The sequence below is a fragment of the Sphingomonas sp. CFBP 13603 genome, assembly GCF_014892665.1.
In the GTDB taxonomy this organism is placed as follows: domain Bacteria; phylum Pseudomonadota; class Alphaproteobacteria; order Sphingomonadales; family Sphingomonadaceae; genus Sphingomonas.
Genome location: NZ_JADBIA010000013.1, coordinates 55925 through 105586, shown reverse-complemented (window position 1 = coordinate 105586; position 49662 = coordinate 55925). Strand labels below are relative to the sequence as shown.

The 49662-nt window shown below is 59.4% G+C and carries 35 protein-coding genes (1 of these 35 running past the window's edge); 22 read left to right on the top strand and 13 right to left on the bottom strand.

The genetic code is table 11. The features are described from left to right. Window positions 1-157 precede the first annotated feature (157 nt). Together IFR23_RS17395 and IFR23_RS17390 are read left to right on the top strand one after the other, a co-directional pair. A complete protein-coding gene (locus tag IFR23_RS17395; RefSeq protein ID WP_244655756.1) occupies window positions 158-1519 on the top strand; it encodes a tyrosine-type recombinase/integrase in 1362 nt (453 codons plus the stop codon). A 178-nt stretch (window positions 1520-1697) separates the two neighbouring features. Continuing rightward, entirely contained in the window at window positions 1698-1850 is a 153-nt protein-coding gene (locus tag IFR23_RS17390) for a hypothetical protein (protein ID WP_192976960.1), read from the top strand. 60 nt (window positions 1851-1910) lie between these two features. Here IFR23_RS17390 and istB read toward each other — a convergent pair whose 3' ends face one another. Next, window positions 1911-2621: an IS21-like element helper ATPase IstB gene (gene istB, locus IFR23_RS17385; protein WP_192976959.1), complete on the bottom strand. Its 711-nt coding sequence runs from the start codon at window positions 2619-2621 to the stop codon at window positions 1911-1913. A 600-nt stretch (window positions 2622-3221) separates the two neighbouring features. On the opposite strand from istB, the gene IFR23_RS17380 reads away from it, so the two are divergent. Beyond that, the gene (locus tag IFR23_RS17380) at window positions 3222-4331 is read left to right on the top strand and encodes a metallophosphoesterase (RefSeq protein WP_192976958.1); all 1110 of its coding nucleotides are present in this window, start codon (window positions 3222-3224) and stop codon (window positions 4329-4331) included. Next, window positions 4328-6955 (top strand): AAA family ATPase, encoded by a 2628-nt coding sequence (locus tag IFR23_RS17375; RefSeq protein WP_192976957.1) that lies wholly within the window; start codon window positions 4328-4330, stop codon window positions 6953-6955. Before IFR23_RS17380 ends, IFR23_RS17375 begins: the two co-directional genes overlap by 4 nt. Window positions 6956-7124: 169 nt before the next feature. Here the strand turns inward: IFR23_RS17375 and IFR23_RS17370 are convergent, their stop codons facing one another. Further along, complete coding sequence (locus tag IFR23_RS17370; protein ID WP_192976956.1) at window positions 7125-8867, bottom strand: UvrD-helicase domain-containing protein; 1743 nt, start codon at window positions 8865-8867, stop codon at window positions 7125-7127. Further along, on the bottom strand, window positions 8864-10912 hold the full coding sequence (locus tag IFR23_RS17365; protein ID WP_197978512.1) for an ATP-dependent nuclease: 2049 nt from the start codon (window positions 10910-10912) through the stop codon (window positions 8864-8866). Before IFR23_RS17365 ends, IFR23_RS17370 begins: the two co-directional genes overlap by 4 nt. 296 nt (window positions 10913-11208) lie before the next feature. Here IFR23_RS17365 and IFR23_RS17360 point away from each other — a divergent pair, with 296 nt between their 5' ends. From IFR23_RS17360 to brxL, 9 genes are all read left to right on the top strand, one after another. Further along, window positions 11209-12321 carry a restriction endonuclease gene (locus tag IFR23_RS17360; protein WP_192976955.1) on the top strand — a complete coding sequence of 371 codons (1113 nt, stop codon included), beginning with the start codon at window positions 11209-11211 and terminating at the stop codon, window positions 12319-12321. Between the two features lie 175 nt (window positions 12322-12496). Beyond that, window positions 12497-12781, top strand: a complete 285-nt coding sequence (locus tag IFR23_RS17355) for a hypothetical protein (protein ID WP_192976954.1) — start codon at window positions 12497-12499, stop codon at window positions 12779-12781. Window positions 12782-12924: 143 nt separating this feature from the next. Continuing rightward, on the top strand, window positions 12925-13809 hold the full coding sequence (locus tag IFR23_RS17350; protein WP_192976953.1) for a WYL domain-containing protein: 885 nt from the start codon (window positions 12925-12927) through the stop codon (window positions 13807-13809). Window positions 13810-13844: 35 nt separating this feature from the next. Continuing rightward, on the top strand, window positions 13845-14420 hold the full coding sequence (locus IFR23_RS17345) for a DUF1819 family protein (RefSeq protein ID WP_192976952.1): 576 nt from the start codon (window positions 13845-13847) through the stop codon (window positions 14418-14420). 2 nt (window positions 14421-14422) lie between these two features. After that, a complete protein-coding gene (locus tag IFR23_RS17340; RefSeq protein ID WP_192976951.1) occupies window positions 14423-15025 on the top strand; it encodes a BREX protein BrxB domain-containing protein in 603 nt (200 codons plus the stop codon). Between the two features lie 3 nt (window positions 15026-15028). Next, complete coding sequence (gene brxC, locus IFR23_RS17335) at window positions 15029-18562, top strand: BREX system P-loop protein BrxC (protein WP_192976950.1); 3534 nt, start codon at window positions 15029-15031, stop codon at window positions 18560-18562. Next, a complete protein-coding gene (pglX, locus tag IFR23_RS17330; protein ID WP_192976949.1) occupies window positions 18562-22092 on the top strand; it encodes a BREX-1 system adenine-specific DNA-methyltransferase PglX in 3531 nt (1176 codons plus the stop codon). The genes brxC and pglX overlap by 1 nt, the downstream gene beginning before the upstream one ends. Further along, window positions 22085-24592 carry a BREX-1 system phosphatase PglZ type A gene (gene pglZ, locus IFR23_RS17325; RefSeq protein ID WP_192976948.1) on the top strand — a complete coding sequence of 836 codons (2508 nt, stop codon included), beginning with the start codon at window positions 22085-22087 and terminating at the stop codon, window positions 24590-24592. Before pglX ends, pglZ begins: the two co-directional genes overlap by 8 nt. A 7-nt stretch (window positions 24593-24599) precedes the next feature. Beyond that, a complete protein-coding gene (gene brxL / locus IFR23_RS17320) occupies window positions 24600-26684 on the top strand; it encodes a BREX system Lon protease-like protein BrxL (RefSeq protein WP_192976947.1) in 2085 nt (694 codons plus the stop codon). 358 nt (window positions 26685-27042) lie between these two features. On the opposite strand, the gene IFR23_RS17315 is transcribed toward brxL, so the two are convergent. Further along, on the bottom strand, window positions 27043-28119 hold the full coding sequence (locus tag IFR23_RS17315; RefSeq protein ID WP_192976946.1) for a PD-(D/E)XK nuclease domain-containing protein: 1077 nt from the start codon (window positions 28117-28119) through the stop codon (window positions 27043-27045). Window positions 28120-28202: 83 nt separating this feature from the next. Beyond that, window positions 28203-30413: an argonaute/piwi family protein gene (locus IFR23_RS17310; protein WP_192976945.1), complete on the bottom strand. Its 2211-nt coding sequence runs from the start codon at window positions 30411-30413 to the stop codon at window positions 28203-28205. Window positions 30414-30704: 291 nt separating this feature from the next. On the opposite strand from IFR23_RS17310, the gene IFR23_RS17305 reads away from it, so the two are divergent. Together IFR23_RS17305 and IFR23_RS17300 are read left to right on the top strand one after the other, a co-directional pair. Continuing rightward, window positions 30705-30920, top strand: coding sequence for a hypothetical protein (locus IFR23_RS17305; RefSeq protein ID WP_192976944.1), 216 nt, complete (start codon window positions 30705-30707; stop codon window positions 30918-30920). 261 nt (window positions 30921-31181) lie between these two features. After that, on the top strand, window positions 31182-32531 hold the full coding sequence (locus IFR23_RS17300; protein ID WP_192976943.1) for a phospholipase D family protein: 1350 nt from the start codon (window positions 31182-31184) through the stop codon (window positions 32529-32531). A gap of 140 nt (window positions 32532-32671) precedes the next feature. On the opposite strand, the gene IFR23_RS17295 is transcribed toward IFR23_RS17300, so the two are convergent. From IFR23_RS17295 to IFR23_RS17275, 5 genes are all read right to left on the bottom strand, one after another. Next, window positions 32672-33199 carry a hypothetical protein gene (locus tag IFR23_RS17295; protein ID WP_192976971.1) on the bottom strand — a complete coding sequence of 176 codons (528 nt, stop codon included), beginning with the start codon at window positions 33197-33199 and terminating at the stop codon, window positions 32672-32674. A gap of 398 nt (window positions 33200-33597) precedes the next feature. Continuing rightward, the gene (locus IFR23_RS17290) at window positions 33598-34800 is read right to left on the bottom strand and encodes a tyrosine-type recombinase/integrase (RefSeq protein ID WP_192976942.1); all 1203 of its coding nucleotides are present in this window, start codon (window positions 34798-34800) and stop codon (window positions 33598-33600) included. After that, window positions 34797-36110 (bottom strand): site-specific integrase, encoded by a 1314-nt coding sequence (locus IFR23_RS17285; protein WP_244655755.1) that lies wholly within the window; start codon window positions 36108-36110, stop codon window positions 34797-34799. Before IFR23_RS17285 ends, IFR23_RS17290 begins: the two co-directional genes overlap by 4 nt. Window positions 36111-36283: 173 nt before the next feature. Next, window positions 36284-37633 (bottom strand): sigma-54-dependent transcriptional regulator, encoded by a 1350-nt coding sequence (locus IFR23_RS17280; protein WP_192976941.1) that lies wholly within the window; start codon window positions 37631-37633, stop codon window positions 36284-36286. Continuing rightward, window positions 37633-39378, bottom strand: coding sequence for a sensor histidine kinase (locus IFR23_RS17275; RefSeq protein ID WP_244655754.1), 1746 nt, complete (start codon window positions 39376-39378; stop codon window positions 37633-37635). The genes IFR23_RS17280 and IFR23_RS17275 overlap by 1 nt, the downstream gene beginning before the upstream one ends. Before the next feature lie 162 nt (window positions 39379-39540). Here IFR23_RS17275 and IFR23_RS17270 point away from each other — a divergent pair, with 162 nt between their 5' ends. The 5 genes from IFR23_RS17270 to IFR23_RS17250 are packed head-to-tail and all read left to right on the top strand — an operon-like array spanning window position 39541 to window position 42536. Beyond that, complete coding sequence (locus tag IFR23_RS17270; RefSeq protein ID WP_107964564.1) at window positions 39541-39864, top strand: hypothetical protein; 324 nt, start codon at window positions 39541-39543, stop codon at window positions 39862-39864. Between the two features lie 10 nt (window positions 39865-39874). Next, on the top strand, window positions 39875-41152 hold the full coding sequence (locus IFR23_RS17265; protein ID WP_192976939.1) for an SDR family oxidoreductase: 1278 nt from the start codon (window positions 39875-39877) through the stop codon (window positions 41150-41152). After that, the gene (locus IFR23_RS17260) at window positions 41145-41618 is read left to right on the top strand and encodes a DUF2269 family protein (protein ID WP_192976938.1); all 474 of its coding nucleotides are present in this window, start codon (window positions 41145-41147) and stop codon (window positions 41616-41618) included. Before IFR23_RS17265 ends, IFR23_RS17260 begins: the two co-directional genes overlap by 8 nt. Next, on the top strand, window positions 41615-42145 hold the full coding sequence (locus tag IFR23_RS17255; RefSeq protein WP_342344994.1) for a DUF4166 domain-containing protein: 531 nt from the start codon (window positions 41615-41617) through the stop codon (window positions 42143-42145). The genes IFR23_RS17260 and IFR23_RS17255 overlap by 4 nt, the downstream gene beginning before the upstream one ends. After that, window positions 42138-42536, top strand: a complete 399-nt coding sequence (locus tag IFR23_RS17250; RefSeq protein ID WP_107964556.1) for a thiol-disulfide oxidoreductase DCC family protein — start codon at window positions 42138-42140, stop codon at window positions 42534-42536. The genes IFR23_RS17255 and IFR23_RS17250 overlap by 8 nt, the downstream gene beginning before the upstream one ends. A 159-nt stretch (window positions 42537-42695) precedes the next feature. Here IFR23_RS17250 and IFR23_RS17245 read toward each other — a convergent pair whose 3' ends face one another. Continuing rightward, window positions 42696-44162 (bottom strand): 8'-apo-carotenoid 13,14-cleaving dioxygenase, encoded by a 1467-nt coding sequence (locus tag IFR23_RS17245; protein ID WP_342344993.1) that lies wholly within the window; start codon window positions 44160-44162, stop codon window positions 42696-42698. Then, complete coding sequence (locus IFR23_RS17240) at window positions 44159-44464, bottom strand: antibiotic biosynthesis monooxygenase family protein (protein ID WP_244655753.1); 306 nt, start codon at window positions 44462-44464, stop codon at window positions 44159-44161. The genes IFR23_RS17245 and IFR23_RS17240 overlap by 4 nt, the downstream gene beginning before the upstream one ends. Window positions 44465-44994: 530 nt before the next feature. Between IFR23_RS17240 and IFR23_RS17235 the strand changes: the two genes are divergently transcribed. Beyond that, on the top strand, window positions 44995-47976 hold the full coding sequence (locus IFR23_RS17235) for a TonB-dependent receptor domain-containing protein (RefSeq protein WP_192976935.1): 2982 nt from the start codon (window positions 44995-44997) through the stop codon (window positions 47974-47976). 407 nt (window positions 47977-48383) lie between these two features. Continuing rightward, window positions 48384-49313, top strand: a complete 930-nt coding sequence (locus IFR23_RS17230; RefSeq protein WP_192976934.1) for a HEPN domain-containing protein — start codon at window positions 48384-48386, stop codon at window positions 49311-49313. A 129-nt stretch (window positions 49314-49442) separates the two neighbouring features. Here IFR23_RS17230 and IFR23_RS17225 read toward each other — a convergent pair whose 3' ends face one another. After that, window positions 49443-49662: the 3' portion of a conjugal transfer protein TraD gene (locus tag IFR23_RS17225; protein ID WP_107964561.1), read on the bottom strand. It continues 38 nt past the right edge of the window; only the last 220 of its 258 coding nucleotides appear in the window; its start codon lies beyond the right edge, outside the window; it ends in the stop codon at window positions 49443-49445.

Sequence of the window (49662 nt, the reverse complement as noted above, 5' to 3'; positions counted from 1 at the left end):
TAGCTCGTCAGGCTCATAACCTGAAGGTCACAGGTTCAAATCCTGTCCCCGCAACCAAAATCACAAACAAAACAATGATATACCGACCGCCCCCTACGCAAGCAGGGGGCTTTTTCCGTTAGCACGCCGCTAGCACAAATTTGACTTTTGCCGGCAATTGAAAAAAACTGCGATCATTGGTCCACTTTGTACCGGTAGCGTCGTCATGCAGCGGCACGAAATCCTTGGCGGAAAAGTCCAGATTTACAGGCGCGCGGAGGGCGGAAGCTGGCATTGCTCCGCCTCTGTCGGCAACAAGCAGCGCCGCTCGAGCACCAGGACGGATAGTCTGGCGCTCGCCAAGCAGGTCGCCGAGGACTGGTATCTCGGCCTGCGCGGCAAGCTTCATGCCGGCGTGCTGAAAAGCGAGAAGACCTTCAAGGAAGCGGCTTCACAGTTTACCCGCGAGTATGAGGTGATCACCGAAGGGCAGCGCAGCGTCCGCTGGACCGAGGGGCACGCCATCCGCTTACGGATCCATCTGCTGCCGTTCTTTGGCGAGATGGGCCTATCGGAAATTACCGCGGGCAGGGTGCAGGAATACCGCGTGCACCGGATGTCGTCGCGAGGTGTGGCCAACCCGCACTCGCGCAGCAACCGGCCGGTGACCGACAAGGCACCGGCCTGGAAGACCATCCACAACGAGATCGTGACGCTGCGGCAGGTGTTGCATACCGCGGTTCGTCATGGCTGGCTTTCGCACGTACCGGATATATCCAGTCCGTACCGTGCTTCCAGCAAGGTTGAGCATCGGCCCTGGTTCAGCCCTGCCGAGTACAAGCAGCTCTACAAGGCGACCGGCGCCTATGCGAAGGAGCCGTTCCATGAGCACTACCGCTGGAACGCCGAGCAGGTGCACGACTATGTGCTGTTCATGGCGAATACCGGTCTACGCCCAGACGAGGCATCCAATCTCGAGCACCGCGATGTGGAGATCGTCGTCGACGATGAAACCGGCCAGCGCATTCTCGAGATCGAAGTGCGGGGCAAGCGCGGCGTCGGCTTCTGCAAGAGCATGCCGAACGCGGTTCGCCCCTATGAACGTCTACTTGGACGTCCCAAGCCGGTTCAGGGCGAAACACGCCGACAGCGTAGGCGCCGCGAGCTGGAGGGGGTCACAGAAGCGCCGGAGACGCCCCTGGCCGAACTGCCCAAGCCAAACGACAAGGTGTTCCCCGGCAATCATGTGAAGCTCTTCAACGGCATTCTCGACAAGGCCGGTCTCAAGTTCGATCGCGACGGCAAGGCGCGAACGGCCTATTCTCTGCGCCATACCTATGTCTGTCTCCGCCTGATGGAGGGGGCGGACGTGTATGCCGTGGCCCGTAATTGCCGAACCAGCGTTGAGATGATCCAGAAACATTATGCCGCTCACATCAAGAACATGATTAGCGCGGCGTCCGTCAACGTGCGGCGCGCCAAGCCCAGCGCTCGGCGTAAGCCGCAGGCGGTCCAGTTTGAAGACGACGACCAGAGCTGACCGGGAACCGGTCTCTCCATTAGGGCGCGGGCCGTTCACCGGCCCGCGAGCACCCCTTGCGGGGGCGACCCCGGATGAGCGCCCTCGCGGCGATCATTCGCGCTCGAACGAGCGTTTTCCTACTTAGCCGGCTGATGCAGCCTCTTGTGCAAAGCGGATCATAGCGACGTACCGGCGCATGACGCGGGCGTTCAACGCGGTCATCATCTCGGCCATGGCGGCGCGTAGATCGTCCATGCCGTACCAGACCCGGTTACGAAGACGCCCAATGCGGATCCCGACGATCGCGCGCAGCTATTCCGATTTGATGGCGCGCAGCGTTCCGATTTGATCGCGATCAGTTGCGGTCACTCGGTCGACATGGGTTGGGTGTCATTTTCACGAGGCATGGTCAATCGCCGATGGACGCTTTGGTGCGCCGCAGGCTGTCCCCTTCGAGTTCGACGCGGTGAGCGTTGTGAAGGAGGCGGTCCAAGATCGCGTCGGCATAGGTGGAATCGCCGATGGCATGATGCCACGACGCGGTCGGAAGCTGGCTGGTCACGATAGTCGACTTGCGGCCGTACCGATCTTCCAGGATCTCGAGCAGGTCATGCCGGGCCTGTGCATCCAGGGGCTGAAGACCCCAGTCGTCCAGGATGAGCAGTTCGACGCTGGCGAGGCTCTTGAGCCTGTTGGCGATGCGGCCGTCGCCGCGTGCCAGGGCAAGCTCGTCGAGGAGACGCGTGAAGCGCACGTAGAGGACCGAGCGGTTATCGCGACAGGCCTTGTGGCCGATGGCGCACGCGAGCCAGCTTTTGCCGATACCGGTCGGGCCGCAGATCGCCAGATTGTCATGCGCGTCGATCCACTCGCCACTCAACAGCGTTTCGAACAGCCGGCGCTCAAGCCCGCGAGGGCTTCGGTAGTCGACATCTTCAGGTGCGGCCTGATGCTGCAATTTTGCGTATCGAAGGCGCGCACTGAGCCTCTTGTCGTGCCGCCAGGTGGTTTCCCGGTCGAGCAGCAGGGCGAGCCACTCGGCATGGCTGAGCGTGGCGGCGTCGCCATGCTTGTCGAGCTCGGTGATCCTGACCGACGCCGCAACACGAATGCAGGTCATTCTGCTGACCTGCCGTGACCGGGCGTTCCGTCATCTTGGCAATCGGATCAACCTGATCGGAAGGCAGTGAGACCAGAGATTAAAGCCTCATCGATCTAAAGCTACAGGAGTCAGTCAGCTTTCTGAAACTCTCTAGCTTGAATAACGAGTTATTCGGGTAGCCTGACAAGCTCCCGACCGTGTGCCCAATGCGGCGCTCGGCCGACACACTTTCAAGAGGCCATAGCTCGTTCGTTTACAACATCACGAACTTGAATGGAGCACCTCAACCGACCTCGCAGTTTGCGTAAGGTGTGCTGTCAAATCCGCATCAGATCCGCCTAGATCCGGGCCCAAAGTCATCCGTTGAAGAGCAAGCCATTTTCCTTTTTCCGCAATGACTTAAGCGCGCGACTTAGCGCGCTTGAATGCTGACTATCTCCCGATGACAAAACTCCATGTTCCCTGTCTGATCCGTTTTGGGGAGCAAATAGCCATCACGAGGGTGTAAACTGCGGGAGCGTACCTGGGCAGCGATCTGGAGGCTTCCTCGCACCCCGACTGTTCGCTAGACGTTCCATAGAAACTGGAGCGGCCGCGAGGCAGGCAAGGGAGTGAAAGGTGCGCGTTTTGCACAGTGCCGATTGGCAGCTCGGCAGGGCGTTTGGTCGCTTTGAACCCGATGTCCGGGCGGCTCTCATCGAAGCTCGGTTCGATGCGATCGACGCCATTGGCCAAGCTGCTCGTGCCCATGACGCGAGCCATGTGCTGGTGGCTGGCGACGTGTTCGATACCGAAGGCCCGGAAGACAGAACCATCGTCCAGGCACTGTCCCGGATGGAGCGCTATCCCTGCCGCTGGTGGCTGCTGCCAGGCAACCATGATTATGCGCGCAACGGCGGTCTGTGGGACCGGGTGAGGGCGCGTCGAACTGCCAACGTCATGATCCTGACCGAACCCCAGCCGCAGGAGATGGAGGATGGCATCTGGCTGCTGCCAGCACCGCTCACGCACCGGCACAACCTTGACGATCCGACTGCCGATTTCGATACGATGGCCACGCCGGGGGCACGCCTTCGTATCGGTCTCGCGCACGGTTCTATCAGGGATTTCGGATCGCGGGGCGAGGCCAATAATCAGATCCCACCCGACCGCGCCGAACGTTCCGATCTCAACTATTTAGCACTGGGGGATTGGCACGGCGTCCTCGAGATCGGCAGCCGTACTTGGTATGCTGGAACGCCCGAGACTGACCGCTTCCAGCGCGATCTTCCAGGACACGTCTTGCTGGTCGATTTCGGGGGCGGGAAGGGACCCCAAGTTACTCCAATCAGAACCGGCCGCTACCAGTGGCTGATCCGAGAATGGCGGGTCAATGACACAGCCAGTTTTGATGCGGAGCTGGAGCGTTTGATGAGCGAGGTCGATCCCGCCGCGACGCTGCTCCAGCTTTCCTTAGTGGGCATCACCAGCATGACAGATCGCGTTGCCATCCTCGGCAGAATCGAACATGATCTGCGGCACCGGCTCCGCCATCTTGATCTCCGTGCCGACGATTTAGTTGCCAGGCCGAGCGACGATGATCTCGCGTCGCTGGCAGGGGAGGGGATGCTCGGCGCCGCGGCGGCCAAGCTCTACGCGAAAGTGAGGGCAGGGGAGGGGGATGCGGCTCTAGCCAAGCGCGCGCTTGAACGCCTGTTCGTTGAACATACTAGGGATGCCACAGCGTGAGCCTGAAGCTGCGGCGCATCACCGCCAACAACTTCCGTAAGTTCCGCGCGCCGGTCAAGATCGACGGGCTAACCGATGGTCTCAACATCGTGGTCGAGCCCAACGAGACGGGCAAGTCCACCCTGCTCGAGGCAATCCGCGCAGCCTTCTTCGTGCCGCACCGATCAAGCAATCAGCTGACGCGCTCGTACCAGCCGTTCGGCGAGAATGTCGCTCCTGAAGTTGAGGTCAGCTTTGACGTCACGGGGGTGCCGTGGACGGTCACCAAACGCTTCCTCAAGTCACCATCGATGGAGTTGAGAGGGCCGAGTGGCAGAAGCCAAGGTGACGCTGCCGAAGAGCAGCTTCAGGCACTGCTGGGGTTCGAGAAAGACACGAGCCGTAATGGCGATGTCACTGCCTATGGCGCGCTCGGTTTGCTATGGGTTGGACAGGCCGAAGCGCTTGCTGTTTCTGCGCCGGGCCGGATCGTCCGTGACACGATCCAATCGACACTTGAGGCGGAGGTCGGCACGATCCTCGGCGGTGCGGCCTATGAGCGGGTTCGCGAACGGGTCGACCAGCAGTGTGCCGTATTCTGGACCGCGAAAGGGTCGCCCGGTGGCGAGCAGAAGGCAGCAAGGGAACGGCTCGACCAAGCGCAGGGGATAGCACGCGAAGCCGCCAGCAAGGTCGAGCTTCTGGAGAAGAGCTTCGCCGAGGTTGAAGCAACGCGTGTGCGCCTTAAACTTCTGCAAAGAGAGATGGCCGACACCACTGACATCGAGAGGCGCGCCGATCTGGTTCGGTCGCTCGAAATCGCACGAGCCGCAGCCCAAATGCTGGCGCAACGTAAAGCCGAGTATGAGATTGCGAGCATCCGGGTTCAAACGCTGGATGAGGTAGCGTTACGCCACGCCACCGCTGTACGCGTCCGTGACCAAGCGCAGGTCGCCCTCGATACTGCCAAAGTGCGCAGGGCGGAACGGTCTGAGGAGCTGACGGCGGCAAGGCATAAGGCCAATGCGGCGCGCACTACTCTTGTCGAGGCACGAGCTAACCGGCAGCAGGTCAAAGCGGCACTCGCCGAAGCTGAAAAGCACGCAGCCGCCTTGCGACGTCGGCAAGCGATCAGGTCCGCGCGCGTTCGGCACGAGACCGTCATAGGGTTGGAGCAACGCCTTTCTATCGCCAGAGCGACGTCTGCGACCATGATCTCGTCAGAGAAAATCGGCCAGCTGGAGAAAGGCGAGCGGAGTATTGCTGAAGCGCGTGCCAAGCTTGCGGCGGGTGCAACCACCATTGAGCTTGTCGGCTCGGCGCCGGACATTAGGATCGACGGCAATCCGGTTACTACCGACCGTATTGTCCTGACACGTGAGACGCGCGTCAGCTTGGGCTCCAGCGCAGAGCTCATCATTCGTCCACCGGCATCCGCTGGTAGCGTTGAGCTGGGGCTAACCGAAGCCATCGCTCGCCACGATGAAGTACTGACAGAGTTGGGCGTGGAAAGCATCGCTGGCGCACGGCAGCGCAACGACATAGCACGTGATGCAGCTGGCGAGGTGAAGACACTTTCCGCCCAGCTAGATGCGAGCGCCCCCGCCGATTCCGAACTCGGACTTGCTGCCGGCGTAGCCGCACTCAAGCTGCTCGTAACGGGCTTGCTGTCGGAGGCGGAAGGTGAGAGCGACAACGAAGCCCCACCCGTTCAGGCCTTCGCTGACGCGGTCGATATGGCCGAAACAGTGCTTGCCCGTGCTGAAGGCGCGCAAGAAAGTGCGGCAACGGTCCTCGCCTTGATCGAGGAACAGGAACGGCCATTGGCAGCTATCGAAGCGGGGGCGGCCAGCGACTTTCAAAACGCGGCGAACCAACTCGAACGGATTGAAAAGGGACAGGGATTCGGGAACCTTGCAGGGGATCTGATCGGTGCAAAGGAGAAGGCGGCGGAGACGGCCACTATTCTCAACGAAGCCGAGCGCAATGCTAGCGCCCACGACGCGCATTCGATCGAGCGCGGGATCGCCAATATCGACGCGCGTCAGGCTGCCGCCAGTGACGTGCGGCGACGGCTCGAAACTGACATCGCCCGACTAGAGGGCACGATCGAAAGTGAGGGCGGCAAGGGGCTTGCGGAACGCGCGGCTGTGGCAACCGAAGAGGCCATGGCCGCGAAGCAAGCACTCGGCCGAACCACAGAAGAAGCGCTTACGCTCAAGCTGTTGCGGGACACCTTGGAGGAGGTCCGCACAGAAACCTCCCGAACCTACGTTGGCCCGGTCACCGCGCGGGCTAAGCGACACATCGAGCGCCTGCTACCTGGCGCGGATCTTGTCTTTGCCGACGACCTCGGACTAGCTGCGATCTGTCGCGATGGGGCGACGGAGGATTGCGTCAACCTCTCGAGAGGCACGCAGGAACAACTCGCCGTTCTAACCCGACTCGCGATCGCTGAATTGCTGCGGGAAGAGGGGCGTCCGGTATCGCTAATCCTCGACGATCCGCTCGTGTATGCCGATGATGCCCGTTTGGACCTGATGACGGAGATTTTGACGGGAGCGGCCCAGCACACGCAAATTATTTTGCTGACCTGCCGTGAGCGAGCGTTCCGGCATATGACCGGAACCAGGCTGGTTCTTTGACCCCCCGCCTGCAGAACGTTCTCGTTGGAAAAGGGAATGCCGGTTTCGACCCAGGACCGCGTTTCAGGCGCTTTGTTCGGTTACGAGAATTCCCATACACATGCGACTCAACGCGGGCGACAAACGAACCACAGGAAAAGCCTTCGGCCCTACGACCTTGGACTTAGGTTCACGCCTGAGGTACCGGTAGCGATACAACATTTTCAGCACCAAATAGATGTGCTGCTGCCGCTAGCGCCTGTGGTTCCAAGGTTTGAGTCGCTAGAACGGCAAGTCTCTTTTTAGGTCGCGAGATAGCGACATAGAAAAGGTTCCGCCACCGTGCAAAGCTCGCTTGATCCTTCGCCGGTACACTTCCTGCCTGAAGATATTCGAGAAATTTCGGCCAATTGTAGTGATTCCAACCGGCGCTAAGGATAACGAGTACATTCTCAAATTCTGCGCCCTTCACGCTGTGCTGCGTGGCGAGGGGGGTGAAACCGTTAATGAACTCTACAAGCGCCACTAGCTCACGGTAAGCTACATTCTTGAGCTTGCGATGACGCTTGAGCGAGTTTGATTCATCGGGCGTTTCATCGGGACCAAGCTCGACGATTTCGGCTTCGCGTTTGGCAACTCGATCCGTGAGGCGTGGCCGTTGGGTTTTCTTCATGAGATCGATGACGTCGCCGATGGTGCCATTGGCACGAAGAGTGACAAGCTGATCCAACTGCGCCCGCCACTCCGCCTTATCACTAGCTTTTTGGATCGTGGGAAGGCCGCCCATAAAACGGAACATTTCACCATAGTTGCCGGCGATATAAGCTTGGCAGATCGGTTCAACGGTGTCGGCAAGGAACGCGATGGTCGCGTCCTCCTTCTTGGAGAAGGCTTCCTTGTGCTCGAAGATGTTAGCGAGATTAGGATAGCCGCTCTCAGCCGCGATGGCGTTGTGCGTGAGCATAAGGATTTTAGTTTTAACTGGAGCAAGGTCCCAACCTTCAGCCTGCAATCGCACCTTAAGGCTGTCGATAAAGCTGACGGATAGCTCCGCGGTCAGCTCTGCCTTTCCATTTCTCGAGTTCATCCGTTCACCGGTGTAGGCATTGCAATGGAAGAAATGTGCTGTGCCCTGCGCGGCTTCGTCATCTACCTGTTGGACCAACTCCGGGCGGAGTTTATTCAGCACGTCCACGATGACCGGGACAGAACGAAAATTGGAACCTTTGTCGATCGGCTCGACATTGGGATAATCCGCGAGTTGATATTCTTTACGATAGATCGTCTGCCAGTGATCCCCGAATAGTCCGACGGTCGGTCCCGAGTCGGTCGCGAAGAAACAATCTGAAAGTGCGCTCATGACGAGCGGGTCGGTGTCCTGATACTCGTCAATAAACAACACCGGGTGCAAGCTGCTAAATATTCGCTGAAACTTCGGGTTACCAAGCAGGGCGGCGAAGTATTTCGGGATATCATCGTGATGGAGTGTGATCCGCTTATCGTCGATCCCAAAAAAGCCGAAACCATATTCGACCGTCTGATTGAGGATTCCTCCCGCGGCCTCGATTGCTTCCTGACGATTTTCCTGGGCGGCAACGAGGTCGCGGAGCTGTTTCTGAAACGGGGCAATGAACGACCATCCGAATCCGTGGATCGTATTTACGAGAATTGCGGGATGCTGCTCGATCTCCTGAGCAATCTCATTTCGAGCCACCTCGGTATAGGTGATGCACGCCACCTTCTGCCCCGCGTTCACCAAAGCAGTGCCTCGCTCGGCAATCAGTTTCCGGAGTGCCGCTACCAGCGAATAGGTTTTTCCCGCTCCCGCCCCGGCCTCCAAACGAAAATTCTTTGCCCCCTCTAGACAGGATTCGAGTCTCTCTTGTGCTTGTTGAGCCGCGATAACTGCAGGCGACGGAAGTTTGATGGTCATGCCGCTTGCTCCTCGGGCTCGCCGTCGGGAACGATGGGCGGCGGAGCGGCGGGCGGCGGTGGCGGCTCGGACAGCCAGGTCAGCCCCTCGCGGATATACCGGGGCACGTTCCAGTTCTCTTCACGGACGGCGAATTTGATTGCTTCCTCGGACTTCTTGAAATCCTGTGCGGCCTCCCAAGCATTCTTGGCAGCCTCGGCATCATCGGCGATCCCAAAGTCCGTTAGATTGGCGAGAATTAGCGCGTCCTCATAGCTCCTCGCGCAATGGGACGATCCATCCTCCGGCATCTGATAGGCGATGCGGCAAAAGCCTTTCGTTTTGTCAGCGGTAGTCTTTGCCATAAGGTCTTGCACGGAGATGTGAGGCTCGTTGAACCATGCCCTCAACGCTGAGTTCGATGTGCGTACTCCGTCAGCGCACGGGCACTTCCTCCATTTGGAATCGACTAGGCGCACGGCGTCCAGATCGGAAATGACAAGTGTCTTCAGCTCTAGAAATTCTAGAAGGGGATAAAAGACCTGTGCGTGCGCGCCCCCCGCCTCAATAGTGGTGATATATTGCCGGCCGAGCTTGCTGCCCGTGGACAGGTCCGCGTCCACGATCTTGGAGATGCGGGGCATCAGAATCCGTTCGGTAGCTCCCTCCACGAGGATTGCCTTGTCTGCAAAATACAGGTCGCACTTCGTAAGGGTCATGTACTGCTGAAGGAAACGGCGATCCTCGGCGTCGATCTTTTCGGCTCCGCGACGGAAGTCCTTCACCTTGGTGCGGCGAACTCCGGCAACTTCCGTTGGCTCATTCAGAAAATAGCGAATTGCGTCGAACTGAGCTGCATTGGCGAGATGTGACGAATGAGTCGAGACGATAAACTGCACCTGCCAGACCGGCTGGCCGGGATATTTCTCAGAAAGCGTGGCGACAGCCGCGTTGAGCTGGGCAATGAACACCTCCTGCATCTGAGGATGGAGGTGAGCTTCTGGCTCTTCGATAAATACGAGGTGGGTCGCCGGCCGCATAGCGGACCCGCGGTAGGCCTTATGCAGGGCCTCGAGCTGGAGCAGGATATAGATCAGGTTGCGCGTGCCGAGACCGTTATACCCTTCCGGCAGGTGAACGCCGTCGGCCCCAGTATATAGTATACGGGTATTGTCTGTGAGAAGGCTCTCGACATCGATCGTTGTCTGCGGGCGCAACTCGGTATCGTTGAGGCTAGGGAAGCCGAAGGAGTTAAGCGCGGGCAACAAGGCTTTCAGTCGCTCGTCAAAGTCCCCCTGCATCGCCTGTTCAAGATCAGCCGCGGATGCCTTGAGCCCTTGGGCTATTTCCTGATCATCGACTGACGCGGTCAAGGTGTTCGCGGTCTTGAACAGCTTATTAAGGAGCTTCCCGATCACATCGGTGTCGCCACGCTTGCCGAGATCAAGTGTGCGCTGAGCCTTGACGAAGCCGGTATGGATCAACGCGGCGAGTTCGGACGTCTTATCGAATGCGCGCCGGTTGGCGTCGTCGGTGGGATCAATTGCAAAGCAGCGGATAGCATAAGCCTTCGGGATAGCATCTCGCAGATGGCGGAAGATATTTTCGTTCGAGTTTGCCTCAGTTTTCAGCTCTGGCTGGTCGAGCAACGTCGGAACGGTATTCAGCGCAGGCGAATATTCGATCCGGGCAATGGCCTTAAAGCAGTTGGGATCGAGGTCGATTACGAATGGTGACAGCGCGCCGAGATCGTCTGCAGCTGGATCGTAGGTGAATGTCAGCGTAAGCGCGATGACCGGCAACTCTGCAAGCACGGCCTCTGGGGCGGTGATCCCACCGTCCCTTAGCGCCTTCGCGGACAGGAACTTTGGCCGGACGACGGCGGCAAAATCTTCTAGGCGGAACTTGCTCGCCTGCTCGCCGAGAAATCGATCGAAAACTTCTGTAAGTGATGTCTTGCCGCTGTTGTTTCGGCCGACAACAACCGTAGCGCCCGCTTCCACGGCGATCTCGATATTGTCGAGCAGACGGAAACCCTCGACGCGTGCGTTTGTAAGTTGAATCATGCCATCCCCTAAGTTTGCCCCACTCTATCGGTGGGTTTGCCCGTTCCCAAGTGCCGGTTGATCCGATCCCGATATTCTTCTCACAAAAGAATAGTCGCGCATTCACACAGGCCCACGATTAGTCGAAAGTGTCCAGAGGGGAGGGGCTAAAGCCCCTTGGCCGTGTGTCGGGGAGACGAGAACGAAGTCATCCTCGTCATCGGCAGGACAACAGATAAACGGCTCGGCCCTCTGTAAGAATGATTGACCGTCTGCGTCGCGCCGCGGCACTCTCCTCTGGCGAAAGGAACATAGATTTGAGCGATATCAGAACGTTGATCGAGCCGGGCGATCATAGCAGATCGACGCTTTTCGGTCGCACTCAGGACTTGGAGTGGTTGTTCGATCGCTTTGAGCGAGGCGGCGATCCAGCCGTCCTCTCCGGTATCGGCGGCATGGGCAAGACGGCGCTGCTTCGCCAGTTCATCGGCTCGGTTCGCACACGCCACCCGCCTCTTCTATGGACGCCGCGTTCTCGTCCTGGCGAGGCTATGAATGAAATATTGGCCCGGATCGACGATCTCCGTCGAAACCGCGACGTACCCGAAATCATCGCGATCGATGACGCCGATGCGTTCCAGAGCGGAGAGCTCAACGTCATCGCCGAGCGCCTCCTAAACTTCAAAGCGGTCCGGATGCTCGTCTTTAGTGGTCGCTACGTGCCCGAACTCTACCACGCAAAAAAGCTCCAGCTGGAGCCGCTTCGGGAAGACGATGCGGTCGACTTGCTCCGCGGGTTGCTGGGCGACGCACTGCCTAGGGCGATAATATTCAATGTGGTAAACAAGGCTGGCGGTCTCCCGCTCGCGCTTCATCTTTTGGCCAACCAGATTAGAGGGCGTACGCCAGAGGAAATCGAACGGCTTCTCAGCGGCAACATTTACAGGCTTGATCAGCAGATCATCATCCCCGAGCGGACTTTGATCACGGAGGTTAAGCCGCGGATAATGACGGTCAACGAAGCGTTAGTCGAGCGGCTTCGCTCCCGCCCTCAGGCTATGCTCGACCTTCCGCCTCGAAAGTTCGAGGAACTGATCGCCGAGCTGCTCGACGATCTTGGCTACGAGGTTCAGCTGACCCCGGCGACCCGCGACGGTGGCAAGGATATCCTCGCCTATATGACGACGCCACATGGCCGATTGCTCTGTCTGGTCGAGGCGAAGCGATACCGCCGTCGACCGATCGGTGTTGAGTTGGTCCGGCAGCTCTATGGAACCCTCGCGGATTCAGATGCGACCAGCGCGATGCTAGTTACGACGTCCTCGTTCCGTTCGGGGGCCAGAGACTTCCAGAAGCGCCACCCTTATCGGCTTGAGTTGCGCGACTATGATAACATCGTTGAGTGGATCGAGGGTTATCGGGGGCGCTAGGATGCCAAAACTTGGACCAGCGCCCGCGCGCAGGTGCGGGTCGTGTGGCGCGTCTTGGCCACTATGGCGTGCACAATACGCACCATCTCGATGGGAGCCGCCCAGCGAGAAGCCAACTAGAGATCAACATAAGTAAGCGCATGATCGATCGCCTCTCTTCGTTACCATTCTAGCCATGAAAAAACTAAACGGTAACGAGGACATACCGATCTTGCCTTCATCGATCAGTCGAGCAATAGCCAGCTCTTACGGTACGCTCATCCTCGGCGATCCGCTTGTATATGCCGAAGATACAAAGTTGGATATGATGACTGAGAATTTGACGGAAGCGGCGACACATGCATGTCCCTTTTTGCGGTCACACCATTTCTTTGCGCAGCACGACTACCGGTTCACGCATCTTCTAGATGATCTCCTTCGCCTTGTGCCTCTTGGCAGGCGTTTGTTATCACTTGCTTGATCCCGGCTCTCATGGTTGATGAGCGAGTCAGAAAGGGTAGCTCACGCTTGACGGGACCTCGACGTATGAATAGAAACTGTGTGGGCATCAAGGATATGCCCATATAGTTTATATGCCCCAGAATTTTGAAGGGACGGAACTAGATGACAGGGGAGGGGGGAACGCTGAAGTGGGGCGTTGAACGCCGCCTCGAATTCATCGAGTTCCGGCTGTTTTGGGAGGGCGGCGTCAACCGCTCGGACATTGTTAACACGTTCGATGTGTCAGTGCCGCAGGCATCAAAAGATTTGACGCTCTATCAGGAGCGCGCGCCCCATAATGCGCTTTATGACAAGAGCGCCCGTCGCTATGTAGCTGGTCCGGGTTTCAAGCCCATTTTCCTGAAGCTCAACCCGTATGACTATCTTTCGCGCCTGCGCTCGGTCGCAGAGGGATTAATCGAACTGGGTGAATCCTGGATCACACAGGTGCCCGATATCGATATCGCGCTAACTCCCCGCCTCGACGTTAACGGTGAGGTGCTCCGTACCATACTAGGCGCGGTGCGGGACGTGCGATCAGTCGATATACATTATCAGTCGATGAGCAAGGATCAGCCCAATCCAACCTGGCGTCACATTACGCCACATGCCTTCGGCTATGATGGCTTTCGCTGGCATGTGCGCGGCTACTGCCACATTACGGACAAGTTCAAAGACTTCCCCCTGTCGCGTATCCTTGATGTGGGCGAGTTTGGCGAGGCCGGCGCGCCGGCCAGTCGCGACGCTCTTTGGCAGGAGCGTTGTGCCATTGAGGTAGGCCCGCATCCTGGCCTCACCGAAAGCCAGAAGGCCGTGGTCGCCAAGGACTTTGGGATGGCGGGCGGATCGGCTGTGCTGACCGTTCGCTACGCTATGGTGTTTTGTGTGTTGAAACGCCTCGGCCTTCTCGCCGACGCCGCCCAGCTACCTGCTCGCAGTCAGGATATCGTGGTAGTCAACAGAGATGAGATGGTCGCAGCCCTGGAAAAGGCTGAGTTGGCGCAGTGAGTCCAGACGACCACCCGCGACATCATAGGTATCGGATGTCTTTCAGTCTTGGTGGCCTCATGCTCAATGAAAGCCTCCTGATTGCCCAAGCTTATTGCTCCGGCGAAACTTGGGCTCGTGCTCGTGGTCGCTTACTCACCCGGAGCGTATCTTCGCTGCCTAAGTTAGCCTCACAAACCCGCGTGTTGCGTGAGGTGTATGACCGAATAGGCCATCTATCTGATACCGAGCGTAATTATTTTTTGGAAGAGGCAGACCGCGCGGAGCAGCAGGCAATGCTATGGCTTGCGGTCTGCCGAACCTATTCCTTTGTCCACGAGTTCGCTATCGAGGTGCTCAGCGAACGCTACCAATCCTGGCGGTTGGATCTGGGTTATGAAGTCTTTGACCGCTTTCTCGCTGAAAAATCTGAGACCGATCCTAACGTTGCCGTCCTCACATCATCTACCTGTGCGAAATTACGTCAGGTTTTGTTTCGGATCTTGCGGGAAGCTGGCTTAAGAAATGCCGAGGGCAGGATTCAACCAATATGGTTATCGGGACGCATGAAGCGGCTTATCGAGGAAAGTAATCCGAGGGATTTACGGATCTTTCTCGGTAATGGAGGCTAACTGTGAGCACGAGAACTGATCGGCGTGCCCGCGCCGAACACTTATTCCGAGTAATTCCCAGCGAACGGTTTTTAAATAAGCAAGGGCTGGGCAACGAGGTCCCCTTTTTCATCTGCGCTTTCGACGCAGCAGACGGGCTGACCCTGGGTGAGGATCGCGAAGATCTGATCGCCCGCTTGGGCCATGCAGGCGTGCGGGTGCTTGATATCGATCTTTATGACCTTGCGCTTAAGATTCTCGAGGGGCGAGGAATTCTTAAGCAGATTCTTGAGGTTGAAGCCGAGACAGAGAAGGCGGAACTCAAAGAGCTGCTGCAGGGCGTTCTGGACCCACAGGAACATCTAATTCCTGAGATCGCGCGGCAAATTCGAGAAGTCCCGCACGAAGTGATTTTCCTGGCAGGCGTGGGTGAGGTTTATCCATATCTGCGGTCGCATAACGTGCTCAATAACCTGCAAAGCACCGCGAAGGACCGTCCAACGGTCATGTTTTTTCCGGGAAAGTACACGCACGCATTAGCGACGGGGGCATCACTTGAATTGTTCGGCGTCCTGCATGACGACAAGTATTATCGCGCGTTCAATATCATGAATTACGAGGTCTGACCGATGGCTACTCTTCTGCGCGAAATTTTTGCCAAGCCGGTTGACCGTTCGATCGATGGGGTGATTAAGGCTGATGACAAGGCCAGTCTCCTAACTGAGCTTGACGAATATGTCATCACCAATGAGATCGGCACCCGGCTGGAACAATTCCTGGATGCCTACAACAATTACGACACCGCGAACGGCGTTTGGATTTCCGGCTTCTTCGGATCAGGCAAGTCTCACTTACTGAAGATGCTCGCCCTTCTGCTGGAGAACGATGAGATCGAAGGGCATCGAGCCATCGATATCTTTGAACGAAAGCTTGCGAATAATCCAATGCTAGCGGGATCTTTACGCAAGGCAGCGTCGATTCCGTCTCAGTCGCTATTGTTTAATATTGACCAGAAGGCGGATGTGATTTCGAAAACGGACGTCGATGCTCTTCTTGCCGTTTTCCAGAAGGTCTTTGACGAAATGGGCGGCTATTATGGCAAGCTGCCGCATATCGCTCAGTTTGAGCGTGACTTGGACAGTCGTGGCGAGCTCGAAACATTCAAGGCGGCCTTTGCGCTGTCTTCCGGCAAACCTTGGGAGCGGGGACGGGAGCAGGCTTTGATGGAAGGCAAGCACATTGCTGCGGCTTTCGCAGAGGTCACGGGCGATGAGGTCAAGGATATTCTGGTCCAGTATCGTAAGGATACGAAGGTCTCGATCGAGGATTTTGCCAATATGGTAGGATCATGGATTGAGACTAAGGGAGCGAAATTCCGCCTGAATTTCTTTGTTGATGAGGTTGGACAGTATATCGCCGACAACGTAAAGCTAATGACAAACCTGCAGACCATCGCCGAAAGCCTCAATACGAGGTGCAGGGGGCAGGCTTGGATTGTCGTAACTGCCCAGCAGGATATGGGTTCAGTTATCGGTGACTTGACGTCTCAGCAGGAGAATGATTTTTCGAAGATCCAAGCACGCTTTGCTAACCGGATGCCACTGAACTCGCAAGATGTGGCCGAGGTCATTCAGCGCCGCCTTTTAGCCAAGACCGAGGGTGGCCAGATCACCCTTGGCAATCTTTACGATGCTGAGGAGAACAACCTGCGCACTTTGTTCGATTTCGGTGATAATTCCTTCAAGTTCAGAAATTTTTCCGGAAAGAGCCAGTTCGTCGCGAGCTATCCGTTCCCAAATTATCAGTATGACCTGTTCCAGCGCGCGATCATGGGCCTCTCCCAGCACAACGCCTTTGAAGGCAAGCACAGCTCGGTCGGCGAACGCTCTATGCTGGGGGTTTTTCAGGAGGTGGCTAAAAAGCTGGCAGATACGCCGGTAGGAGGGCTTGCTACCTTCGACCTGATGTTCGAAGGGATTCGCACCGCCCTAAAATCATCGGTTCAGCAGTCGATCCAATTGGCCGAAAAGAACCTTAGCGATGATTTCGCCGTTAGGGTTCTGAAAGTGCTGTTCCTTGTTAAATACGTCAAGGAATTCAAGCCTACTGCCCGCAACATATCCATCCTCCTGTTGTCTCGGTTCGAAGCTGACCAGACCGAGCAGCGCCGCAATATCGAACAGGCTTTGTCGTTGTTGGAGCGCCAGACGCTGATTCAGCGCAATGGCGAGGTCTACGAGTTTCTCACCAATGAGGAGAAGGACGTCGAGGCCGAGATCAAGGCAATTGCCGTTGATCCCGCCGAGATCGAACGGCAGCTTGATGAGCTGGCGTTCGGTGCGATCCTCCGTCACGGGAAGATCAAGCATGCCGGAACGGGTGTCGATTACGCTTTTACCCGCAAACTCGACGGGCACAGCCTGAACCGGGAGCATGAGCTTTCGGTAAATATCGTCTCGCCCTTCAGCGACGATTCTGACACGCCGAATGTGGTTCGTTCGAACAGCATGGCACGCGATGAGATGGTTGTCCTGCTGGGACGTGACGTGCGCTTCACCCGCGATCTCGTCCTCTGGCTCCAGACCGTAAAATTTGCCCGTCAGGTCACCAGCGGCGACGCCCAGCCCGGCCGCGATCGTATCATTGCGGAAAAACGAGACCAGAATACGCGGCGCGAAAAGGAGCTGGTACAGCGACTACGCGGCCTAATTGCAGATGCACAGCTCTTCGTGCGCGGAGCCGAGCTGGAAATCGGAGGAGAGGACCCGCAGGAACGCCTGGTCAAAGGTTTCCAGGTCCTAGTGGACAAGGTGTATACCAGCCTGCCTATACTGCGCGGCGCTACTTACACCGAAGCCGATCTTGGGCGCGCAGGACGTGTCGATGGCGGGCTTTTTGGCGGCAGCGGTCTGACCGAGGCCGAGCAGGACGTGCTGAATCATGCTCAGGCCCAGATGCGGCTCGGGACCCGGGTCTCGGTTAAGGCTTTGATAGAAAAGTTTAGTGCCAAACCTTACGGCTGGCCTTCTATTGCAGTATTGTGCCTGACCGCGAGCCTTGTCGCGCGCGGAAAGCTCGAAGCTCGGGTTGACAGTGTTCTGCTAGAGAGCGATGCGCTCGTGCCGCAGCTGCGCAACAGCCATTCCCTTGCTAACATTTTGCTCTCGCCGCAGATCGAATTCACTGCGGTCCAGATTCGCAAATCCCGCGAGCTGTTTCAGGCACTCTTCGATTTGCCCTCCTCAGGTAATGACGCCCGCAGTCTCGGGGCGGAATGGCAAGGCCAGGTTCGCAAGCTGACCAGCGAACTGGAAGGCCTTGATCTGCAGACGGCTGGCTACCCCTTTATTGCGGCCCTCGATCCTTTGGGGGCTCTGCTCCACACCATGCGAGATCAGCCGGCGACATGGTTCATTACCGGCCCGGTTAGTCACGAAGATCAGTTGCTGGATGCCAAGGAGGATATCCTCGACAAGGTCCGCAGCTTCATGGCTGGGCCGCAGAAGCGCATCTATGATGAAGTCCGAGCATTCCTGATGGCACAGGATCAAAACGTAACCTTTGCCGATGATACTGCCGTCGATACCTTGCGTCATGCGTTGGCAGATCCCCAGTGTTTCAAGGGCACCGCAATCCAAGAACTTAAGGCGGATTTCTACGCCCTGAAGGAACGCATCGAACAAGCGGTTCTAGCGGAGCGCAAAGCCGCCACCGCGGCGATTGAGAAGGTCAGCGAAAAAATCGCCCAGACCTCGGAATTCCGCGGACTACCGCCAGAGCAGCAGAAGCGTATCCGCGATGAAATTGCCGCGCAGAAAGCCGGCGTGGCCTCGCAAACCTTGATCCCAGCCTTGCGACATCGGGCGACAGAGGTGCGTTCCAATCTCCTGGCCGACACGCTCACACGGATCGCGGAATTGTCGCCCGCGCCGGCGCCGGCTCCCGCCCCGCAGCCCCAACCTGCCGACGGCGTGGCCGAACCACAACCAGCGCCATATACACCGCCGGCACCGGCAAAGCCCCAATATGTCAAGGCTCAGTCGATCACCGTTCCCTTCGCGAAAACCTATCTCGAAGATGAGGACGATGTGACCCTCTACCTTGATGAGATGAAAAAGACCCTGCTGGCCGAGATCGGCGCGGGTAAGAAAGTGATTGTCTGATGGATACCAATGCGCTGAAAAAGTTTGCGCAAAGTGCGCGCAACCTGTTGATCGATCAGGTCACTGCCCGACTAGACATGGTGCTGGCTGATGGTGCCCCGGCTCGCCGTGAACACCCCAAAGCTGTTGCCAAGCTGGAAGCTGCCGCCAACATCAACCGTGGCCAAGTGATCGAACAGGCGGCTTACACATGGTTCAACCGCTTCACCGCGCTGCGCTTTATGGATGTGACGGGCCTGACCAATCCGCGCGCCGTATCGCCTTCCGACGGCGCCATCCGGCCCGAGATTTTGGCCGAGGCAATGGCGGGTAACCTGCCGGATCGCGCCCGGCCTGAGATTGCCGAATATCTAAACGGCACCCGCCCTGCTCATGATGGGCAGGCTGAGGCCTATCGGCTGCTGCTGATCCATGCCTGCAACGAATGGCACGGTGCGATGCCCTATATGTTCGAGCGCGCCGATATGCTCGACCGTGCGGAGGACTATACCGAACTGTTGATGCCGGACGATCTGCTGTCGCCGGACAGCATCCTTGCCCGCTTGCGTAAGGTTATGACGGAAGAGGCATGCCAGGATGTGGAAATCATCGGCTGGCTTTACCAGTTCTACATAAGCGAGAAGAAAGATCTGGTCTTCGCTGGGATGAAGAGAAACCAGAAAATAACAGCGGAAGATATTCCAGCCGCGACCCAGTTGTTCACTCCCCACTGGATTGTTCGCTATCTGTTGGAAAACTCGTTGGGGCGGTTATGGCTGCTGAACCGTCCGCAATCGAAGCTTTCGGCAAAGATGCATTACTACATCACGCCGCAAGGGCCAGAGGCGGATTTCCTGAGGATCACGCGGCCCGAGGATATTCGCATTTGCGATCCGGCCTGCGGCTCGGGACATATGCTGACTTATGCCTTTGACCTACTCTACGAAATCTATGCCGAGGAAGGCCATGACGCGGCTGAAATTCCCGGCCTGATCCTGCAGCACAACCTGACGGGCGTCGAGATTGACGACCGCGCCGGAGGGCTGGCGGCTTTTGCGCTATCGATGAAGGCGGCGGCAAAACTGGGGCGGCGACGGTTCCTGCGGATGGAGGCGAAGCCCGCCATTATTGTGCTACAGGATGTACGCTTCACGCCTGCTGAGCTGCAGGACTTGGTCGCTGTGGTTGGCGACGATATGTTCACCAAGGAACTACGCGAGACGCTGGAGCAATTTGAGCAGGCCAAGAACTTCGGCTCGTTGATCGTGCCGAAACTGCGCGATCCGGCTGAGGCGCTGCGGGTTGTGGAAGCACGGGATTTCCGCGCCGACCTGTTGCTGAAGGAAGTGCAGGCGCGCGTGGTGACCGCTCTTCGTATGGCCGAGGCATTGTCACCGAAGTATCATATCGCTGTCGCCAACCCGCCCTACATGGGCGGCAAAGGTATGAATGGTATTCTAGGAGACTTCGTCAAGACTAACTATCCGGAAAGCAAAACTGATCTCTTCGCCGTCTTTATGGAACGGGCGGTTGGACTTTGCGTCCAGCACGGCTTAATGGCGATGATCAACATGCAATCATGGATGTTTCTATCGTCCTACGAAAGGCTTCGCGTAAAATTGTTGTCGGATTCCGTGATTTTGTCGATGGCGCATTTGGGCGAACGCGCTTTTGACAGCATTGGTGGCGCAGTAGTTTCGACCACGGCATTCGTAATAGAGAACGCCCGTAGATTAGACCACGAAGGCATTTTCATCCGTCTTATTGATGGAAATTCCGAGGCTGCAAAAGAGGCACGGCTCAAAGAGGCTATCCTAAACCCCAATTGCGGCTGGTTCTATCGCGCCTCGGCGGCTGATTTCACGATGATCCCAGGAGATCCAATTGCCTATTGGATGTCTTCGGAAGTGAAGTCTGCTTTTGCCGCGGGCATACCACTCAAAAGTCGCGGCGACACTCGCCAGGGCATGGCGACCAGCGATAACAATCGATTTTTAAGAAGCTGGTGGGAAGTCGCGTTCCCGCGTATCTTTCTTGTGGCGGTCTCGCGAACCGAAGCCAAAGAATCTCAGGCCAAATGGTTTCCCTATAATAAGGGTGGTGGATATCGAAAGTGGTACGGCAATGTTGAGCACGTCATCAACTGGGAAAGCGACGGCAGGGAAGTCGTTGAGTACGCGGCTTCACTCTATGGTAGTGCTACCCGCACTATCAAGAGCATGTCTGAGTATTTCAAACCAAGTCTGAGCTGGTCAAAGATATCTAGCGGAAATCTCGCATTGCGCTACTATCCAAGCGGGTTCATTTTCGATGTGGCCGGGTGCTGCATATTCACGCCTGACGATGAAACTCGCCTAAAGCTTACGGGTTTCATGAACTCCCACACAGCGCGAAAGCTTTTAACTGCAATATCTCCAACTCTCAATTTCGAAGTAGGACATATTGCTTCGCTCCCAATTATTGATGAATTTGCAGGGATACCGTCCAAACCTATTCAGCAGCTCATTGACGAAACGAAATCCGACTGGGACTCCGACGAAACCTCATGGGATTTCACTACGCTTCGGCTGCTCGCCCCCGAGCATCGCGCCGAGACGATGGCGGCAAGCTACGACTGCCTCCGCACCCATTGGCAGGGCATGACGGACGAGTTGCAGCGGCTGGAAGAAGAGAACAACCGTATCTTCATCGATGCCTATGGTCTACAGGACGAACTTACCCCCCAAGTGATGATTGAGGAAATCACCCTCAGCTGCAACCCGGCCTATCGCTATGGCGTTCAGTCCTCTGAAGAGGACCGTGAGGTTCGACTGTTGCAGGATACGGTCGCCGAATTCCTACACTATGCCGTGGGCTGCATGTTCGGGCGCTACAGCCTCGATGCGCCTGGTCTGATCCTCGCCCATCAGGGTGAGGGAATCGAAGATTACCTTGCCCGCGTGCCGGAGCCCAGCTTTGCCCCCGACCGCGATAATGTGATTCCAGTTCTGGATGCCGACTGGTTTGCCGATGACATCGTTACCCGCACCCGTGAGTTTCTGGGCGTTACCTTTGGTGAGACGATGTTACGCGAAAATCTCGCCTTTATCGAAAAGGCGCTCGGCAAGGATTTGCGCCGGTGGTTCACTAAGGACTTTTTTGATTATCATGTACGCCGCTACAAAAAGCGCCCAATCTACTGGATGTTCTCTAGTCCCAAGGGCAGTTTTAACGCGCTGATCTATATGCACCGTTATCGGCCCGACACCGTCTCAGTTGTGCTAAACCAGTATGTACGCGAGTTCATCCACAAGCTGGAGGTTGAACGCACCCGGCTTGAAAAGCTAGCCATCGATTCTGCAGCAACGCCGGCCCAGCAAACAAAGGCGCAGAAAGAGGCAGGCACGGTCATCAAGCAGATCGCTGAGCTGACCGAATGGGAACGGGATGTCGTCTACCCCATGGCGCAGAAGAAAAACCCCATCGACCTGAATGACGGGGTGAAGCGCAACTATCCGTTGTTCGCCGGCGCGTTGAAACCGATCAAGGGGCTGGAGGCGGCTGATGACTGACCGCATCACCGCTGGCCTGATGCGCCTCTATGAGGATCAGGGGCACCGCATCGTTTTCTGGTACGACGCCGCACGTGATCTGCGCGCAGCGTTCGATACGGTGGACTTGCCCGGCGTGAAGAAGGTGGAAATCGCCAACAATGAATTCGGTCTAAAATACCGCATGTTGCGACAGGAGCCGACGGCCCGATTCCTGCTCTATAAGGAAGGCCCCGAGCCGCTGATGCCGGAAAACTGGCTGCTGGATGTGCAACTGGCCAGTGCCGTCTTCCGCGCTGATCAGGCGGCGATCTGGCGCGCTGATCTGGGCATCCCGGAAAAATACGAAGCCGCCGTGCGGGATCACGCCGAATTCTACCGTTCGGGCAAGCGGCTGGAAGCGCTGCGCGCAATCGAGCGTGAGCGCCCGTCGCAAAGCGCCAACGATGTCCGTCGCAAGATGTTGGCAATCTGCGCCGGCGCGGATGGCGATTTGGATGCTGTGATCGAGGCTTTGCTGGCCGAACTGGCGGATCGCCAAGATGATGCGCTGCGGCTTATCGAGCGAGTTGGACTGACGGAGTTTTTCTGGAAGGCGATTTCGCTGCGTTATGGCTATTCTGCTTCCGAGCCCGATTTTCACGATTTCGCCATCACGCTGTTTTCCAGCGCCTGGGCGCGGGCCATGGGGGAGGCCGCAACCTTGAATACCGATGCCGCGCTGATGTTCCGCCGCTGGAGCGCTTCACGCCGGTGGGGTGAGGCGTTCGAGAAGCTGTCGGGCGACTATCAGAATGTCTTGAAGATCAGAGATGATCTGGCTTCGCGCGATATCCGCCTCCTGATCCCGCATGACCATTTCGAGGAAGTGGACCGGCGGATCGTCGTTGCCATCGTAGAGGGGCTGGCCCAGCATAGCCTACCAGCGACAGATGTGCTCAAATGGGCGCGCGATCGCCGCCAGAGCCATTGGTATAGCCGTTACGCGGATGTCTATCAGGCCATCGGCTATGCGACTGAGTTCCAGCAAGCCCTAGCCGAAGCCGACCTGACGATGACCAGTCCGTCCGATGGCGTGAAGCGCTATTCCGCGAGCTGGTTCCGGGTGGACCAGCTCTATCGTAAGTTCATCTATCACATGCAGAAAAGTGGGCAGTCAGGACTGCTGTCCGCTCTCTATGAAACGGTCGAGAACCGCTACACCACGAACTTCGTGCTTAAGCTGAACGATGCTTGGCAGGATCATGTTACCCGCCTGACCAACTGGGCGGTTCCGGGTTTCCCGCGCCAGGGGGATTTCTACCAGGAACAGGCTGCTGAATATCGACGCAAAGATCAGAAGGTTGTCGTCATCATCTCGGATGCGTTGCGCTATGAGGTGGCCGAGGAGACGCTGCGCGAGATCCGCAAGCTTAATCGCTTTGATGCAGATCTTAAGCCGATGATCGGAGCCTTGCCCAGCTATACCCAGCTAGGCATGGCGGCGCTCCTGCCGCACCGTCGACTGGCCATCCGCGATGACAATGATCTAGTGCTGTTGGATGGGGAAAGCAGCATGGGTTCAGCCGCCCGCCAGAAGGCTCTTGCTGCAGGTCGAGTTGGAGACCGAGTAAAGGTTCTGGCAGCGAAGGACTTCATGAATCTCGGGTCGTCAGAGGGCAAAGATCTCTTCCGCGAGCATGATATCCTTTATGTTTATCACAATCAGATTGACGCAATCGGAGACAAGCTCGCCACCGAGGAGAATGTTCCCGCAGCAGCAGAAACCACCATAGACGATCTGGTGAAGCTGGTACGCAAGCTGACCTCGGCCAATTTCTCGAACATCCTGATCACCGCCGATCACGGCTTCCTGTGGCAGCACAAGGCTCTGGAAGAGAGCGGCTTCGCGCTGAGTGAGCCGGAAGGCGACATCGTCACACGCAGCCGGCGCTTCGTGATCGGACGGGGCCTCAGCACCAGCGGTGGGATGAAGAAGTTCACAGCCGCGCAGCTTGGCCTCGAGGGCGAGCAGGACATACTGATCCCGAATTCAATCAACCGCCTGCGTTTAAAGGGATCAGGCAGCCGTTTCGTTCACGGCGGAGCAAGCCTGCAGGAGATCGTGCTGCCGGTTCTGCGTGTGGGCAAGCAGCGCAAGGAAGATGTCGGGCAGGTATCAGTGCAAATTATTCCCCCGGCCCGCGCCCAGATCACCACCGGCCAGATCCAGGTTGCTTTCTATCAGGCGGAGCCAGTCACCGAGAAGCAGCAGCCCCGTCAGGTGCATGCTGCAATCTTCGCCAGCGATGGAACCCTCATTTCTGACGAAACGGAGCTGGAATTTGATTTTGCGTCCGAGAACCCCCGTGAGCGAGAGCTATCACGCAACTTCCTGCTATCTCGAGCCGCAGACACCTATAACAACCAGACAGTCTTCCTGAAGCTGCGTGCGCGCATCGGCAAGACCAGCCATTTTGAAGACCACGCTTCACAGCCCCTGCTGCTGAAACGTGGGATCAGCACAGATTTCGATTTTTGAGGTGCCGATGTCGACCCTAGATGACAAGATTAACGAGCATTTTGCTGGCTTCGTCGTCCGCAAAGACCTGGTGACGGCCGTGAAGGGGAATGCCATTGTCCCCACATACGTGCTCGAATACCTGCTCGGCCAATATTGCGCGACCGATGATGAAGCCTCGATCGCTACGGGCATCGAAACGGTCAAGGATATCTTGCGCAAACACTACGTCCATCGTTCTGAAGCCGGACTGGTTCAGTCGACGATTAAGGAGCGAGGCCGCTACAAGGTCATCGATCAGGTGAGCGTAGCGCTTAACGAAAAGACAGATGCCTATGAAGCGGTGTTCGAAAACCTCGGGATTAAGCGGGTCGCCATCGACAGTGCCACTGTCAAGGCTCATCCGAGACTGCTGGTGGCAGGAATCTGGTGCATCGCCGATGTGCAGTACGAGTTTTCGGAAGACAGCCGAACCTCCCCCTGGATCATCGATACGCTGAAACCAATCCAGATCGCCCGTGTCGACTATGACGGCTATCGTGAGATGCGTAACAAGTTCACCACCGAGGAATGGATTGATCTCCTGATGCAAAGCATCGGTTTTGATCCATCTTTTTTCGGCCACCGGTCAAAGCTTTTGCAGCTGCTGCGCCTAATTCCCTTCGTCGAGCGCAACTACAACCTCATCGAGCTCGGCCCTAAGGGCACTGGCAAATCCCACATTTATTCAGAGTTTTCACCGCATGGTCAGCTGATTTCGGGCGGCGAAGTCACGGTACCTAAGCTCTTTGTCAACAACGCAAATGGGCGAATTGGGCTAGTCGGCTATTGGGATGTCGTAGCGTTCGACGAGTTTGCCGGGCGCGAGAAGACGGCCAACAAGGCGCTTGTCGACATCATGAAGAACTACATGGCAAATAAGCAATTCTCGCGCGGGGTGAACCCAATGGGAGCAGAGGCCAGCTTCGCCTTTGTCGGCAACACCGACCACAACGTCCCGTGGATGCTGAAAAATGCCGACTTGTTTGAAGCGCTGCCGCCGCAGTTCCACGACAGCGCCTTCATCGATCGATTACACGCCTATTTGCCTGGGTGGGAGGTTGGTATCATCCGGGGAGAGATGTTCACTTCTGGCTACGGGTTCATTGTCGATTACCTTGCCGAAATCCTACGTCACCTTCGTGCCGAGGATTTCTCCCATCGCCCGGATCGCTACTTCACTGTTCCTGTTCAGACGCATATCCGGGATCGAGCGGCGATCAACAAGACAATGTCAGGCCTGCTGAAGCTGATATTCCCGAACGGAGGCGAGACCGAGGCTGAGGTTGAAAATCTTCTGCGGTTTGCAATCGAATGCCGTAAGCGGGTGAAGGATCAGCTTCTGCGGATCGACAGTACTTTCGAGAATGCGGATTTTCATTACGTCGCGGCGGATGGATCAAAGCGCGGCGTCACCACCTTGGAAGAAGATGAGTTTCCCCAGTATTACCATCGTCGAGCTGCCGCCGATGTGAATGGCAGTAGCGATCAATCTGAGATCACGTTAAATCCGGCTCAGCCGGCCTCAACATCGGCCACTTCTAAGGCACCGAGTGTCGATTTTACCCCGAAACCTGGGCACGTCGTTTTCGCGGAAAACCGCAAGGGTATCAGCTTCGACAAGATCTTTGGCCCTTGGACCGATGGTGCTAAGCGGATTATCATTACCGATCCCTATATTCGGAAGTTCCATCAGGCGCGCAACGTAATGGAGCTTGTCGAAATGCTAATCCGGCGAAAGCAGCCCGAGGACCAAGTCGCGGTGCATCTCGTGACTGCTTCCAGTGATGGAAATATCCAGGAACAACGCGAATGTTTGGACGGAATTACTGAGGCCTGCACGGGCACTGGTGTTGACTTTACCTGGGCTCTGGACGGTTCCGGAACAATTCATGCACGTGACATCACCACGGATACGGGCTGGAAGATGGTCTTGGATCGCGGCTTGGATATATTCCAACCGACGCCCCGCAAAATGAATGGTTTCTCGTTAGGCGAGCGAATGCAAGAGCATCGCATGATCCGAGGTCTTTATGTGACCTACGTTGAAATCTCGAAGACGCAATCTCTCTGATAAGAGTTTTCGTCTCACCGATTTATTCGCTATTTGGAACTAAGAGCCCAACCGGTAATTAATTGTGCCTTTCATGAGCTTGTGCTGGATGACTGGGGTGTAGCGACTGCAGGGCGGGCGCTGGGCTGGTTGATTGCGCACGCCGCATGGGCACCAGAGGTGGGGGGGGGCGCTATGCGGTCTATTACAAACGGGCGCATTCAAGACTCGGCATGTGGACCGCCAAGTTAATAGCTTAACTTTATTCCCGGTTGGGCTCTAAGACATTTGATCGTTTCAGTAATTAGATTTTTATGCTGGAACGAACTAATCGAACATATGAAGCCTGGAGGCTGCTCTATTCTGCGGCATGAGCTTGTTAAAGCATCTTTCCCGGTCTAGGCACAACGACCGCGCCAATCACCATATCCATCTGACAAAGGCCTGATACGAGCTTTGCATGTTCTTCAGTTCGCGCGCTATCGTCCCATATGAAGGGAATGAGCGAAGTCCAGCGGGTATCTGTCTTATAGAGCCCGACGTCCGTTGCGATTTCATCGATTATCTTCTGCATGGAAACGCCGGGCCGCAGGAACTTAACCTCAACGATTGTGCCTATGCTAGGAATGGTTAGGTCCAACCGCGGATTTTTTTGCCCAACCGGCGGAATCGTCTCCTCGTCATTCAGGTCCGCAAATAAGGGAGCCAAGATTACGTAGAGCAGGTTCTGGACATGGTATTCATTCTGGATCTCCCATCGAACTGCCGACGATTTAGGGGTCTTGGGCTTGGTTTCCCACGTCCAGCGACGAAGCGATCTGGCTACTCCCTGGAGTGCGCGCACGACATCGTTCGGCTCGAGCTTCCCTGCACGCGCCGGAATGCTGTGCTCGGCCACAAGATCAAACGCCTTCAGTTTCAATAGCGCCTCTACTTCGTCTCCTACATTCGCGGTGGTGACCCGCAGCGCGGCCCAAGCCTTCATATAGACGTCTTCGGAAAGGGTGATCCCGGCCGAACCACCGAACACCACCCGCACTTCGGGGACGAGGTCCCCCTGATCCAACTTCCCTGGCGCATCGACCAGATGGGCAGCGACGATGAAAAGGGATCGGTTGAAGGCTTCGAGGGGCAGGGACGATGCTGACCGCGTGACAAGACTTGATAGCCAGGCCGGACATTCCAAAGAGTGCCCGGAGATCGCTAGAGTAAGGCCTAGCGCCGCGACGCCATCCGCCTCGAGCGTCATTGGCCTTTGTGATTGGAACCAGGCTCGCCGCCCGAGCCAGTTTAGCCCCTCGCGAAAGGCCTCGCTCGAGCCGGTGGTCAAGCTCGCGAGTCCTAGGGTCGCGACGTCGCGTGCGGAGCGCCCGCCGGCATTTTCCAGATTGCCCGTCGCGATCGACGCTAGATCCTCCAGCTGATCCGCCGAGGCGTTGTCCAGCCAGGACGCCAATGCGCGATGATGAAGCGGGGCGTCCCGCGGCAGCGCTGCAGCCGTCGCTAGACCGGCGCGCAGCTGAGCGAGTCCAGGACCCGTCATAGGAACCATGGCCGTCGCATGATGCGGCTGACAGCCGCACCCTCGCTATCCCATCCCGGCGTCATTTCAAGTCCCGCAAGTTGCTTAGCGATCTCATCGGCATATTGAAGTGTGATCGGCACACGGGCGTTTCCAAAAGTCCTCCACGAGTGGCAGCCAAAATCCGCCACCTGTTTAGCGAGGGTTCGCATGTCACGGAACGTCGACCGCTCATGTAGGCGTAACAGAACCGGATCAGGCAGGCCCTGGAACTGTGCGTTGATCTGCTCGCGGCCAGTCATCGAAACCAGCCATTCATGATTGCTGAGCTCGACCGCCTGGCCGCGTTTTGGGCCATAGGCTCCGCGACCCTTGTCCATTGCCTGATCAAACACCGTAAATGGATGGTCCTCTGCAACATGGAGAAAGGCGAAGGACACGCGGCTGAGGCCCAGACCCTCTACTGCGTCAATGACCGCGTCGGCGGTCTCGCGGCGCATTTGAATGAATGCGTGGAAAACGAGGCGGACTGCGTCGCTAGCGCGCCAGGCCTCGTCGCGCCTGACGCGCTCGATCGCTTCAACCAACATAGTACGCAGGGCCGCGGGATATTCGTCGAATGCAACGGCCCCCGTTCGGGCATCCAGGAGATAGTGGCCCTGACTGGAGAACACGGTCGTGATGCCGACGACCCGCTCGCCCGCGCCCCGCCGCCCGTCCTTTCGCGTATGCGACCCTAAGCCGAACACCAGTTCATGATCGGTGGAAGGCCGGGACTGCAGCAACCAGGGCGTGCCGCCCAGTTTTGCATAGCTGGCCAGGCTGACATTAGCGAGCGCACAGGCATATTCGAACCGGCCCAATTCGAGCATTTCGGTCGAAAGTGCTTGAACCGGGACGTCACGTTTCAGGAAGGCGGCCTTTGCGGTCCAATAGGGGCTGTCACCGGGAAGACGTTCCTTCCACAAGCGGCGCACCTGCAGAACAGCAAGGTCCCAGGGTTGATCGGCTTCGGCAGCCGTCGCGAGTGCGGCGCGCGCCGCGGCGGTGTAGTCGGCCGCGCTATCCGAGCTGGCCTCGAAGAAGTCCACCTGCGCACGCTGTAGTTTGTAACGTCCAATGAGCCCGATTTCATGGGGTTTAAGACCATTTCGGCTCTGCGCGTCCGGCACCCCATTAAGAAGGTCAGCGATCGCGGCTGACATATTTCCGCGTTCGCGTGCCTCGCAGATAACTGCGATGCGCGGACGCTTTTTCTCGAAGGTCGAGCTGTCGTAAGGACCGTGCCGGTCCAGTCCGCCTTGCGCCCAACTCATAGTACCGGATCGGCTAGGATCGAAGGAGAGCTTGGCCTTTTCGAATACCTCAACAAAAGGAAATGGGCGTTCTGATCCCTGCGCCAGGACTTCACCAAATTGTAGGGGCACGCCATGGGCCACTTGAAGATTTCGTCGGCTCATCCAGCTCAGGGTCTTCTGAATGTCGTCGAGCTGGCGCTTCCCCTCGCGCAACGAGCCCTCGACTTGCTGTATCAACTTGAGACTGCGCTCCGCTCCATCGAACTTCAGCGCTTCCACTACTGCTCGGAAATTGCGCAAACTCGGCTCCAGAAAGGCTTCCTCGCGACGAACGCGATCGGGTCCGTCACCATGATCGTCGAGCAACAGATGGTCGCCGTCGATACCCCTGACCCGCCCGGCTAGCCGGAGCTGGTCGGCCAGTTGCTGATCCTGGCTCGGAGCCCAGGTCGATACGTAGCGCCCGAGCAACGTCACGTTGACGGCGGCCAACTCGGCGCAATTGCGATCAATCACGGGACGGAACCGCTCGGCGCACGTGAGGACCACGTAGTCGGCACGGTCGCTGGCCGAAAGTGTGCGGGTCTCGAAAACGAGCGTACGGCGCTTCTGCATCCAGTCGGGAAGGCCTGCCGCTTCAGGCACAATGTTCTTCTGCTTGATTGATTCTACCGTCGGCGGCCGTCGGCGGGTTACTCGATAGCCTCCCGGTATGGCCTTGAGGTGCCGGAAAACCGCCTCACGGGCGAGGGACGAAAACAGGCGGATGTGCGTTTGCGGATCCACGAGTTCCAGAGGCCCTGGGAGCTTCGCGTCTCCGGTTAGAGGCACGACGGCCATTCTCTGCTCGTCTAATCTTATCGCGTAGACATTATGCGGGTTGCGGTCGACAAGCGCGTGCAGTTCGTCCCTGTCATACGGGACGATCACGATGGGGAGCGGCTCGCTGGGTGTCACAAGTGCTATAGCATTTAGCGCAACTGACGGCAGAGGATCAGGATGATTTCGGAAGCCCATCAGGATTGGTCGCCTCTACAGTTGATTGCGGCCATACTAGCCGGCAAACGACCGAAGTCGATGAGATCAAGGATATAACAGGAACAGTTGCCGCGCAGACGGCGAAAATTGAATCTAAGCGTCAGCCCGTCAGGGCTGTTTACCTCAAACTCTCGCGCTGGCTGGTCAGCTCCTAGCGTCCCACGGGCACCATGTTCACGCGAGTTGAAGACGGCAGAAGCCTACCGTTCGAGCATTGTCGAATGGGAAACGTCGTTGCGCTTCGTGTTCGCTTTGACAAGCGCTGGGATGGCCGTGCTTGTAGAGTCAGGCGATCATTCTCTCGATAGCTGCACCGATCCGTTCGGCTGCGCGAAGCATGGGCTCATCGTCAAGGTGCGCATAGCGGGAGGTCGATTGCGTGATGCGGTGTCCAAGTAAGCGCCCAATCATCGGCAGCGTCTCTTTATCATTGCCGCATAGCTCACGAACGTATGCCGAAGGTCATGATCTCGAACCCCGGCCAACCTAGCTCGGTCACGGATTGACGGCGAGTAACGTCCGGTGTGAATGTCCGGCTATGGGTCAGCAGCGCCATAGAACATCCCGGCGGCCTACCACGATCGGCGGCAGGAACAACGTTTCGAGTGGCAGCGCCTCTTTGGTGATAACGACTTCTGCCACTCACAGCGCTATCTAGCCATGATCGATCAACCGCGCACTAGGACCGATATGAGCTTCAGACACGGCGCTGGCCTTACCAAGGCGATTAGAGAGACGGTGGCGGCTGGCCCCGTCGAAATGGCCGTTGCCTTCTGGGGCACGACGGCGTGCGAGCGCCTCGAATTGCCCGCCGATCTATCGTCCTACCGCATCGCCTGTGATGCGCGCTCAGGCTTCTGCAGCCCGGTCGCGCTTGGCACTCTGCTCCGGCGTGGGGCACACGTCGTCGACGTCCGCAAGCTTCACGCCAAGATTTACAAATGCCAGCAGGCGATGGTCGTTGCCTCGGCGAACGCGTCTCCGGGCGGGCTCAGCCTGGACGTCGACGCCGTCTTTGGTCTGGAGGCCGGGACGCTGGTTACAGCAACGTCGGAGCTCGACGCCGCTGCGGGGTGGCTAGATGGCCTGTTCCGAGCGGGAACACCTATTGGCCCCGAGCATATTGAAGAAATAAGCGGGTTGTGGGAAGCGCAGCGCGCCGGCCGGCCGGCTCGCAATTCGCTGATCGCCGCCATCCTTTCGAATGCAGACGATCTCGCTGATCGCCACCTTAAGGCTTACGTTTACACCGCCGACCGGCCAACGCCCGCCCATATAAAGACGTTCAAGGCTACCCCGCTGTATGATGCAGCGATCTGGGAGACCCTTGCATCTTATCCTTTCTTCTGGGGAACGATGCCGCGCGCTGTGAAGCCCGGTGATGACCTCCTCTGCTTTGAAGTCGAAGATCGATCCGTCACCTGCGAGGGCGTTTGGCGTCTCGGCGCACCGGTCGGTTCGGGTGAGGGCACCGTGTGGCCCTCAACCCTAGTCAATAAACCTCTTAGGCGGCCGCTCGGGGATGTCAGGTCGATTCAGCGGCGGCTTGCGGACGCACTGGCAGATGGCCGGATCAAGGTCGACGACAAACCAATGGCGCTGACCGAGTTCGCAGACGCGATTGCAGACCGCCACTACGTCGCCGACCACCTCGGCCGGATCGGCACGGAAGCGGCACGAGCCGCTTACGCTCTACTCATAGATCGCGCCGGATCGCTCGGTATGCACGGCGACTACAAGCGCGGTGTCGTTCCAGCTGTCGAATGGCGCGATACAAATGGCGACTACTTGTTCTCGTTCATCCCCAACCAAAGCCATCTTCTGTTCTACATCAGGAACCCCGCTCTCGTCCGGGCACCATCGCTAGCGGCCGGCGCTACATCGCTCGGCATAGACGCGCGTACAAATCCCTCGGGAGAGACAACGCTGCGCATCGCAGACGCTGGGGACGCTCGGCGCCTCGCTGACTGGCTCTCGGCGCGGCTGCCATTGCCGCGTCGAACCCGGTGACTTTTCAGCAAATCTCTTCACGAAAAAGATGTGACGGTTCAGGCGCCCGGCTTGGTTCGCTGCCGGCGTTGTTCAATTGGATGTGAGCGAATGGCGAAAGCTGGGGAAACGATTGATCACTCTGAACGGCCGTTTATGGATTAACCCCTGACGAGATCCAGCGGCTGCGATCGATGCATGTCCATCCACAGCATCAATACGTGCGACGAGTGACGGAAGTTGAGCTCCTGATCCTGAAGGCCGTAGGACCATTTCTCCCCATGCAGCAGGTTGTTGCGGATTCGATGAATGATTAGCGCCAGGGCTTTGTGCCTGACGAGCCTATGCGGTGCCGGTTCGGCAAGAACGGCGTTCTCCACAAATTCACGAGCAACCTGATTGCTAAGACGAAGCCCATCGAAGCGATGGCTCAGCTCTTTCCCGTTACGAAGCCGTTCTACGAAGTGACTCCAGCTTTCGTCTGCGCGCGCATCAGTTTCGATCAGCCCGTTGGCATGCCAACGCTCTACTGCGTCCATCATTCTCTGGGCGGTGGCGTTGCAGGCTAATACCTGCGCTTCGTAGACGCTCCATAGCATAACAAAATCCGACACTGCGCGACGTTCGCTGCGGCTGAGGTGACGATATCCCGGTCCGTAATCCCGCAACCATGAGTTCGGCGCCAACATTTTCACCCCGCCCCGTCTTCAAGTTGGATCGTGCCCTCGGCAGCTGGCGCGCGTCAGCGACCGTTGGCTTACTGCGAAAGATAGTGCCCGCAGTTCGCCACATCGGCAACGATGCAATTGGCACACAGGGGCATAGCAAGTCACCTGGGTGAAGCGGGTTGCGCCAGACGCACCAACTTCGCTGAACGATTCGTTGGGATTTCTTTGGCTACCGCGTTCGGCTTAAGGTACGTCCGCTCGAGTCCTCACGGGCCAATAGCTGACAGTCCGCTATTGGCCCAGTTACTGGCCCGCTAGAATCTGAAAGAACGACTGGTTCCGGAATGCGCGCAAGCCGTCGTGAATGTCGCTTTTGCGTACCAGTCGGCGATTTAACCATACCTCAGTAGCTGGTAGGATTAGGCGATCATCCGCTCGATCGCCGTTCCGATTTGTTCCGCTGCACCGAGGACATGATTGTCATCGAGGTGCGCATAGCGCGAGGTCGATTGAGTGTTGCGGTGTCCGAGCAAGCGACCAATCATCGGCAGCGTTTCCCTATTCATCGCCGCATGACTCGCGAACGTGTGCCGAAGATCATGAACTCGAACCCCCGGCAGCCCAGCTCGGTTGCGGATCGACGGCCAGTGATTGCCGATGCGCAGTACCGGCTTGCACAGCACCGGGTTCCAAAACAGCCACGCCACGCCCCGCTGGCGTGGCAGGGCGGCGATCACCGCACGGGCTTGATCACCCAGCCAAACGGTGCGCGGCCCTGTCTTACTATCGCGCAGCTTCAGTCGGTTGCCCTTGACGTCCGACCATTGCAGGCCGGCCACCTCGCCCGAACGACACCCCGTCAACAGCAAGAGGGTCACCGCCGACGCGACAACCGCCTTAAGCTTGTCCTCTCCGGCTCGATCCTCTGCCAGCACTTCGCCCAGCCGCTCCAACTCAGCGGATGACAGAAAGCGCTCGCAACGGTACTTCCGGTTATGACGAACGGTCCGGCATGGATTGGTGTTCTCAAGACGATAGCCCCAGCTTTCTGCCTTGGTCAGCATGTTGGCGAGGATGGTCAGGCAGCGGTTGGCAGCCCCCGGTCCGGTCTCGTCATTGAGCGCGGCGAACCACTGGGTGACATGAGCCTCGTTCAACTCGTCGATGAAGATGCCAGGGAAGGCATGGTCGAGATAGAGCCGGCGGTACACGCCGTGCGTCGCAAGAGTGGAAGCCTTCCACTGCGCCGACCAGCGCCGCCAATATTCGTCGACGAAATTATCGAAGCGTGGCGCGGAGCGGATGCGGGCGCGATCGGTCGCCGGGTCATGACCGACCTGCGCATAGGCGATCACGCGCCGTGCAATCGTCAGCGCCTGGTGCTGGCTAATGATCGTGCTCGGTGCGATCGTGATCGTGCGGAGGCGCCCAGCCATGCGGGTCTGGACGATGTAGACCTCGCGCCCAGTGGGGTAGAGACGCAAACCAAAGCCGCGCTCATGCTCGAACCAGGTCGTCGACCGAGCCTTGGTGCCGGATCGATAGGGATATGGATATTCAAAGGATATCCCAACTTCGGCCAACGATTCGCGCACGATCCTTTTGAGTGCCAGTACGGTCATGCTCGCAGCCCCATCGCTTGAGCCAGCGCGCCAGAGACCCGCTGTGCGGCATCCCCAATGACGTCGTCTGCAAGGTGCGCGTACCGGGCGGTGGTCTCCGGCAGCACGTGACCAAGCAGTTTGCCGATCGTAGCGAGGGGGACGTTGTCCATAATGGCGGTGGATGCGAAGCTGTGCCGCAGGTCATGAATGCGCACGTCGGGCATCGAACACCGCTGACGCAGTGCCGTCCACCAGCTGACGACGGCGACAGGCGCTTTGCCGGTTCTGTCTGGGAACACCAGAGAGCAATCTTCACGGCGGGGCAAGGCGTCCAAAATGGCCATCGCCTGACCGTTCAGCCAGATAGTCTTCGCGCCCGTCTTGCTATCGGGCAACGCCAGACGGGGCGGTTGCACCCACGCCCAACGTAGGTCGCGGATCTCTCCGACCCGCGCGCCTGTGTAGAGTAGCAGCCTGACGATCGCGACCTGCGCCGGGTGGGTTGCTTCCGCGTCCCGAAGCGCCGCGCCCAGTCGGCGATATTCCAGCGGCGAAAGAAAGCGCTCCTTTGGCTCGCGGGGGTAGCGGGGGAGACCCCGACAAGGGTTCGAACCCTTGCGCCGGAAATGGAGCGCCTCGGCATATTTCAGGAGACTGGCCAGCACCGGCACCGCACGATTGAAACGGGTTTCGGCGCACCCCGCACAATCGTCACGCCAGCGGATCACATCGGCTGGCAACACCTCGGCGACCCGCGTTCCGCCAAAGACCGGCGCGAGGTCGCGCCGCCATGCATCATGGTTGCGCTTGGAGGTCGAAGGTTTCCAGTAACGGGCAATGTCGTCCCAGTAGGTTTCGACATAGGCAGACAACGTCGGTGTGGCCTTCACTGACCTATGCTTGGGCAAGCCGTCCAGCGCCACCTCGGCCAACAGACGGCGCGCCTGGGCACGCGCAAGGGTTGCGTCTACGTCCTCGACCCGTCCGATCGTAACGCGGCGCTGCTTACCACGATGACGAAGCCGCACTGTCCAGAAAGCGTGTCCGCTTGGTCGAATACGGAGGCCGAACCCGGCAAGTTCCGCGTCCCAGATGACATATTCCGAAGGGCGGGCAGGATGGTTTTTGCGAGCAAAATTACCGTCCAGTAGTGCCCGTTTTTCAGCTCTGGAGGCATTGGGGACCAAATAGCCATCAGAGGGGGCCAAATCAGGTTCGCAACCGACTAAAAACGTTGATTTTTTGGGGACCAAATGGCCATCGCCAGGCCCCAAACTGCAAGCCGCTTTTGAGCGACGCACCATTGATTTTGCTAGCTTTTTTTCCATTCTGCAAGCGTAGCTTGCGTAAGGTGTGCACTACCGCCGCATCTTCCTGAACAAACGTCCGCTCCCGATGCGCCGAGACCGGACGGTGATGTCGCTTTTTTGGTCTGCAGTACCGGAGAACGAGAAAAGCAGCCGTACGCTGTCCAGCGACTAAGGACTGACAGTCGACGAACCTAGCGCAATCCCATCCGATCTAGCTTTTTCAGCAGGCCGACCCGCGAAAGGCCGAGGTTGCGGGCGGTGTGAGTGTGGTTATGGCCGGTCAGTACCAGCGCCTCGGTGATACGGCGGTACTCAAGCGCTGCTATCTCCTCCTCGAGCGTCTGTGGCGTGCCGACGGTTGGCAGGTCTGCGACAGCGTCGCCGACGGCGAAGGCGAGATCGGCTGCGCCCACATCGACGCCGGTTGCCGATCGAGGGGCCAACGCGGCCGCACATTCGACGGCCGCGCGCAGTTCACGGACGTTGCCGGGCCAGCGGCGCTTCGCCAGCCAGTCCAGCGCGTCCGGTGTAAACTGGCCGGTGCCGTCGCTGGCGCGGCGTAGGAAAATAGAGGCGAGCAGGGACACGTCGCTTGGGCGTTCGTCGAGTGACGGCGTGCGCAGAACGACGCCCTTCAGTCGGTAATACAGGTCTTCGCGGAAGCTGCCGTCGGCAACGCAGGCAGCGAGGTCGCGGTGGGTCGCGGCGACGATACGGACGTCCGCGATACGCGGCTCGCGCGCGCCCACTGGTTGGAAGCTGCCGTCGGCCAGGAAGCGGAGCAGCTTGACCTGCATGGGCGCGGACATCTCGCCGATTTCGTCTAGGAACAGCGTGCCGCCAGCTGCGGTCTCGACGAGCCCGGGGCGATCGCTCGTCGCGCCGGTGAAACTGCCCTTGAGATGGCCGAACAGCTCGCTTTCGAGCAGTTCGGGCGGGATCGCACCGCAATGGACAGGCACGAGCTTCCGGTCGACGCGTGGGGAGGCACAGTGGAGCGCACGGGCGACCAGTTCCTTGCCGGTACCGCTTGGACCGAGCACCAGAACGGGCAGACGGGTCGGTGCGATCCTCCGGATCAGGTCGCGCAATGCGGCCATTACCGGTGTAGTGCCGATGAGTCCCATGTCCTCGGCACCGGTGTCGCGAGCCTTGAGCGCAGCGAGTTCGCGCGCGAGGCCTGCGCGTTCCATCGCGCGGGCGATGACGATGCGCAGGATGTCGGGGTCGACGGGTTTGGCAAGGAAATCCCATGCGCCGGCATCAATAGCCTTCAGCGCAAGCGCGTGATCGGCATGGCCGGTCAAAACAATGACGGGCGCAGGAACGAAGCTGGCGATCAGCGCCAGCCCGGCTTCTGGATCATGGTGCGGTGGCATCGCGAGATCGAGCAGGACGAGGTCGGCGGGTGCCTCGGCAAAGGCGGCACGGGCGGCGTCGCCATCGCCGACCACGCGGACGTCATGGCCGAGACCGCGCAGCCACGCGCCGGTGAGCCGCTGGAAGGCGGGTTCGTCGTCGGCCAGCAGGATGCCACTCATTACAAATCTCCGAAGGTAAGACGGAAGCAGGTCGACCAGCCAGGCCGCCGAACGAGCGTAACGGTTCCGCCATGCGCCTCCATGATGCGGCGGACGATGGCGAGGCCCAGGCCGGTGCCTCCGGGGCGGCGCGAAACGAACGGGCGGAAGAGGTTGTCGACGATCTCGGGAGCGATGCCGGGCCCGTCGTCACAGACGTCGATGAACACAGGGGGGCCCTCTGCGGCGACGATGGTGACGTTCGTGCCGAGCGCGCGCGCGTTGTCTACGAGGTTGGTGAGCACTCGGACGAGCGCCCGGCGGTCAGCCATGACGCTCAGGTCCTCGGGCACTTCGAGTCCGACGCCCATCTGCCCGACGAGCTCGATCAGGCGAATGGGCTGCGGCACCACCGTCCAGGCACGCGAATAATCGAGGATGTCGCTGACGAGGTGATTCATCCGCGCAACCTGTTCGCTGATTTCGGCGCGCACCTCGGACGGGGCACCCGTTGCTGCCATCGTCACGATCCCGAGAGGGTTGCGCAGATCGTGCGCTACGGTCGCGGCCAGTTCGCCCAGTTCGATCATCCTGGCTTGGCGTTCGACATCAACCAGCCGGTGCGCGGCTGCAAGGCGGCGCGCAGTTTCCCCGACGAGCCCGGCGAACCGGTCGACGACGTGGCGTGTCGCTGGCGGCGCATCGTTCCAGCCACGCAGGATCACCGTTTCGCCGGCGACCGCCAATGACGGACCATCGTCGACGACGGGCAAGTTCAGCCGCAGCGCGAGCAACACATTGGCGATCGTCGCGAGTTCCGTCGTGTCGGTCGCTCCGGCTAGCTGGTCGCGCCAGTCTGCGACGTCGGCGTCGCTGACCCGGCCGCCGGGAAACACGACCGCATCAGCCAGCCGCTTGAGCGGGGCGAGCACGAGGATGCCGAGCGCAAGCGTCGCGGCGAGCGCTGCCCAGGTCGTTAACAGGCCCGCTGGCCGGCCGGCCAGCACGAGCGGCACAGTGGCGATGCCAGAGCTGACCGCTCCCGCCAGCGCCACGAGCAGAATCCAGACGAGCCCGCGCCGAGCCCAAAGGTCCGTCGCCATGAAGCGATACCGCAGGATGCCATAGACCAAGGCGACCGAGTAAAGCGGCAGCAGCAGGACCGGCCAAGGATAGGCGTCGATCCGGAGCGCGGGGAAGGTGAAGCCGGTGAGTGCGACGAGACCGATCAGGCTGGAGACGAATACCGCGCCGGCCTGGCGGCGATGCTGCCCTTGCTGCTGCACCCAGGTCTGCGCGAGACGAAGATGGCCGATCACCGACAACAGGCCGGCGAGACCCAGCACGCCCCAGCCGACGATCGACGGCACGAACATGCCAGGGAAGCCGTGCCACGGCACGATCTTACCCACTCCGAATATGAGGCCTACGATCGTGGCAAACCCGGAGATCGCGTAGCTCGCGATCGCGACGGGCCGCAGCGTGTCGCACAGCGCGAACGCGAAAACCAAGTGGACAAACGCCGCGGCCGGCAGGGGGGACAGCGCGATCAGCGTCGCGGTGAATGGCGTCGCGGCCGGCCCGACGATCGCGGGGATCGCCTGCGCGATGCTCCAACTCGCGACGCCGACCAGGAACAGCGCGAGCAACGCCGAACCCGGTAGCGCGCGCGCACGCGTCGCAACGAACAGCGCGAGCATGAGGCTCGCGACCGCGGTTAGACCAAGCGCGCCGACATAGGCGATGATGCCGATTGCCGTATCCATCGTTGACACCATAGCACGCAGTCCCGTTCACGACGTTAACATCTGCGGGGTTGCGAACCAGCCTAAACCACGCATTCTCGTTGGTTTTCGCAATTGGCATGCCATTCGCAAGGCGTCGGACAGCCGGCCGATATCCGGACGGCGTCGAAGGGGATTTCCGTCATGCTGCTACCCATAGCTGCCTTGCTACTGACCTATGCACTGACCGCATTGATCGCGATCTTCGCTGCCGTCGCGCTGTGGCGACCGCTGTCGATCCTGCTCGCCGAACTGTGCGGGACCGAAGAGCGGTCGCGCTTCTGGACGGTGTGGTCGATGGTGATGATGATCGCCACGCCAATGCTGCTCGTGTCGATGCGCTACGTCGCGACCGATCCAACTGAGCTGGTGCAGGGCACCGTTACGAGCGCGCTGTTCGGAGTGTTGCTGGCGCTGGTCGGCATGGGCTTCGCGGTATGGAGCCGCAGCCCCCGTGCCGACGCATAAGGGCCCGACGATGCATGTTCTCGTCATTGGCGCAGGCGGCTTCGTCGGGCGTCATCTGGTCGGGCGGCTGGTGGCGAATGGCGTTCACGTCACCGCCGCCGGGCGCGATCCGGGGCGGCTCGCGCAGGCGCTGTGCGGAGTCTCGACGGTCCGCTGCGACTTGGCGCAGGATAGCGCGGACGACTGGCTGCCGCGGCTGCGCGGAATGGATGCGGTCGTCAACTGCGCCGGACTAATCCGTGATGGAGGGCGGTATGCCATGGTCCACGATCAGGGCGCACGGTCGCTGTTCGACGCATGCTATGCGTGCGGCGTCAGCCGCGTGGTTCAGGTCTCCGCGCTCGGCGCGGATACCAGCGCGACGACGCGCTACCATCTCAGCAAGCGCGCCGCGGACGATCATCTTGCCAACCTCGATCCTAGCGGCGGCCGGATGGACTGGGTCGTACTACGGCGGTCGCTCATTATTGGCCGCGGCGGGCAGAGCAGCGTACTGTTCGGCGCGCTCGCCGCTCTGCCGCTTACGCTACGGCTGGGGCGGGGTAGGTGGCGCGTGCAGCCGATCCATGTCGATGACCTGATCGCGGGCATCGTGCGACTGCTGTTCCGAAAGGCGTCGATTGCGGCACGGATCGACGTCGTCGGACCCGAGCCGATGACCACGGACGCGCTGACCGCCAGCTTGCGACACTGGCTGGGTCTAGCACCCGTGCCCATTGTGCGGTTGCCGAGATGGATGCTCGCGGCAGCGACGCGGCTTGGGATCGGGCCGGTGACCCGCGAAAGCCTGACGATGCTTGAGGCCGGTAACACCGGCGACGTTGATCCGCTGATCGCCGCGACGGGGCTGGTTCCCGCCAGGTTGGACATCGCGCTGGCGCGGACGCCAGCGACGGACGCCGACCGGCTAGCTGCTCGGCTGATGCCGCTGAAGCCGGTGCTGCGCTGGTTGCTTGCTGTGGTCTGGCTGGCCGGTGGCATCGTACCGCTGGCTTTGACGCCTGCGGCTACGAACCGAGCGCTATTGGCGCAGGTCGGGCTGACCGGCACGCCCGCAATTGCCGCGCTCGTGGCGGGTGCCGTGCTCGATATCGCTATCGGGCTGGCGCTGCTGGCTCGTCTGCGCCGAGCAGCGATGGCCGGGATCGTCGTGATGCTGGGCTATACCGCCATCCTCGCCACAACGATGCCTGCGCTCTGGGCCGATCCGTTCGGCGCGCTCGTCAAGAACGTAGCTATCCTGGGTCTGGCGCTCGCTGTGCATGCCTTGGAGAACGACCATGGATAAGTATCTGCTTCTCAAGACCGTGCACATTCTGTCTTCCACTCTGTTGTTCGGGACCGGCCTTGGCACCGCGTTCCACGGCTTCATGGCCAACCGATCTGGCGACCTTGCGGCACGACGGATCGTCAATCGCAATGTCGTGATTGCGGACTGGCTGTTTACCACTCCTGCGGTGATCGTGCAGCCGGTGACCGGCGTTTGGCTCGCTCGGATCGCCGGCTATCCGCTGACAACCGGCTGGTTGGCGGCTGCCATCGTGCTGTACCTGTTCGTCGGCGCCTGCTGGCTGCCGGTCGTCGGCATCCAGATCGAGATGCGCCGGATCGTCGACCGGCTCTCCGACGGCGAGGGACTGCCAGCGCGCTATTTCATGCTATCACGAACCTGGTTCGCGCTCGGCTGGCCCGCCTTGGCCGGCGTGCTCGTGATCTTCTGGCTGATGGTCGCCAAGCCGGACTTTGCGTGGTGACCGCGCTATTCCGGCGGTTGCTCGGTCCTGCGATCGATGGCCTCGCGCCCAGCCTGCGCGCGGTACATGACGAGGATGACGACCAGGTCTGGAAGGGACTTGCCGAGATACGGGCGAGCGACAATCCGTTTGCGCGGCTGCTGTGCCGGATAATGCGTCTGCCAGCGCGCGGATCGGGCGTGCCAGTCACTGTTCGGTTCGAACGGCGCGGAGACGCCGAGCATTGGCATCGCAGGTTCGGCGATCGACAGTACCGCAGCACCCTGCAAATGCGGCACGGCCGCCTGATCGAACGGATGGGGCCAGCGGCCAACTCGTTCGATGTCTCGGTCGTCGATGGAGCGCTGCATATGGACTTAGTAGGCTTCCGGTTTCTCGGCGTACCTCTTCCGCGATGGGCGCGGCCGGCATGCCATGCTGTCGAGCAGGGGCAAGACCGCGAGTTTACATTCGACATTCCCGTCGACCTTCCGCTGTTCGGCCGGGTCATTCATTATCAAGGCCGGTTGGAGAGAATCGATGACTGAGCATCCGATCATCCTCTTCGACGCCGAATGTGTGCTGTGCTCAGCGAACGCGCAGTTCGTCCTGACGCACGACCGCGCGCGCCGCTTCCGGCTCGCGGCGATGCAGGGCGAGGTCGGCGTCGCGCTGTGTCGACGGTTCGGGATCAACCCAGCAAATCCCGATACCATCATCGTCGTCCAGGGCGACCGCGCGCTGCGCGACAGCGACGCGGTGCTGGCGATCTATGCTGGGCTCGGTTGGCCGTGGCGGATCGTCGCCGCGGCTCGGCCAGTGCCGCGCAGGCTGCGCGATCCGCTATACCGCTGGGTCGCACGCAACCGTTACCGCCTGTTTGGGAGGCGTGCCAGCTGCTGGCTGCCGCGTCCGGAGGACACGGATCGCGTTTTGTAGGCTGCGCAACATAGATGTTCGGTTGACCAGGTCGCCCGTAACGCGTTCGACGCTTCATGAGCAAGCGTCTGAAGTTGGGAAGCGCAATACGGGGCGCGAACGACCGCAACTGGGTCGATTGTCAGGCTGGAAGAATGCACGGCTGATGCGTGAACAAGTTTACTTTAACCATGCACCATGGATGCCGGGCGGCACGCGGTGTGGGATGCGGACGGATGCCACTGGCGGTGCCTCAAAGTTCCGGGCATCAAGTATCTCCAGCGCGGTGGTGTGCCCCCCGGCGTCGATCACGAGCCCGATAAGCCAGCCGTCATCCTCGGCAGCGTCCGGCGAGCGCGGCACGAACACGAACTCGCCCGCGATGCGTCCCGGTCCGAATTCGTGCAGTCGTCGCGTGTCTCCTTCCAAATCGTGCTTGATGAGCGGCGCCTCGCCAACCAGCGATTCCGTCATCACTTCGGGGAGCCCGAGCGCATAGATATGGCGGTAAGGCCGGCCGGTGCGACGCTCGTCTATCGTCGGCAATTCCTGCGGCGAGGGGTCGATCGCGCGCTGGTCCACCGATCCAGTCACAGGGTCGATCGTCCATCGCTCGAGGCCGCGCGGCTGCTCGTCCGGTGCCAGATTGTCGCCGGCGAACATGCGGTCGTACGCGACCACGTCGAGCGCCACGCTCCCGTTCGGCAGATCATGCGCGTTGGCAGTGTGGAACACGAAGCAGGGATCGAGCGGGAACCACCGGATATCCTCCGCCTCGCCGTCGCGCGGCAGCAGCCCGATCCGGGCCGGATGCTTCTCGTTCCACCGGTAGGGAAAGCCGTGCCCCGCCAGCACCGTGCGCATCGACAGGGTAAGCGGCAGGTCCATGACGACGACGTAGCGCTGCGTGATCGCGCAGTCGTGGATCAGCGGCCCGTGCGACATCGGGATCGTCACCGATCGTCGTACCCGGCCGGCGACATCGACGACGTTGTAGCGAATGCGCTTGGGATCGGTCGCCTCGTAACACAGCGCGTGCAACTCGCCGGTCACCGGGTCGCGGCGCGGATGGGCGGTGAACGAGCCGGGCAGGGTGCCGCCGAAATCGTCGTAGCGCTGCGTCTCTAAATGCTCGTCGAAGCGGACCGGCGTGCTGCCGGCTTCGACCAGCGCCCAGCCACTGCCGGCATGGTCCAGTACGCTAGTGTTGACGGTGTCGAAGATGTACCGTGGCTCTGGAGCCGCCGGCACATGCCTGGCCGCCGCGACATCGGTCGAGCGGATCCAGCGATTCCGGTACCACCGGGCTTGCCCGTCCTCGAGGCGGATGCCGTGCAGCATCCCATCGCCCGTGAAGAAGTGGTAAGAGCGCGGGTCGGCGTTGGCGGGGTTTGGTCCGATGCGAACGTAACGGCCGTCGAGCTCGGGCGGGATGATACCCTCGACGGCGAGGTCGGTGAGGGTCAGCTCCTCAGTCATTGGCTCGTGGATGCCGGTAAGTAGCGGATGCGGCGCATCGCGGGGCGGCAGGCGGCGCTTGTTGAACGCGGCGATGCCGGTGACGATCGGCGAGGCAATTGCGCCGACGACGTTGTCGATCGCCTGCTCGAAGCGGCTGGCGAACGTCGGACGTCGGGTGACCGTCACGATGTCGTGACGGTCTGGATGACGTCGAAGCCTTCGAAGCGAGGCGGCGCCAGGTACAACGGCTTGTGGTCGCCTGCGCCGCGATGCGCCGCGCGAAACGCCTCGGACCGAGTCCAGTTTTCGAAGTCCCCGCGCGACAGCCAAACGGTATGCGACGAATAGAGGACGTGATCGTCGGCCGCGGGCCCGCGCAGCATGTGGAACTCGACGAACCCCGGGACGCCGGCAAGGTACGAGTCGCGCGATAGCCAGACCTGCTCGAACGCCTCCTCCTCACCGGGGATCACCTGAAATCGGTTCATGGCGATGAACATGGGGGCAAGCTCCTGCGTCGACTGGCCGGCCTAAGGTGGGGTGGAGCGGGACGGGATGCGAGGGCGATGACGCCCTATAAGCGCTGAAAGCCTCATTTGAACGAAGGTCTGAAAGTGCGAAGGCGATCAAGGTGATCTGAACGGCCGGACTTGGTCCCTCATGGCCTTAGCGGTTTTGTTTATCGGTAGATGCCATCGGTCGAGAACCATCTCCAACGCGTTTATCAGCGTGCCGCTGTTGCCCTTAGCCTGCTGCTTTTGGCGCCGTAAGCAGCTATTGCGACATTTCATGACACTCCCTTCGAGCGCTTGTCATCGATTTGTTGCGCAATTGCGACAGTGCACAACAAAGTTTTAACGGCGGCCGAAGCCGTTTTACAATGGCAATGTCGTCAGGCAGGTGACGACGGGTCAGACACCCGGGGGGGCGTCGCGGCTCAATAGAGCCGGTCACGACAATAGTAAAAGTTGGGGAAGAACTGCATGCGCCCGTTCAATCGCGTTATTGTTAGCCGTCTGTGTGTGCCGGCGCTGCGCCGCTTGCTATCCTGCTGAATCTGAGCACCGCTGGCTTCGCGCAGACGGCACCGGCTGAGCCTGGTGTCGCGCCCACCGAGCAAGCCGCTGAGCCCGAAGCGAACGACATTGTTGTCACCGGATCGCTGTTCCGCCGGACCAACACCGAAACGCCGTCGCCCGTCACGGTGCTGACTGCGGACAGTCTCGCCAAGGCCGGTATAACGACGGCCGCTGAAGCGATTCGCTCGGTCTCGGCCGATAGCGGCGGTTCGATCGGCGTGGGCTTCCAGAGCGGCTTTTCCGCCGGCGGCGTCGCGGTATCGCTGCGAGGCCTCGGCGTCTCGTCGACGCTGGTGCTGGTCGACGGCCTGCGCTCGGCCAATTTTCCGATCAACGACGATGGCCATAATTCCTACGTCGATCTCAACTCGATCCCGTTCAGTCTGATCGAGCGCGTCGAAGTGCTGAAGGACGGCGCATCTTCAACCTATGGCGCCGACGCTATCGGCGGCGTGGTCAACCTGATCCTCAAGAAGCAGTTCACCGGCATCGCCGGCACGGTCGAGGCGGGTGCCAGCAGCCGCGGCGATGCGGAGCGCCAGCGCGCCAACCTGACGATCGGCTATGGCGATTATGCCGACAAGGGCTTCAACGTCTATCTGAACGGCGAATTCCAGCAGGACGGTCGTGTCAGCAACCACAGCCGTGGCTTCCCGTACAACAACCGCGATCTGACCTCGATCGGCGGCAACGACAATAACGGCGCCGACAACTCGCTGACCACCGCGACGCCGAACGCGGTCGTCGTGCGCACGACGCAGACGGACCTCAACAATCCGTTGAGCGGCGGTACGGCGATCGCAAACGCCAACTACACGACGCTGAATCTCGACAACTGTGCACGCGGCACCTTCACCCAGACCGGTGTCGCCAACGGCGTCGGCTGCAAGCACAACCTGGAAGACGAGTATTTCCAGCTCGCTCCATTCCAGCGCAAATATTCGATCAACGGGCGCATCAGCGTGCGGCTGGCGGACAATGTCGAGGGCTATCTGACCGGCAGCTATTCGAACAGCTACGTCAGCATCAACAACGCGCCGCGCGCTCTGCGTAACACCCAGCCTTATGGCGGCGCTCCGTCGCTGGCGTCGAGTAATCCGGGTATCGTTCTGCCGGTCTACATCTGCACGGCGGGCATCAATTGCGCGACTCCCGGTGCGCCCGGTCGCCAGCTCAACCCCAACAACCCGTACGCCACGGCATTCGCCAACAATCCGGCAAACGGCGCAGCGCGCATTTACTATTCGTTCGGCGACATCGACGCCGGCAGCGATCGTACCAACGAAGTGTACCGCTTCGCCGGCGGTCTTCACGGAACGGTCGGCGACGACTGGACCTGGAAGGTCGACGGCGTTTACGCCCGCGACAATCTGGAAATTGTCCAGCGCGGCTATCTGAACATCGCCAACACGCTCAATGCGATCAACACCGGCGCGTATAACTTCGTCAATCCGACGCTGAATTCGCAGGCGGTCCGCGACTTCGTCTCGCCAAACAAGATCACGCCGTCGAATTCCGAAATGTATTCGCTCGATGCGGCGATCACCAAGAAGCTGTTCGATCTCCCGGGCGGTCCCGTGATGGTCGCAGTCGGCGGCCAGGTGCGGCGTGAATCGCTGGTCAACAATAACCAGAACGCCTTGCTCGATACCTACGGCCTCACTACTTCTTCGGCGTTCGGCAAGCACACCGTGTCGGCGGGTTATTTCGAGATTCAGGCACCCGTGCTCGACATTCTCGAGATCAACGGTTCGGGTCGATATGATCACTATTCGGAAGGCTTTGGTCGCTTCTCGCCTAAGGTCGGCTTCAAGTTCACGCCGATCCGCCAGTTCGCGGTTCGCGGGACTTATTCGCAGGGCTTCCGTGCGCCGACGTTCGCCGAGTCTGGTCCGCGGTCGCAATATGCCGGCTTCGTCAACACGCAGCCTCCGGGGAATTTCTGCGCGGCGCATGGCGGCTCGGCGACGGCCACCAACACCTGCGTCACGGGCGGGAACCCGTATAACCTTAACTATTCGGTTGGCCGCGGGTTCGTCGGCAATCCGGATCTGAAGCCCGAGACGTCGCGCAGCTTCACCGGCGGCATCATCGTCGAGCCGACGCCGTGGTTCAGCGCAACGATCGACTATTACAACGTCAAGAAGTCGAACCTGATCGCCAACGGTCCGCTCGCGGGCGACGCGATTGTCGCCTACTACCGGCAGTCGAACTTGGCCGCCGCAACCGCCGCGGTGGCTGCAGTTGGGCAGGGCTATTCCGTCAACACGGTCGACGGCGTCGATCCGGCGTTCCCGAACGCGCTGCCCCGCCTGCTGATCATCAACGCGCCGTTCGTGAACGTGAACTTCGACAAGACGTCGGGCCTCGATTTCTCGGGGACCGCGCGGATCCCGCTTGGTGAGGGCATCCGATTCACCAGCCGGGTCGAGGCGACCTACATCATCCAATATGATCGCCACACGGCGCAGGGCGTCCAGAAGTTCGCTGGCACGATGGGTCCGTATGATCTGTCATCGGGCAACGGCACGCCGAACTGGCGTGGCAACTGGCAGAACACGATCGCGGCTGGCAAGTTCTCGCTGACCGCAACCGCCTATTATGTCGGCAAGATCAAGGCGGTCGCCACCGACCAGGGCCGCCTCGATACGTCGTGCGCCAACAGCCTCTACAAGTCGTCGCAGGCTGGCGTGCCCGTCGATCGGTTCTGCTACGTCAACAGCTTCATCAACGTCGATCTGAACGCGACGGTAGCGGTGAACGACGACTTCTCGTTCTTTGGTAACGTCGGCAACATCCTCGGCGCACGCGCGCCGATCGCTCCGGCCTCCTACGCAAGCTCGCCGAACTATCTGACCACGTGGCATTATGCCGGCCTGATTGGACGGACGTTCCGTGCAGGTGCGAACTTCAAGTTCTGATAACGAAATAATAGCGGTGGCTCATCACTCGAGCTGCCGCTATTCTTGTATTTTCGTGCGTAGTATAAGACGGGTACGTGACAAGGTCTGCATGACGAGGCAGTGCCGAGCACAGCCCCCAAGGACGTTGCCTAACGTTCTCGTCTGACAACTCGCACTAACCGCCCCACCTCTCAGTCGAAGCGACGCGTTAAGTTTGTGCTGATACTGTCGGAAAACGATCCATCTGAACGAGTGTCGGGAGTAGGGAAGCCGCCAACCAGTCTTGGATGTCCGGCTTTTGGGTCGGAGGCGACGACGACGTCGGGCGTGACACTCTGGCCATAAGGCGGTCAGCTGTATATCCCGTAAACACAGGGGGAGGGTGCACTGGGCTTCGCGTCGAACGTGGATTAGGATGAGCAATCATGCGCCGCGACCTTGATCATCTGCCGTCCGCAAAACAGCGCGAGATCGAGCGCGTCGTGCAGATCTTGTTCGAGGAGTTCGACGCGGCCAATGGTGATGCCACGGGCCCTCGCAAGCGCGCGCGGGTCCTCAAGGTCATCCTTTACGGATCGTATGCGCGGGGCGGCTGGATCGACGAGCCACACACCGCCAAAGGCTATCAGTCCGATTTCGATCTGCTGGTTATCGTCAGCCAGAAAGAGGTCGTCGACCGCGCCACCTATTGGTACAAAGCGGAAGAACGGCTGAACCGCGAACGGGCGATTACCAGGACGTTGCAGACGCCAGTCAATTTTATTGTTCATTCGCTGCAGCAGGTGAATGACGGTCTCGCGCACGGCCGCTACTTTTTCATGGACATCGCCAAGGACGGTATCGCGCTCTACGAAGCTGACGAAACGGAACTTCATCAACCAAAGCCGAAGACGCCTGAGCAGGCGTATGCGATGGCTAAAGAATATTTCGATGAATGGTTTTCAACGGCGATGAGGAGATACGAGTTTGTCGGATTCGGCCTCGAGAAAGGTCATCTCCGAGAAACCGCGTTTGAGCTTCATCAAGTTGCAGAGAGTCTCTACCATTGCATGCTTTTGGTTTTCACGTTTTATACGCCTCATAACCATAATCTTGGTTTTCTACGCACGCAGGCTGAGCGGCTCGACAGCCGTCTTCATGGCATCTGGCCACTGAGCAATCGCCGCGAGCGAGCGATGTTCGAAAAGTTGAAGGACGCCTACGTCAAGGCGCGCTATTCAAAGCATTACAGGATCAGCGCAGAGGAGCTTACCTGGCTTGGCGCGCGTGTCGAAGATCTGGGTAGGGTCGTTCACACGTTGTGCATTGAGCGGTTGGCAGCGCTGCAGTCCCAACTTCTCGACGCTGCAGAGTAGAGCGCGCCATTCCTAGAAGGTGCGGCAAACGACCTGCGACAGCTCGCACCTGCGGGTCAGCTTCAGCACAATGTTTGTGGCTAATGTGTCGACAGATTTGCTGATCACATCGTGCTGGCTGTCTTCGCATCAGGAGCCTTGCGATCGAAGCATCAAGTTCCTGTCTGTTCGAGAACTGTCGTCCGCCTCCATATCGAACGCGCGTTTTCCGCGTCTTTTCCACAAGAGCAAAATGTTGTCGGAGCCGTCGCCGCGCGCCTTCGCCACCATGTCGAGAAGCGCCCCGTAGATCGTCGCACGATCATCGTCCGTGAGGTCGACCAGACCCGCTTTTTGAACAAGGCCACCA

Bases quoted from the DNA above. Each gene is read 5' to 3' on its own strand.
- brxL (WP_192976947.1), top strand. From the start codon at position 24,600: ATGTCGACCCTAGATGACAAGATTAACGAGCATTTTGCTGGCTTCGTC.
- IFR23_RS17370 (WP_192976956.1), bottom strand. From the start codon at position 8,867: ATGACCATCAAACTTCCGTCGCCTGCAGTTATCGCGGCTCAACAAGCA.
- IFR23_RS17260 (WP_192976938.1), top strand. From the start codon at position 41,145: ATGGATAAGTATCTGCTTCTCAAGACCGTGCACATTCTGTCTTCCACT.
- IFR23_RS17250 (WP_107964556.1), top strand. From the start codon at position 42,138: ATGACTGAGCATCCGATCATCCTCTTCGACGCCGAATGTGTGCTGTGC.
- IFR23_RS17270 (WP_107964564.1), top strand. From the start codon at position 39,541: ATGCTGCTACCCATAGCTGCCTTGCTACTGACCTATGCACTGACCGCA.
- brxC (WP_192976950.1), top strand. From the start codon at position 15,029: ATGGCTACTCTTCTGCGCGAAATTTTTGCCAAGCCGGTTGACCGTTCG.
- IFR23_RS17300 (WP_192976943.1), top strand. From the start codon at position 31,182: ATGATCGATCAACCGCGCACTAGGACCGATATGAGCTTCAGACACGGC.
- IFR23_RS17230 (WP_192976934.1), top strand. From the start codon at position 48,384: ATGCGCCGCGACCTTGATCATCTGCCGTCCGCAAAACAGCGCGAGATC.
- IFR23_RS17285 (WP_244655755.1), bottom strand. From the start codon at position 36,110: ATGGAAAAAAAGCTAGCAAAATCAATGGTGCGTCGCTCAAAAGCGGCT.
- IFR23_RS17295 (WP_192976971.1), bottom strand. From the start codon at position 33,199: ATGTTGGCGCCGAACTCATGGTTGCGGGATTACGGACCGGGATATCGT.
- IFR23_RS17390 (WP_192976960.1), top strand. From the start codon at position 1,698: ATGACGCGGGCGTTCAACGCGGTCATCATCTCGGCCATGGCGGCGCGT.
- pglZ (WP_192976948.1), top strand. From the start codon at position 22,085: ATGACTGACCGCATCACCGCTGGCCTGATGCGCCTCTATGAGGATCAG.
- IFR23_RS17280 (WP_192976941.1), bottom strand. From the start codon at position 37,633: ATGAGTGGCATCCTGCTGGCCGACGACGAACCCGCCTTCCAGCGGCTC.
- istB (WP_192976959.1), bottom strand. From the start codon at position 2,621: ATGACCTGCATTCGTGTTGCGGCGTCGGTCAGGATCACCGAGCTCGAC.
- IFR23_RS17275 (WP_244655754.1), bottom strand. From the start codon at position 39,378: ATGGATACGGCAATCGGCATCATCGCCTATGTCGGCGCGCTTGGTCTA.
- IFR23_RS17345 (WP_192976952.1), top strand. From the start codon at position 13,845: ATGTCTTTCAGTCTTGGTGGCCTCATGCTCAATGAAAGCCTCCTGATT.
- IFR23_RS17365 (WP_197978512.1), bottom strand. From the start codon at position 10,912: ATGATTCAACTTACAAACGCACGCGTCGAGGGTTTCCGTCTGCTCGAC.
- IFR23_RS17265 (WP_192976939.1), top strand. From the start codon at position 39,875: ATGCATGTTCTCGTCATTGGCGCAGGCGGCTTCGTCGGGCGTCATCTG.
- IFR23_RS17240 (WP_244655753.1), bottom strand. From the start codon at position 44,464: ATGAACCGATTTCAGGTGATCCCCGGTGAGGAGGAGGCGTTCGAGCAG.
- IFR23_RS17290 (WP_192976942.1), bottom strand. From the start codon at position 34,800: ATGACCGTACTGGCACTCAAAAGGATCGTGCGCGAATCGTTGGCCGAA.
- IFR23_RS17350 (WP_192976953.1), top strand. From the start codon at position 12,925: ATGACAGGGGAGGGGGGAACGCTGAAGTGGGGCGTTGAACGCCGCCTC.
- pglX (WP_192976949.1), top strand. From the start codon at position 18,562: ATGGATACCAATGCGCTGAAAAAGTTTGCGCAAAGTGCGCGCAACCTG.
- IFR23_RS17355 (WP_192976954.1), top strand. From the start codon at position 12,497: ATGAAAAAACTAAACGGTAACGAGGACATACCGATCTTGCCTTCATCG.